The following is a 49058-nucleotide window of genomic DNA, read 5'->3' as shown; positions in this document are numbered from 1 at the left end:
AATGTCGTACACATCGTTCACGGAAGTGTGGACTATATCAGACGGTTAAAGCTTGTATAACAGAATACTTTTGTTCGAAAATTGAAAATACGTCGTATCCCCCGCATTGTGATATCACAGTGCGGGGGATTTTTTGCGAGAAAAAGGGAGGAGAAACTGCCTATCAACTAAAGAAAAAACATGTTATTTCGCTATCTGGTGGGAAAGATTCCACAGCACTGGCCCTGCGTATGAGGGAAGAAGGCTGGCCAATGGATATCTTACTCTTTGTAGACACAGGATTGGAATTTCCTCAGATGTACGAACACATCGACAAGCTGGAGCAATATCTGCAATTCCCAATCACGCGGCTGAAGCCGCCGCATTCTTTTGAGTACCTGTTCTATGAATACGCGCCGCCCCGCAAAAATCCGGCGCTGGAGGGACTGTCGGGGCTAAGCTGGCCGGGGCCCCAGTGCCGGTGGTGTACCGCAAGGCTCAAGACACGCATCATCGACCGCTATCTGCGGGAATTGAAAAAGGAGTTCGAAGTTGTTCAATACATTGGTATAGCTGCGGACGAGCAGGAACGTGTACGTGAATTTCAATATCCGCTGGTGGAGTGGGAGATGGCAGAAGCCGACTGTCTTGCGTACTGCAGGGCGAGGGGCTTCGATTGGGGCGGGCTGTACGACCTGTTCCGGCGCGTATCATGCTGGTGCTGTCCGCTGCAGCCACTCTCAGAACTGCGTACCCTGCGAAAGCACTTCCCGGAGCTATGGGAAAAACTGCGGTATATGGACGCGCATACATGGCGGCAGTTCCGCGCGGACTATTCAGTGGAACAGTTGGAACAACGCTTTGCGTTGGAAGAAGAACGTGCAGTACAGGGCCTGCCCCTCAAGGGGCGGGACTTTTATGCTGCCCTCAAAAACCGGCTGGGGGAAAATGCTGGAGAAACGGGGAGGAGCTTATGAAACAGCCAACGCCATGGTGGATGTGGCTGCTGCCCTTGCCCATCGTTTGGTGGTTTGCTCTGATAACAGTCGGGGTGTGGAGACCGGGGATGGACCTGATGAGGCTGATGGAGGAGTTGAGCACCGCGCTGGAGCAGCCGTGGAATATCCGCTGGTCCGAGTATTCCGGCAGGTGCCTGCTGCTGTTTTCATTCGTTTATGCAGTGGCTGTCGGTATGGTACGGTCCAGCGTAACGGCCACACGCCGGGGCGAGGAACACGGCTCCGCACATTGGGGAGATGTGTTTGGAATTGCCCGAAGATACCGGGACAAACGGGGCGGCAACCTCATCCTCACCCAGCACTTTACCATCGGCTGGGACGGATACAGGCACAAACACAACATCAATGTGCTTGTGGTGGGCGGTTCGGGCGCGGGAAAAACACGGGGGTACTGTGTGCCGAACATACTGGAGGCGGCGGGCCGAAACAAAAATGCGCCGCCCTGTTCGCTGGTGGTCACAGATCCAAAGAGTGAAGTGCTGCGTAAAACAGGAGCATTACTCATTGCGCGGGGCTATGAGGTGCGTGTGCTGGACTTGACCAGCCCGGCCACTTCGTTTTGCTATAATCCCCTGCAATACATCCAAAGCGACAAAGATGCGCTGCGCATGATCGATACGCTCATCCAGGCGACCACGCCGCCAGGCAGCAAAAATAACGATCCATTTTGGGAAAAAAGCGAAACGGCGCTGTTGCAGGCATTGGTGCTGTATCTCATCCATGAGGCGCCGGAACACGAGCAGAACCTGCCTATGGTGATGGAGATGTTACAGGCAGCAGAAGTCAAAGAGGATGACGAGGACTACGAGTCACCTTTGGATATGCTGTTCGCACGCCTCGAGATGCGAGACCCGGAGAGTGTTGCGCTCAAACAATACCGGGTTTACAAAATGGCGGCGGGAGATGTATGCTCTAAGTGACTTCTTAATCATGGTTTTTGTCATGGTTAGTGAAGCAGTCACTTAGAGCATTTTCATTTCAGGAGGTACAGCTATGAGAAACGAAAAAATCACCCCACTGTACGAGCGTTTGAGCCGCGATGATGAGTTACAGGGCGAGAGCAACTCCATAAGCCATCAAAAGCAGATGTTAGAGGACTTTGCCCGCCGGAACGGGCTGCCGAACCCCACTCACTTCACCGATGACGGCGTATCGGGAACCCGTTTTGACCGTCCCGGCTTTCTGGCGATGATGGAGGAAGTCGAGGCCGGACGAGTGGAGGCCATTGTTATCAAAGACATGAGCCGCCTGGGGCGTGACTATCTGAAAGTCGGCCAGGTCATGGAGATTTTGCGGCAGCGCGGCGTCCGGCTGATCGCTATCAATGACGGTGTAGACAGTCTGAAAGGCGATGATGATTTTACCCCGTTCCGCAACATCATGAACGAGTTTTATGCCCGCGACACCAGCCGGAAAATCCGCTCCGTGTTCAAGTCCAAGGGCATGAGCGGCAAGCACCTGACCGGCACTGTCATTTACGGCTACCTGTGGGACGAGAAGCGGGAACACTGGCTTGTTGACGAAGAAGCCGCCGAAGTGGTACGCCGCATCTTTTCCCTGACGATGGAGGGCTACGGCCCCTATCAAATCTCCAAGCTGCTGTCCGAGGCAAAGGTTGAAATCCCCGCTGTCCATCTGGCCCGCTTTCACGAGGGCGTAAACAGGTCAAAGCCGGTCAAAGACCCCTACGGCTGGGGATCGTCCACCATTGTGAACATCCTAAAAAAGCGGGAATACCTGGGCCATACTATCAATTTCAAGACCCGCAAGCACTTCAAGGACAAGAAAAGCCACTATGTTGACGAAAGCGAGTGGACGATTTTCGAGAATACCCATGAGGCCATCATCGACCAGGAAACCTTTGACAATGTGCAGCGCATCCGGGCGAATGTCCGGCGCTACCCGGACGGCTGGGGCGAGGCCCACCCTTTGACCGGCCTGATGTACTGCGCCGACTGCGGCGGCAAGATGTATGTCCATCGCGTCAATAACGGCAAGCGTGACCCACAGTTTACTTGCAGCCAGTACAGCAAGTACCCTATCGGCGCCCTTTGCCCCACACAGCACCGCATCCGGGCCGAGGCCGTCCTGACCCTGATAACCGATATGCTCCGGGCCATCGCGGAGTATTCCAAAAATGACCGGGCCGAGTTTATCCGCACCGTCCAGGAAACGCAGGCCGCCCAGCAAACCGCCGACATATCCAAAAAGCGGAAACGGCTGGCCGCCGCCCAAAAGCGGGCTGGGGAACTGGAAAAGCTGATTTGCAAAATCTATGAGGACAACGCCTTGGGTAAGCTGCCGGACGCCCGGTATGAGGCCCTGGACGCACAGTATGCCAAAGAGCAGGACGCTCTCCATGCGGAAATCACGGAACTGGAAAAGGCCGTTACCGGCTATGAGCAGAGCCGGAAATCTGCGGAGAAGTTTATTGCCCTGATTGATAAGTACGAGAACTTCGACACGCTGACAAACACCATGCTCAACGAGTTTGTAGAGAAAATCCTTGTCCATGAGCGCGCCCGGAAAGGCAGCCAGGATACCACGCAGGAGGTTGAAATCTACTTCAACTTTGTGGGCCGGTATATCCCGCCCGCCTTGCAGCCGGTTCCCCTGACCCCGGAGGAACAGGAAGAACTGCGGAAGAAGGAGGAACGCAAAGACAGGCTTCACCAGAACTACTTGCGCCGCAAGGCCAATGGCAAACAGAAGGAATGGGAAGAACTCTACAACGCCAAGCGCAGGGCCCAGGTGGAGGCAGCAAAGGCCGCGATCCGGGCCGAGGACATGGAAAAGGGCGTTTTTATCCCCGTCAGCCAGTTACCCAGGCAGGAGCCGCGCAAGGCCGCTTTACCGGCCAGCGCCGCAGTTTAACCGTCACAGTGCAAAGGAGGATGAACATGAGCAAATTGACTTACACCCGCTGCGGAGATTACTACATCCCCGACCTGAAACTTTCCGAGCAGCCGGAGGCCCCCATTGGCAAGTATGGCCGTATGCGGCAACGCTACCTGAAGGAACACCGGCCCGGCCTTTACAGCAGCTTGATTTTGAGCGAAAAGCTGTACCCGCACCTGTTGGAGATTGACCGGGAGGCGCGTGAACGGATGGACGCCATGCTGCCCCGTATGATGGAAGCGGCGGGCGTCACCGAAGAACTGAAAGCCCGTGACTCCATGCGCTGGGTGGGGCTGATGAACACGCTGAAAGCACAGGCGGAGGAAGTTATTTTTCAAGAATTGATTTATACCTAACACTATCCGGAAACAGAGGATTTTCCTCTGTTTCTTTTTGCCAGAAAAACATTTGACATCACTCGTTATCGCGCCTATACTGAAAATGGTTAGCCACATCAAACCGAAGGGAGGCGTAGGAAGTGCTTGCCTATGACAAACAAACACTCTCTGGCGCGATTGAGATTTTATCACAGTCAGAATTGCCAGATAAATTTGAGGGAATGAAACTATATGGTTCTCCGGAAGAAGCCAAAGACGAATTGTGTCAGGACTGTAAAATATTCAGGCTGTCGAATGAAACGGGATATGGACGGATTACTGTTTATCAGGTTTTTCCGGGTATTGAGCTTTACTACAACGATATGCACATAGGATATTGCAACCAAAACCAGGCTACCGCAAAAAACATGATAGAGATCAACCATTGTTTAATCGGGCGATTTGAGTGTAGTTTTGGTGAAAATAGCTGTTGCTATATGGCGGAAGGTGACTTGTCTATCAGTTCTATGATGAAGAGAAAGTCAAACTCGTGTTTTCCCCTGAACCACTATCACGGCATTTCCATTATCATCAATTTGGATGAGTTGTTGCCGGAGGTACGGCGGATTATGGAACTGCTAAATATTGATCTGCACTACATACAAAAATATATATGCGAAGGAAACCGCTGCTGCATTATGCGGGCGAACCCGTCTATTGAACATATTTTTTCAGAGCTCTATCATGTCCGGGAAAAAAGAAAACCGGGATACATGAAAATTAAAATGCTGGAACTGCTCCTTTTTTTAAGCGATCTCAATACAGCAGAAGAAGTTTTGCAGACGGATTATTACAATCAAAATCAAGTTGCATTGATTAAGGCCGTAGCGTCATATATCACGGAAGATTTAACGACACACCACACGATTGAGCAGCTTTCTCAAAAATTTAAGATTTCTACAACTGCGTTGAAAAAATGTTTCCGGGGAGTTTACGGAACCTCTGTTTATTCCTACCTTCGCACCTATCGGCTTCAAGTTGCTCAAAAGCTGCTGCTTGAGACAGAGTTACCGGTGACGGAGATTGCAAGCAAAATCGGATATGAAAATCCGAACAAATTTACTTCTGCCTTCAAGGAAATGTATGGCAGTTCTCCAACAGAGTTCAGAAAGAGTGTCCGTTTGGATAGAAACGGTCCGTATGGAGTGGCGAAGAAGTCTGAGCTATATTAAACTATCCTTTGTCAGATAAAAGCAGAAAGAACGCTTGAAGCTGGCCTATTTTTTGAGTAGCTGGTTAGATAGTGCTAACTTTCTGAAAGACAAAGGAGGATTTCCAAATGGGAAATGAAAAATCGACAGGTAACAAATATACTGTCAAAGATGCGGCTATCATTGGTATTTTCTGTGCGGTCATGTTCGTGGTATTTATGGTTTACTCAACCCTGACCGGCGCTTCTCTATTTTACTCCATGATTTTCAATGCCGCTGGCGCAGCACTTATCCTTGCGCCATTTTATGTTTACATGTGCATGAAAGTCGGCAAGCATGGCCCCGCCCTTGTCTACAATATCATGTGGGCGATTGTCGCCGGACTGATGATGGGGCCGTTTATGATCCCGTGGTTTTTGGGCGGCGGTATCATTGCAGAGCTTTCCATGTGCGGAAAGAATGCTTACCATGACATTAAGCGTGTGTCTGTTTCGTGGGTAATCACGGCGTTGGTTCGTGCTGCACATGGTATGTCAGAAATCTGGTTTTTCAGAGATGCGTTCCTCGCTACTGGTGTCAGCGAGCAGCAGGTTCAGATACAGACCCAGTATTACACCGATCCGAAGTATGTCATTTTGAGCCTGGTTGTTACTGCTATTCTCGCCGTCCTCGGCTGTATGATTAGTAACAAACTGATTGTGAAGCACTTCAGAAAGAGTGGCGCGATTAAATAAGCTATGAACATAAAATTTGATTTTCGGACCAAATTGCTTGTCATAGTTCTCACTATGTCGCTTGTGGCGGTGCTCACAAGCGACATTTTGATATACACGCTTTTGGGAGTTTTAAGTGTGTATCTGATTATTCAGGGCTTTGGCAGGCAGACTATAAAATATCTGATTGTCTGCGGTGTTTTTATTGTGCTGCGGCTGATTTCAGGCGGACAGGGCATTACTATTCTTATGCCGGAAATGTTTCTATTCATGGTGTTGCGTATTTTGATGATGGTTATGGCGGCACAGCCTGTGATTGGTATGCCGCCAGGAGAAGTAGTGGCCGTTTTCAAGAAAATACACGCTCCTGATGGAATTGCTTTACCTGTGACCTTTATGCTGCGTTTCTTTCCCACCGTCCGCAGTGAGTTTTCTGATGTTTTTGCTTCTCTTCGGCTGCGAAAATTACTGTCATGGAAACACCCTCTGGATGCAATGGAGTATATTGTTACACCTGTTATTTTCCGTTCATCCAGAATAGCAGAAGAACTTGCCGCTTCTGCCGAAAGCAGAGGAATATCTAATCCGGGGAAACATACCTGCCGCAGAAAGATAGAATTTCAAAAACGGGATTGGATTATGTGTGTGATTGCTGTTTGCGTAACAGTGCTCTATTTTATGCTGGAAAGGACGGTAGCGTAATGGAAAATTTTAAGACAAGACGATCCGTTATCCAGTTTGAAGATGTATCTTTTGAATATCCGGGAGCCGAAACAGAAAGTATCCATCATATCAGTCTTGATGTAAAGGAGGGCGAGTTCCTCGTTCTGACTGGAGGGAGCGGCTGCGGAAAGACAACTTTAACACGATTGATAAACGGGTTGGCCGAACAATTTTATGAAGGAACGCTGAAAGGGCGTGTCACACTGCTGGGACGCAGCATATCGGAATATCCTCTGTATGAAATCGGGAAAAAAGTAGGTTCAATCTTTCAAGATCCAAAGAGCCAGTTTTTTGCCAGTACTACAGAGGATGAAATTGCGTTCGGGTGTGAAAACTATGGCGTTCCGTATGAAGAACTGGATGGACGGGTTTCAAGTGCGATCAAACGTATTAACGGAGATATGCTGCGCGGGAAAGAAATTTATCCGATGTCCAGCGGAGAAAAACAGAAAATAGCGGTGGCCTCCGTCAATGCTGTTGACCCGGAAATTTATGTGTTTGATGAACCTTCGGCCAATTTGGATATGTATTCCGTTGAGGCGCTTAAAAATTTGATGGGTGGACTAAAAGCGGAAGGCCACACAATCATTATTGCTGAACACCGGCTTTATTATCTTACTGACCTTGCAGACCGTTTTCTTTATATGGAAAACGGGAGCATAAAAGAAGAATGGATGGCGGGAGAACTGCTCTCTATTCCAGAAGAAAAAAGACGAGCCATAGGAATACGGGCGGCAGATTTACACCATATTGAAGTAGATATTCCCCCTACAAAAGAAAAAGATATGACGATGGAGGTAAAGGATTTGGCGTTTTCCTATCGCAAACATCCGGTTTTCCACGATATATCTTTTCGGGCGTATGCTGGCGACCTGATTGCGATTGTAGGCCATAACGGAATAGGAAAAACTACTTTGTCGAATATTCTTTGTGGTATGCAAAAGGAAAAAGAGGGTCAGGTCATATATAACGGGACAAAGGTATCTAAAGGCAAAAGGAAAAATTTTGCCTACTTTGTTATGCAAAATACAGATTGCCAGTTGTTTGGGGACAGCGTAGAAGAAGAACTGCTATTAAACGGAAAAGGCAGTACCCAGGAGCAACGCGATGATCTGCTAAAACTATATGGCTTGTTTGAATGGAAAGAACGGCATCCCGCTACTCTTTCCGGCGGGCAGAAACAACGGCTCGCTCTCGCTGTATCGGATTGGATAGATACCCCCGTTTTGATTTTGGATGAGCCTACCAGCGGTCTTGATTTCAAAAATATGATGAGAATATCGGAGCATTTGAAAGCTCTGGCGCAAAAAGGAAAGACAATTTTAATCATTACCCACGATTATGAATTTGCCGCTATGACTTGCAATCGGGTTCTGCATTTCGTTGATGAAGGTCATGTAGAAACATTTCCGTTACAGGAAAATTTGTCCCGCTTATATTCCTGCCTTATGTGTCAATGAATTATGTGTCTGATTGGATAGATACGCTCTGTATGGAGTGGCAGAAACAACTGAATGATTTTATGATAATAGACGGGTTAGAAGATGCTAACCCGTCTATTATTGCGAAAGGAGCCTTGCTTATGGATAAGCAAAAAAATGGAGAACTGTCCAGAATGTTCAGTTACGCAGGGAATTACCATGCTCTGACCATTTTGGGCTGTGTCCTCTCCGGGATTAGTACCATTTTGTCTATGCTGCCTTTTGTTTGTATATGGCTTGTTATCCGTGATTTGATCCAGGCATTCGCTGCGGGGGATATATCTCTTGCAACGGAAAGTACTCGTTATGCGTGGATAGCAGTCGTGTTTGCAGCAGCAAGTATTTTAATTTATTTCATCGCTTTGAACTGTACCCACCTGGCGGCGTTTCGTACAGCGACCAATATGCGGAAAACAGCAATTCACCATATTGTGACACTGCCGTTGGGCTATTTCAGCCAAAATGCCAGTGGACGGCTGCGGAAAATCATTGATGATAATGCAGGACTTACAGAAGGGTTCCTGGCCCATCAGCTCCCGGATTTGACCGGTGCAGCCGTCATGCCGGTTGCGGTTATTGTTTTGATTTTCCTCTTTGACTGGCGGCTGGGAATTTGCTGTCTGATACCTATGGGGATCAGCGTCATCTTTTTGAAACAGATGATGGGTGGAGATAATGCACAGTTTATGGGCAAGTATATGACCGCATTGGAAACAATGAACAAAGAGGCCGTGGAATACATTCGCGGTATCCCTGTTGTAAAGGTGTTTCAGCAGACAATTTACTCCTTCAAAAATTTCCATGCAGCGATAGAAGAATATGAGAAATTTGCTTCCGGGTATGCTTTGAAATGTCGTATTCCTCTTACCGGATTTACAGTAACGCTGAACGGCACATTTGTTTTGCTCATTCCGGTGGTTATGTTTATTCTATCTGGGATCAGCGGACAGGCGGCTTATGAAAATGTTGTACTGGATTTCCTGTTTTATAGTCTGTTTACCCCGGTCTGTGCAACTATGATGAACCGTATCATGTTTGCCAGTGAGCAGCTTATGGCCGCAAAAAGCGCAGTCAGCCGAGTGGACGAAATTTTGCAGGAAAAGCCATTAAAGGAGCCGGAGCATCCTATGATTCCGGCAGACGCTTCGATTGTGTTTTCGGATGTATCTTTTTCCTATCCAGGTGCCCAAGAAAAAGCCTTAGACCATATCAGCTTTGTGGTTCCAGCAGGGAAAACGGTTGCGCTTGTTGGAGCTTCTGGCAGTGGTAAAAGTACGGCGGCAAGCCTCATCCCCCGATTTTATGATGTTCAGTCAGGTTCCGTTACGATTGGCGGCGTGGATGTCCGCAATATTGAAAAACGAGAACTGATGAAAAGAGTTGCTTTTGTGTTTCAGAATACCCGTCTGTTCAAAGATACCTTACTTAATAATATTAAGGCGGCCCGTCCAGACGCCACCAGGGAAGAAGTGATGAAAGCGGCCAATGAAGCACAGTGCAAAGATATTATTGACCGGCTCCCGGATGGACTTGATACGCTCGTTGGAACAGGAGGTACTTATCTTTCAGGCGGCGAAAACCAGAGGATTGCGTTGGCAAGAGCAGTCTTAAAAGATGCTCCTATTATCGTGCTTGACGAAGCCACAGCATTTGCAGACGCCGAGAACGAACATCAGATACAGCTTGCCTTTGAGCGGTTGACCCAAAATAAAACTGTTCTGATGATAGCCCACCGGCTTTCTACGATACAGGATGCAGATCTCATTCTGGTCTTTAAGGATGGACAGATTGCAGAAAGGGGAACACACGAAGAACTATTAAACTTAAATGGAATTTATTCCTCCATGTGGAAGGATTACCAGACATCGATTGCATGGAAGGTCGGAAAGGAGGGCGAACAGCATGATTAAAGCATTGAAGAACAAGTATGCGTTAAGCGATCAGGGTGCAAAAGACCTGCTGAAAGGAATTATTTATTCCGTACTGGCAAATATCAGTCTTATGTTTCCGGTTATTCTTCTGGCCATCGTCCTCAATCAACTTCTTGCGCCTGTTTTGGGAACGAATGCACCGGAAATCAGCGCCATCGTTTATACGGTGATTGGAATAGTGATTTTAGCCGTTGTTTTTATATTCCACTATTGCCAGTACACTGCAACATATCTCGGAACCTATGACGAAAGCGCAAGGCGGCGCATTGGTCTTGCGGAAAAATTGCGTACTCTTCCGCTGACCTTTTTCCATCAGCGCGATCTTGCTGATCTGACAAGCACCATTATGGGGGACTGTGCAAATTTTGAACACGCATTTTCCCATACAGTTCCGCAATTCTTTGGAGCTGTTATCTCAACTGGTATTGTTTGTATTGGTCTGTTGATCTTCAACTGGCAGATGGGGCTGGCGCTTCTCTGGGTAGCTCCGATTTCCTTTGCAATCGTAATCCTGTCCCGGAAATGTCAGGAAAAACTTTGCAAAAAGCATATGAACACCAGATTAGAACTGGCCGAAGGCATTCAGGAATGTTTGGAAACCGTACAGGATATAAAAGCCTGCAATCAGGAGGAAGATTATCTCCGCAAACTGGATGCGAAGATGGATGCTGCGGAAAAGGCACAGATTTCCTCTGAAATGACGACAGCAAGCCTGCTGACAACTGGACAGATGTTCCTGCGGCTCGGTTTGGCAACGGTAATTGTTGTGGGTAACAGTCTTGTGGTAAATGGAGATACATCCCTGTTTACCTATATCCTGTTTTTGATTGCTGCTTCCCGCCTGTATGATCCGCTTTCCGGGGCAATGGCAAATATGGCAGAGCTGTTTTCCGTACAGCTTCAAGTGAACCGCTTGAAAGAAATTGAAAATTACCCGGAAGAAACCGGAGAGAAAGAGATCCGTACAAACGGATACGATATTACTTTCGACCATGTCCGGTTTTCTTACGAAAAAGGCAAACCAGTGCTGCGGGATGTTTCGTTTACCGCAAAGCAGGGACAAGTCACAGCATTAGTCGGCCCATCTGGTGGAGGCAAAAGTACCGTTGCAAAGCTGGCGGCAAAATTCTATCCGCTGGATGGAGGAAGAATACTTTTAGGCGGAACCGATATTGCCCCACTCAATTCAACCATGCTGATGAAAAATTACTCTATCGTTTTTCAAGATGTCGTACTTTTTAACAACACCATCATGGAGAATATTCGTGTTGGCAAGAAAGACGCTACGGACGAGGAAGTAATTGCTGCAGCTAAAGCGGCTCAGTGTGATGAATTTATTTCAAAATTGCCGGACGGCTATCAGACGGTGATCGGAGAAAACGGTTCTACATTATCTGGCGGCGAGTGCCAGCGCCTTTCTATTGCCCGCGCCCTTTTGAAAGATGCTCCGGTTATTCTCCTGGATGAAGCTACGGCCTCTCTTGATGTAGACAATGAAACAGAAATTCAAAATGCAATTTCAAAGCTGGTCAAAGGAAAGACGGTTCTTATTATCGCCCATAGAATGAGAACGGTCGAGGCTGCTGATAACATCATTGTACTGTCGGATGGTGTTGTAGCCGAAAATGGAACCCATGAGGAACTGATGAAGGAAAACGGGCTATACCACAGGCTGGTCGATTTGCAGACGGCTTCTGCAAATTGGAAGTTAAGCGTTTAATTCGTAATAAGGAGGTACTGATGAAACTTCATGCGTCCGGGGAGGACTACCTGGAAACCATCCTTGTTCTCCAAAAGAAACTCGGTATGGTACGCTCCGTAGATGTGGCCCGGCACATGGAGGTGTCAAAGCCCAGCGTGTGCCATGCAGTGGCTACCCTGCGGGACGGCGGCTTTCTCACAATGGACGAGGATCACTTTCTCCATCTGACCGATGTAGGCCGCGAGGTTGCTGAAAAAATCTACGAGCGTCACTGTTTTTTCACTGAGCAGCTTATTGCCGCAGGTGTTGACCCCACGACTGCGGAGGCCGACGCCTGCCGGATTGAACACATTATCAGCGATGAGAGCTTTTCACGGCTGAAAGAGGCAGCCGCACAAGACCAAGAATAAACCGAATAAGCCAAGCTATCCTGCCCCGCCAGACGGGGAAAGAAAAAAACCGTTGCAGGGCAGGCAGCTTCGTGCGCCCATAATGGATTTTCAGGGTACTGCGGCGGTTTTGAGTAACATCAAGGCCGCCGTTCCTTATACAAAGGAGTGACGCCTACACGCTGACACGGCGGCTTTAGGAGGGAGCCGCCATGAAGCACACTGACCGCCGACAAATTCAGACGATATTTGCACTATCGTCAAAAAAATCCCGGCCACCGAACAGGCCCCGTCTGGCAGCCAGTGCGAAAATTGTCATAATGTAACTGAATACCGTGTTTTTTGCGCTCGAATAGCTTTCTGCTGTCCGGGCGCTTTTTCATACCTATGGGGCCGGAACATCGGGCCAACATGGCCCGAACCCTGTCCCCGGTGTCGTTCCCCGCCGCCCCGTTCAGATTTTCCCGCAAAAATCTGAACGGAGGAAAGGCCGATGGAAGTCACCATCAATTATAACGGACAAGCTGTGGCCGTGGAGGTCACACTGGAAGTCTATGAATTTCTTGACCGGGCCGACCACAAAGCCGAGAACCTGTCCCATGAGCAGCGGCGGCATTGGGATGGCCGGGAGTTTGACGAATACATAGTTGCCACCGAGGGCGTGGGTATCTACGGCGAAACGCCGGAGGAATACCTTTGCCGCATGGAAACGCTGGACGAGCTGATGGCCGTCCTGGACACCTGCACCGAGGCCCAGCGCCGCCGGTTCCTGCTCTATGCCCTGGACGGGCTGACCCTTGCAGAGATCGGGACAGTGTGCGGCTGCTCCAAAGTGGCCGTGTATCAGAGTGTGGAGGCAGTCAGAAAAAAATTTATAAATTTCTTTGAAAACAGGCTTAACGAATGACCTGTTTTCGGGCTACCAAGTGAAAGGGATTGTTTCCCTTATCCCAGCGGGAGGCGGACAGCGGACAAGCTGCCCGCCTCTCCCATTTTCAGGAGGTAAGCCTATGAAAACAATCAATCTGCGGTGGATTTATCCCCACTACCGGCATGACGAGTTTGTGGAGGTCAGCGATGAAGTTTGGGAGGTCATGCGGCAGGCCCAGCGCGAGATGAACAACTATGAGCGCCGGAAGGTCTACCACCGCGCCTACTACTCTCTGGACGCATATAGCTGGACGGAGAACTATGCGCTGGAACACGGCAGATCGCCGGAGGAAATCCTTTTGGAGCGCGAGGAACGGGCCGCCCATCTGCGGCTGCTGGCCGCCTTGCCGGAGGCTCTGGCCCATGCTACCCCCACACAGGCCCGCCGCGTCCGGGCCTACTACATCGCCGGTATCAGCCAGCCGAAAATTGCCCGGATGGAGGACGTACACAGCAGCAAGGTCAGCGTTGCCATTCGGCGGGGCCTGCGGAATATGCGCCGCTGCTATGACGGACTTTTCCCGGCAGAGTGAGGGCGGGCCTATGCAGACGATCAACCTCAAACAGTATTACCCGTTCTGCACCGAGGACACCTTTGTGGAGGTGTCGGATGAAATCGTTGAGGCATTCCTACTGGACAAGCGGGCCGAGGCCGCCAGGGAGAGGAAGATGTACCGCTACAAGGCGTTTTACTCCCTTGACTGCGATGATGGGATTGAGAAGGCCGCCATCGGCTGGGCGCAGCCATCGCCGGAGGATTGCCTGATGGAAAAGGAAGCGCAGGCCGAATACGCCGAGCTGCTCCGGCGGCTCTATGAGGCGATTTCCTCTCTGCCCCCAGCGCAGGCCCGCCGCGTCCATGCCCGGTATATGCTGGGGATGAAAGTGAAGGACATTGCCGCGATGGAGGGTATTACCCCATCCCAGGCTGGGAAGTCCATCCATGCGGCGCTCCGGCGGCTGCGCCGGTACTTCATACGCCGGAAATGGACAAGCGGCCTATGAAAACCATCAACCTGAAAAAATACTACTACCCGATTTGTAAAAAGGACACTTTTGTGGAAGTGCCGGACGAGGTTGCAGACGCCATTGTGGAGGAAAGCCGCGCAGAGGACGCCAATGACGCCAAGCAGCATTATCACTGTTATTCTCTGGACGCATCCCCCGGCATGGAACACCATTTCCCGGAGCAGGCCGTTTCCCCGGAGGATATTCTGGTGGAGAAGGAAACGGAACGGGAACAGGAGGCCGCCCGCGCCCTGATGATGGAACGGCTCCGGGAGGCCCTTGCCACCCTGACGCCCCGGCAGGCAAGCTGCCTGCACGCTCGGTTTTGGGAGGGCAAGCAGTTTAAGGAGATTGCCGAGGCCGAAGGCTTTACGACATCAGCGGCCATCGTCACGGTTCGCAACGCCATTATCAAGTTGCAGAAATATTATATCAAGCGCGGCTGGATGGAGCCGCTGAAGGAGGACGCGATATGCACAAAGAAATCACCACCCAAGCGAAACAGAAAAAAGACGAGCGCGAAGAAGTCCTGAAGGAAATCCGTCAGCTTGAGAATCGCCAGAAGATTTTGGAGAACAAGCAGCGCAACGAGGAACGCAAGGCCCGCACCCGCCGCCTGATTGAACGCGGGGCTATTTTGGAGGGCATTTTCCCTCTGGCCCCCGACCTTCCCGGCGTAGAGGTCAAGGCGTTCCTGATTGCCCTGTCCCATCTTCCGGGGGCGGCGGAACTGGCCGCAAAACTGCCGAAATCCGGGGACAAGCCGTAAGTCCCTTGTTTACAAGGGCGCACTTATACACCGTTGCCGGTGTCGTGCGCCCTGCCGGGGGCTGTTGCGTACTTCGTCCGCGATGGGGAGCTACACTCCCCAAACCCCTTGTGCGCCCCGCGCAGCCAAACACCCGCTTCGCGTCTGTTCGGCTCCACGGAGCCTGAAATATCCCCGCCGAAAGGAGGTGCCACCCATAGATTTTTGCCATATCCCCGTCAGTATCATCAAGCGCAGCGAGGGCCGTTCCGCTGTTGCCGCAGCTGCCTACCGAAGCGGAGCCAAACTGACAAATGAATGGGACGGCCTGACCCATGATTACACCCGGAAGGGCGGCGTTGTCCATGCGGAAATCATGCTGCCCGCCCACGCCCCGCCGGAGTTTGCAGACCGCTCCACCCTCTGGAACAGTGTGGAGCAGATCGAGAAAGCCAGGGACAGCCAGCTTGCCCGCGAGATTGAAGCGGCCCTCCCCCGCGAGCTTACCAGAGAACAGCAGCTTGCCCTTGTACGGGCCTATGTGAAGGACAACTTTGTGGACAAGGGGATGTGCGCCGACTTTGCCATCCATGACAAGGGAACCGGCAACCCCCATGTTCATATCATGCTGACCGTCCGGCCCCTGAAAGAAAATGGCGCATGGGGCGCAAAGTGCCGCAAGGCATACGACCTGGACGAGAACGGCCAGCGTATCCCGGATGGGAAAGGCGGCTGGAAAAACCACCGGGAGGACACCACCGACTGGAACGACAAAGGGAATGTGGAGATTTGGCGGGCGGCATGGGCGGCTTATACCAACCGGGCATTGGAGGCCGCCGGTCAGCCTGCCCTGGTAGACCACCGCAGCTACAAGCGCCAGGGCATTGATAAAATCCCCTCTGTCCACCTGGGGCCAGCAGCCAGCCAGATGGAGAAGCGCGGCATCCGCACCGACAAGGGAGAAGTCAACCGGCAGATCGCCGCTGACAATAAGCTGCTGAAAGAAATCAAGGCCCGCATTACCCGCCTTTACAACTGGTCTAAGGCCGAGGCCGAAAAGCCGGAGGGTCAGCAGCCCAGCATGGTTGACTTGTGGGAGGCCCAGCAGCAACTCAAGCGGCCCGACACCCGCACCGGCAAAATCCGGGCTTTGCAGGAGAGCGCCGCCCTGTTCAGCTTTTTGCAGGCAAACGGCATCCAGTCCATGCAGCAGCTCCACGAAAAAATCGCAGATATGAACACCCGCTACTATGACCTGCGGCGAGAGATCGTCAAGGCCGAGCGCCGGATCGCTGTTCTCACTGAGCGCGGGGAGATGTGGGCGCAGTACAACGAGTACAAGGCTGTCCATAAGCAGCTTGCCAGGGTAAAGCCGGAGAAGCGGGAACTGTTCGAGCAGCGCCACAGCCGGGAACTGATCCTCTATGACGCGGCGGCTCGGTATCTGAAAGAACTGAAAGCCAGCGGCGAGGAACTTTCTCCGAAGGAATGGTGGCGCGAGATCGACCTGCTGACCGCCCAGAAGCAGGCGGACAGCATCGACATGAAGGCCATGCGGGAGGAACTGAAAGCCGTGGAACGGCTCCGCAAGGCCGCCGACCAACTGGCCCGACAGGAACGGGACAAGTCCCGCGACCGGGGGCCGGAGCGGTAAAGGGTACGGCGCTTTGCCGACCCCTTGCGGTGCGTCGCGTTTCACGACACACCTTTGCACAGAATTGTCAACATTCACTCATGGAAGGAGATTGCCTTATGAAGCAGATTATTTTACCCGTCACTGTCCACCTGAATATCCGCCTGCCCCTTGCCCTCTTGCAACCGGAACCGGCAGACGCGCCCACCGGCCCGGAGCCGGAGGCCCATGCCTGCCAGGGCTGCGGTAACTGCGACGGGTGCGGGAAGTGCCAGCATGAAGAAAAGCAAGCCTGAACCCATCCCCGTCATGGACTACCGCCAGTATCGCAGAGCGCGGCGGCTGGTACATGAGTGCTGCAACTATGACGGCGGCAACTGTATCGCGCTGGACGATGGGGAGGAATGTGTCTGCGTCCAGTCCATTTCCTACTCCCTGTTGTGCCGGTGGTTCCGGGCGGCGGTGCTGCCGCTGGACAGGGAACTGGAAACGGCCCTGTTCCACCGCCTGGACGCCAAGCGGTGCGCCGTCTGCGGGGCGCTGTTCACGCCCGGCTCCAACCGGGCCAAATACTGCCCGGAATGTGCGCCGAAAGTCCACCGGCGGCAAAAGGCCGAGTGCGAACGCCGGAGAAGGGTACAGCGTGGACAATTAGAGGGCAAAAACCCCTTGTAAATCAAGGCTTTTTTCGAGGGTGTCGGCGGGGGCCTGATAGATTTATCCTCTGGCCCCCCAAACGGCCCTCTAAATGCGTACAGAAGCCCAAAACGAACCCCAAGGAGGAACCCATGTCAGACAATCGAAAATATTACTACCTGAAACTCAAAGAAAACTATTTTGACGATGACTCCATCGTGCTGCTGGAAAGTATGCAGGACGGTGTGCTGTACTCCAACATTCTGCTCAAGCTGTATCTGAAATCGCTGAAACACGGCGGGAGGCTCCAGCTTGACGAGAATATCCCCTACACGGCGCAGATGATCGCCACCATAACCCGCCAGCAGATCGGCACTGTGGAGAGGGCCTTGCAAATCTTCCTGAAGCTGGGCCTTGTGGAAGTGCTGGACAGCGGCACTTTTTACATGAGCAATATCGAACTGCTGATCGGCCAGTCCTCCACCGAGGCCGAGCGAAAGCGAGCAGCGAGGCTTCAAAACAAGGCTCTTTCCGCGCCTCGGACAAACGGCGGACATTTGTCCGACATTCGTCCACCAGAGATAGAGATAGAGTTAGAGAAAGAGATAGAGATAAAGAGAGAGATAGAGAAGGGACGCCCCGCCCGCGCCTATGGCCGTTACCAGAATGTTTTCCTGACGGACGAGGAACTGGCAGACTTGCAGGCCAGCTTTCCCACCGTATGGGGCCAGTACATCGAAAAGCTGTCCGAGTATATGGCTTCTACCGGCAAGCGGTATCAGAGCCATGCCGCCACCATCCGGCGCTGGGCCAGCGAGGACGCGAAGAAAGCGGCCCCGCCCACCCGCAACCGGGATTACAGCGTAAAGGAGGATGAAACCGTATGATGGAGATTACCGCAGAAATCCGGGCGCTGATCGACAAGGCAGCCGCCGGTGTGGAGCTGGCCTGGGACGAGTACATAGACCCGGCAGACGGCCTTATTCACTGTAAGAAGTGCGGCGGCCAGAGGCAGACCGTTGTGCCTTGCTTTGGGAAACCGGGCTACTTCATGCCCCGCTGTATCTGCCAGTGCCAGCGGGAGGCCGAGGAACAGCGCAAGGCCGCCGAGGAACGGCAGCGCCGCATGGAGCGTATCAGGCGCCGGAAGGCCCAGGGCCTGCAAGACCGCTATCTGTACGACTACACCTTTGCCAACGACAACGGCCAAAATCCTCTGATGGACAAGGCCCGCGCCTATGTGGAGAACTGGAAGGAGGCATACCGAAACAACACTGGCCTGCTGCTGTTTGGGGATGTGGGAACCGGCAAGTCCTTTTTCGCCGGTTGTATCGCCAACGCCCTGCTTGACCGGGATGTGCCGGTGCTGATGACAAACTTTCCCACCATCCTGAACCGCCTGACGGGGATGTTCTCCGATGACAGGGCCGACTTTATCGCCAGCTTTGACGAGTACGACCTGCTCATCATTGACGATTTGGGTGTGGAGCGCAGCACCGAGTATGCGATGGAGCAGATGTTTTTCGTCATTGACAGCCGCTACCGCAGCCGCAGGCCCATGATCATCACCACCAACCTGAAGCTGGCCGAACTCAAGAACCCGCCCGACCTGGCCCATGCCCGTATCTATGACCGCATCCTGGAACGGTGCGCCCCGATCCTCTTTGCCGGGAAGAACTTCCGGGAGGAAAACGCCGGGGCCACTAAGCAGGCGGCGAAAGACATTGTAAACCGTAAGAGCGATTGATTGTTTTGCCGGACGGCGCAGCCCCGCCCGGAGAAAGGAGCGCCATGAACAAAGAAACCCGTACCATGCAGACCGCAGGCACCACCCCCGCCAGAGCGCCGGAGGACGCCCCCGCGCTGGTAAAGAAAATCGGCAAGACCACCTACAAGGTGCGCGTCCATTTCAGCAATACCAGCACCGAAACCATGAGCGACAAAATCAAGCGTATGCTCAAAAACGAGATACAGCAGATGTGACCGGCTGATAAAGCCAGCCGCCTTGTGTTAAACTGATGATGGTACACACCAAAACTTTAGCCAAGGAGGACATGAAAATGCTGTACACAGAAAAAGAGAAAAATGAGATTGAGCGCGTCCGCAAAGTGTTTGAGAAACATATCCGGCAGATGACCGCTTATGATTTGGTTTGGTCGGATAAGGTCGGCTATGTGTGGCTGGCAATATCTATCGACCCGGTCTATATTGACACCGGCAACTGGATAGAGTCCGCTGCCGGTCTTTGTAATGAGTGCTTGAATGATATAGCACTGGATGTTTTTGGAATGACCGGAAACGACCATGACTTCGAGGACGCCGATCCGCTGGAACTGGCCGAGATTAAGCGGCGCTGGAAACCCTATATCGACCAACTGCCGGAATATGCGTACCTTTGCGACGAACTGTTAAGCAGGAGAAAATAACCCATCCGCCAAAGTGTCAGGAGCTAAAATCTGCTTCCTGGCACTTTTTTTGTGGCTTTTTTGTGAATTTGATTAAAAAGTCCTTGACAACTCGTTTCGGGCAAGACAGCCAAAAGTATCCTTGTGAGCGTGGGTGTGCGGCTGTCGGCATTCCTGCTGCCGGAGGTCATAAAGATGACCTGCACAGACGATCTGCATCTGGAGGAATTGGGGGAGAAAAAGGTGGCGCTGTTCTGCTGCATCCCGGACAGTGAGAAATCACTGAACTATCTTGTCGGCCTCATGTACGGCCAGCTCATCCAGGCTCTTTACCATGAAGCGGACCGAAAACATAAAGGGCGACTGCCAGTGCCTGTGCATTTGTTGATCGATGAAGCGCCGAACATTTCCCTGCCCACCGACAGTTTTCTGACATCTCTGGCGACCATGCGCAGCCGCGGCATTTTTACATCCTATATCTGTCAGAACATGGCACAGATCAAGGCGCTGTTCAAGGATAGTTGGGAGTCGCTCGTGGGGCTGTGCGATGAGTTTTTGTATATCGGGGGAAATGAAAAAGAAACACATAAGTATGTTTCGGAGATGCTCGGTAAGCAGACGCTGTCCGCAGATTCCCACAGCCGCAGCCGGGGCCGTAACGGCAGTTACAGTACCAGCACGCAGCTGACAGGCCGGGAACTTCTCACGCCGGACGAGGTGCGTCTGCTGGATAACGGAAAGGCGATCCTGTTCGTGCGCGGCGAGCGCCCCATGATGGACAATAAATACGATTTGAAACGCCACCCGAACGTGCGGTACACAGAGGACGGCGGCGCGCCGCCCTACGATTATACAGCCGCGCGCTTGGTTGAAAACGATCTTTCCGGCAGCCCGGAAAATTATGAACTGCTGGATATGCGCGATTTTTTAGCATAAGAACATACGAACAAACAACAGCGCCAGCCGGAGCAGCAATCTGCTGTCCCGGTTGGCAAAGTAAAGCAGGAGGTATACCCTATTGATTATCTTGAAATCTTTTCATAAAAAGGAAAAAAGCTGTCCGGCAAAGTTGGGCAGGGCGGAACAAAGAGCCTTTGCCACATACATGGCACTGGTATTATGTGTATTTTGCTTTAGTACCCCAGCCTTTGCCGCAGACGATCCTCTGGCTATCGTTAACAATCTGTCCGATTTTGTATTTTCCCTCATTCGCGCAGTAGGTATTATTCTGCTGGGCTGGGGCGTGGTACAGGTCGGCTTATCTTTCCAAAGCCACGACCCCAGCCAGAGAAGCCAGGGCTTCTTGACGCTGGCTGGCGGGCTTGTGATCACTTTTGCGCGGGAGATCCTCGCGCTGATCGGCGTTGCGTAAACACAGGTACATGACGGCAGCGGGGGAGGTGAAAACACATAGGCGAAAACTCATGGATCATAGATAACCTTAATTCGGCGCTCAATACATGGAACGAAAAACTGGCAGAAATTTGGCAGCTTCTCACACAGGGCCTTGCCGACTTCAAGGGCGGCGGCATTTGGAATGTCATGCTGAATGTCCACAATGCAATGACAGCCATTGGCCTTGGCCTGCTGGTGCTGTTTTTTGCAGCAGGCGTCGTCAAGACCTGTGGCAGCTTCGTGGAAGCCCGGAGGCCGGAGCATGCGCTGAAGCTGTTCATACGATTTGTGCTGGCAAAAGGCGCTGTGCAGTACGGCCTTGAACTTATGTTGGCGGTCTTCGACATCGTGCAGGGCATTGTATCGCGCGCCATGGGTGCTGCGGGTACAGGTGGATTGGCGCCCACGACATTGCCCCAGGAGATAATGGACAAGATCAACGCAGTGGGGTTCTGGAGCAGTATCCCTCTGTGGGCTGTCACGCTGCTGGGCGGGTTGTTTATTACGGTTTTGTCCTTCGTGATGATCATGACGGTATATGGCCGGCTGTTCAGGCTATATTTCTATGCTGCGCTGGCTCCCGTTCCTTTGGCCACATTCGCGGGAGAACCAACAAGCAATGTGGGACGCAGTTTTGTGAAAAGCTATGCGGGTGTCTGCTTGGAGGGGGCGGTGATCGCTTTGGCCTGTATCATCTTCTCAGCGATGGCTTCCGCACCGCCTGCAGTAGACAACAGTGTATCTGCGGTTACGGCGGTTTGGAGCTATGTGGCGGAACTTATTTTTAACCTGCTCATACTGGTGGGCGCTGTCAAGGCCAGCGACCGTGTTGTGCGGGAGATGATGGGATTGTAGTAACGGTGTGTTTACATCTGTATATCAAATGTTTAACAGGAGGGAAGCCTATCGAAATCAAAATTCCAAAAGAGATCCGCGAGTACCAGGAGTCTATCTTTTTCGGGCTCAATACGCGGCAGTTTGTATGTTCACTTCTGGCCCTCGGCGCTGCCGTGGGCCTGTATTTTTTGCTGCGGGATACGGCGGGTACGGAAATAGCAGGTTGGGCCTGTATGCTGGGTGCGGCCCCGTTCGCGGCCTGCGGCTTTGTGAGCTATCACGGCATGACGGCCGAGCAGCTGCTGTGGGCCGTGATCAAATCGGAGCTGCTCACACCGCACAGGCTCGTGTTCCGGGCGGAAAATCTCTACTACACGGTAATGCGCGCCAAAATCGAAGCAGGAGCACGCAGGCCGAAACGTGAAGCGGAGGTGTGCCGTTGATCAAAACACTGGAACGAAGTATTAAACAGGAAAAAGAAAATTTCCGCATTCCTCATTCTGTGCAGGACGTTATTCCCATCAGGCGTATCTGGCCGGACGGCATCTTCCGGACAGGCAATGCCTACAGCCGTTCCTACCGTCTCACAGACATCAATTACGCCATCGCCAGCAAGGCGGATAAGACGTCAATGTTGTTAGACTATTCAGAACTGCTCAATGCGCTGGATTCCGGGGCATGCGCTAAGATCACCATCAACAACCGGCGTGTGGACCGCAGGCAGTTTGAACAGGAATTGCTGATCCGGCCGCAGGCAGATAAGCTGAATGGTTATCGGCAGGAGTACAATGATATGCTGCGATCCCACGCGGCCAGCAGCAACAATGTGGTGCAGGAGAGGTATCTCACGATCAGCGCCCACAAACGCAGCGTTGATGAGGCGCGAGCGTACTTCCAGCGCATGGGCGGCGAAGTCACAGCACGTCTCGGGCAGTTATCCTCGCAGGCTGAGGAACTGGACGCCTCTGCCCGGCTGCAGATCCTGCGCGATTTTTTCAAGGCAGGCCAGCCCGCTGTTGTGCCATTCAATATGGAGCAGAGAGCAAAGCGCGGCCATGATTTCAAGGACTGGTTCTGCCCGGACAGTCTGGAGTTTTACGCCGACTTTTTCAAGTCGGACGTCCGATGGGGCCGGGTGCTGTATCTACAGAATTACGCCAGCTTCATCAAGGATGATTTTATCATGGAGCTGTGCGGGCTGGACCGCAGCATGATGGTGTCCATCGACATCCTGCCGGTACCCACGGACGAAGCGGTGAGGGAATTGCAGAACAAGCTGTTGGGTGTGGAAACGAATGTGGCCGGCTGGCAGCGGCGGCAGAACAATGCCAACAACTACACGGCGAATGTTCCCTACGATATGCAGCTCCAGCGGAAAGAAACCACAGAGTTTCTGAACGATTTGACCGAGCGCGACCAGCGCATGATGTACGGCCTTGTGACGGTGGTGCATCTGGCGGAAAGCAAAGAACAGCTGGACGCGGATACGGAAAGCCTTCTGGCCGTGGGGCGCAAACACCTGTGCCAGCTCTCCACCCTACGCTGGCAGCAAAGGGACGGCCTCGACACGGTACTGCCCTACGGCGTGCGGCGTATTCATGCCTTGCGTACACTGACAACGGAAAGCGTGGCTGTGCTGATGCCGTTCAAGGCGCAGGAGCTCAACCACACGAACGGCATATACTATGGGCAAAACGCGGTGTCAGGCAACATGATCCGCATCGACCGGGCGCAGCTGCTCAACGGCCATTCATTCCGGCTGGGCGTGTCGGGAAGCGGAAAATCCATGAGCGCAAAAGAGGAATTGGTGGAGATCGCCCTGCGCACAAAAGATGATATCTTGATCCTGGACCCGGAGAGTGAGTTCGGCCGGCTGGTCAAGGCGCTGGGCGGCGAGGTGCTGCCCATTTCCCCGCACAGCAGCATCCACCTCAATGCGCTGGATATCGACAGGGCCTATGGTGAGGGAAAGAACCCGCTGGTGGACAAGGTGAAGCTCATCCTGTCTATTTTTGAGCCGCTGACGGAAAACGGCCTTACGGCAAAGCAGAGGTCTATTCTGGACCGCTGTGCAAGGCTGGTGTACCGGGAATATATACGCGGCGGGTATCGAGGCGCGCCGCCCACGCTGGTGGACCTGCGCCGGATATTGCTGGAGCAGCCCGAGGCAGAAGCACACGATCTCGCATTGGCATCGGAGCTGTACACCACCGGTAGCCTGAACATCTTTGCCCATCAGACCAATGTAGACACCGGCGCACGTATTCTGTGCTACGATATCCGGGAGCTGGACGAGCAGCTGCGGCCCGTGGGCATGGTGGTGACGCTGGACGCCATCTTCAACCGTGTGATCCGCAACTGGCGGCAGGGCAAGCGCACATGGATACTGGCCGATGAGTTCTATATTTTGTTCCGTTACTCTTTCAGTGCGGAGTTTTTCTACCGCCTGTTCAAGCGGATGCGCAAATACAATGCGTTCATCACGGCGATATCGCAGAACGTGGACGAGATCCTGCGCTCGGACACCGCCCGCCTCATGCTGGCCAACAGCGAGCTGTTGGTGATGCTCAACCAGGCGGCCACCGACCGTGAAGAATTGGCAAAGTTGCTGAACATTTCAGAAAACCAGCTGTCGTACATTACAAACGTGCCCGCGGGCCATGGCCTCATCCGCTGCGGCGGGGCGATCATCCCATTCGAGAACAGCTTTCCGAAAAATACGAAGCTGTATCAGCTGATGACGACGAAGCCTAATGAAAAGTTCTTATAAATGGAAAGAGTGATTGTAATTAGCTGTCTATAAACCATTTTTACAGAAAAGACTTGCGATAATAATTGCACGGATATCTCCTTTCAACGACAATAGACACACCACCTTGAAAGGAGAGTGTGTCTATGATTACAAACAATTTCAACAAAGAACTTCGGGGTATTTCAGATGCATTACGTGATCTGGGGTACACTGACAGCACCATCGGGATGCGTCAACGCTATTGGAAAGAGTATTGCGTCTATCACGGAAGTCTCGACATTGATGAATCGTCAATGGATAAGTTTCTGCTGGTAAACTACGGTATTCAGAAAGAGAACATCAATATTTCAAAACGACAGTACGAGGTAAGGGCTGCGCTCCGCAATTTGCTGGAATACCGTCGCTATGGAAAAATTAAGAGTTATCATACACCGTGGTTCAAACAGGAAATTTTATCGAAAGACATTTGCGTAAGAACGGCTGAATTTCGGCCGTTCTTCGCGTTTCTTTCCATTATTCAAAACTTTTCATTAGGGCGCTTATGCAAAGCTTTACATAAGCGCCCATCCGAGATCTCGGATGGGCGCGTTAATTCGAGAAAACCCGTTATTTGAGGAAATGCCGAGAAGCCCTGGCAATGGGGCTTCTCGGCTAATCTTCTCGAATAACAATCGCATGTGCTTACTGCAAAAATTCCGGCAATGAACTTTGGATATTGGGCAGTATCTCTTGTTTTGTTTCTTCTTTTGGGAACCACTTTTCATTCCACTCCTTCATATATTTGTCAACGGTCTGCTGAGTAATCTCCACATATATCTGCGTTGACTGAATCGAAACATGGCCAAGAATATTTTTCACGATGGCAAGCGGGACACCGGCTTCGACCAGATGGGATGCTGTCGTGTGACGCATAACATGCGGAGTGTAGCGACCGGCACAGAATTTGTCAGGGTGTGCATCCTTAGCCATCTTCTCGTATTTGGCGAAAATCTCCTCAATGCAGGATACGGAAATCTGCTCGTTTCTCTGACTAGAGAACACATGGCGGTTAAGGTGAGCGCCAATTTTTCTGTAAGCAATATATTTGTCCAATAGTGCGGTGGCATCGGCTGTTATCTTGACACGCCGCAGCTTGTTACCCTTGCCCAAGAGGGTCAGGATTGCAGTACCATTTTTGTCATACGCAATGTCCCCTATGGTGAGGTCGCAAATTTCCTGTGCTCTTGCGCCACTGGCATACATGACAACCAGAAGGACGAGATCCCGCCACCCAATCTTGCTGGAAGTATCCGGCATAGAAAAGAATATCTCCAGTTCTTGGCGAGTAAAGGCACATCGCTGCTTTCCTTTTACGCGCTTGAAGGATTTCTTGTAGATTTTTTCCAGACTGCTTCTGAAGACATATCCAGCCTCTAAATTTCGATTCTGCGCATATTCGGCAAATGATGACAGGGCACCAAGCCGTATCTTTGCTGTTGTTCTGCTGTTTTTTCGGTCAACTACCAGCCAATCAAAAAAACTGGTGAGCAAATCAAAATCCAGCATTTCGAAGGTGATGTGAGCGGTATCCATCTCTGCGATATCGTCCAGGTAGTGGAATAGAAGTCTGAATGCGCACTTGTAGGATTTAATGGTGTTCGGGCTGGCGGCCATGGAAATCGGGAGATAATCCGTGAAGAACCTCCCAAGCAAAGAAAGGAATTCAAGCTCTGCTTTACTCATCTTCATACGGCACCTCCACTGAGGGAATCAATCCAGCGCTAAAAGTCTCGAATGCTTCTAATGAATCTGGCATCTGTGCGCCGGAAAACCTCATGTACTTGTCCGTATCGAGCAAGCACTCATGGCCCAAATAGGTCGGCAAAAGCAGGTCATTCATCTCAACTGGATGCCCTGCCGCCTCCAGTTGCTGCATCGATTTCAAAACAAAAACGTGCCGGAAACAATGCAGGCATGCTCCTCGCTCGTATGCTTGCTTCTCCCTTTGGTCGATGTCTGCAAGCTTCAATATTTCGGAAAACCAATGCTGTACCTGCCGTTTTGTGAGATGAGAACCCGTTTTTTTGCCGGGAAAGAGGTATGCTTCAGAGGACAGCATGATTCCAAGCGCCAGACAGTAACGCTCTATTATGCGTATCAAAGTATCATGGACAGGAATCCGCCGTTCTTTTGAGTTTTTTGTTTCGCGGAGAAAAATTGTCCGAGCTTTGAAGTCAATGTCTTTTCTTCGCAAGGCCATTGTTTCGCCCAGCCTGGTTCCGCATCCGTACAAGATTCGCAGGACCATCGGAATCATTGCCAATAAATGAGTACAGCACGCTTTATGCGACTTTGGCTCCAGATTGTCAGCGTAATGGATGAGCAGCAGCAATTCCTCATCTGAATAAATGTAGGGAATGTAGTCAGATTTCATTTTTGGAGCGTCCGGCAGGAAAGAATGGCCTCCTACTCCATTGAGATACCTTACAAAGTTCCTAACAGTGAGTACCTTCTCAGACACGGTCTTGCTTTTCCCGCTGAGTGTCCGTATCCATGTAGAAAGAATTTCCTCGGATAGATCTTTTTGGGGGTAATCGTGTTCGACTAAATGGCGGTCAAGCTTGGTCAGTGTGGCGGTGTCATGCGCAAATGTTTGCAGGCTGACGCTGCTCTTTCGCAGTTCCAGAAAAGTAGCCATTTCTTTTGCAAAAGCACTGTTAAACATGGAGCTGCGCCCCCTTTCCAGACAGAATACCCGCGAAGGCTCCTGTTGGTTCCGGCACGGGAAGTGGACAAAGCCTCATGCTTTCTATGTCAATCCTAGCATAGTGCTTGAGCGCGCGCTTTGTGCCGTGCCCCAAAACTCTGCGTACAACTTCCGTTGAAATACCGTCGTTTATCATGTTACTGGCGACAGATGACCTGAGCGCACGGCTACCATGCATTCTTCCCGCCACATTGATTTTTGCATGCTCGAATTGAGTATGCATCATTGTATTAATGACTCTGTTATCGACCGGCGTATAGGGCGGGGCAAGTGTAATGAAAATATTTGAACAGGCCACGGTATTAGGGCGGACACAATTAATATAGCGGTGTAATGCGTTCTTTATTTCGGGAAATAGTTCTCCTTCCCAAGGGTCATCCGTCTTCTGTTGCATGAAGTGCAGGCGATTGTTTTCAAAGTTAATATTGTCAAAGGTCAGCGAAGAAACATCACAAGCACGGATTCCGTAGCGTGACATGAGCAGCGTGATTGCATAATTTCTGATTCCTGCCGAAGAAAACAAATCAAAGGATTCCTCGATGATGCGGATTTCTTCCGGCGAGTATACTGTGGGCTGGGGCATGGGGCGACGGCGGTGTTGAATGAGCCCAGAATAGTTCTGCTTTAGATAATTGCTGTCAGCAAGAAAACGAAAAAACTGTCTTACCCTCTCCCAATAACATATATGTCCCACTGCCAAGACTGCGGCTTGTACTTGCTCGACTGTCGCATCAGTAATTTCTGTGCAGCCCAGATTGGAAAGATTTTTTAAGAAATTGCCGCAAACTAGATAGTTCATGTGGACTGTGGTTTTTCTATTGCCTTTTTCAGTGCAATAAGTGAGATACGCTGTAAGGGATTTCGCAAGTCCATCGGGCAGAGCGAATTTCTTGGACATATCTGGCAATAGTGCGTCTCTTCCATCAAGTCCTTGCATCAGTCGGTTAAGCTTACCCACGATGTTTTTGGCGCGAGAGATACGAGAAGAGCATATGCGCAGGTCATTGACACAATGGGCAACAAACTGCTCTCCAATTTCAGATGAGTACTCTTCAAGACAATTAGTTTCCATAAAATTTGACATCGAACAAAGGATAAAACGCATGTCTCTCATGGTGCTTTCGCTATATCGCTCTGCCGCAAGCAGTCCATATAGCCTTGTGGACAAAGTCCCAAACGAATTTGCATCGGTCTTCATACTAATACCTCCTGTATTTTTTGTGCAACGCACAATTCAAGTATACAGGTGGTGCGATTGTTATTCGAGAAGATTAGCCGAGAAGCCCCATTGCCAGGGCTTCTCGGCATTTCCTCAAATAACGGGTTTTCTCGAATTAACGAAGCCTGATGAAAAGTTTTGAACAACGGAAAAGGTTGAGGCCGCAGAGTTTTAGTTGTTTTTTGGAAAAATTTCCCTTTCCGTAGTAGGCCGATAAAATGAAGGATCCATCTTGATTTTTCGCTGGAATAGGGGTACTATATATAGCGGTCAGGAGGAGGACGGTATATGGAAAACAACAACATCGGCAATGCGGAGCGCGCCGGGAAAGGCGTGAAGTTTGAGCGGATCCGCCGCATCACAGGCTATCTTGTGGGGATGGTGGACCGCTGGAATGACGCGAAGAAGACTGAATTGAACGACCGCGTAAAGCACGCATAACAGAGATATGACCTTGTATATATGTATAGGCAGCGCCCGTGGGGAGAGATCCTCACGGGCGCTGTTTTTCTTTTTGGAGGGATTCTGCTGAAGGATATTAAAACAAAAGAACATCATGCCGGGGCAGAACTGCCCAAAACGCTTCGCCATGCTCCGAAAGAACTGGCCAAGAAAGGCTTGCTGGCAGCCAAAGAGAAGGAAAAAGAGCAGCTGCTGCAGGCGGCGCAGAACGGAATGGGCGGTGCGGATCGGGCTGCTTCGGAAGAAAGTACTGGAGATCAGCTGTTGAGAAAAACAGGAGAGAGGGGCCGGGAGGTCGCCTCCAGTGGCGGGAACATGCTTTGCCGCGCGCCTGGCCGCAAGGCTGCAGCCCGGCGCGCACACCGGCTGGGGGACCAGCAGGAGCATGCTTTCAGCGGCCATGGCGGCCCGCCGGCGCGTCAGCTCAAGGAGAAAAGCCCAGGCAGGCCGCGCACACAACAGGGCGCGGCGCACGGCCCCAGGGTAGGCAAGCCCACAGTAAAGGCCGAACGTCAGCCGGTAAAGACGCCGCGGGAAATCCACACGGCCATCCAGCAAACCGCACGCGCGGCGAAACAGGCGGCACAGCGGGCAAAGCAGGCTGCAAGAGTTGCGCAGAAAACAGCGAGGACGGCAGGCCGGGCGCTGGCCAATACTGCCAAAGCCTGTAGTGCGGCGGCCAAAAATATTGTAGCTGCGCTGGCGGCGGGCGGCGGAATTGCGCTGTGCATCGTTCTGCTCATCTGTTTGATTGCTCTGGTGGCAGGTTCGGCGTTCGGCATTTTCTTTTCGGCCGAGCCGACCGGAAAAGGGATGACGCTGAAGCAAGCAGTGCAGACGCTGAATGAGGAATACTACCGGCAACTCAAAGGGATTGAAGCGACAATCCCGCACGACCGGGTGGAATATATATCCACGGACGATTCGGTGTCCATCCATTGGGAGGATGTGCTGGCGGTGTTTGCCGCAGACATGGCGGCGGATGAACAAGGTCAACAGGTGGTGGCGCTGGATGCCGCCCAAGTAAAGCGGCTGCGGGCTGTTCTGGCGGATATGCACAGAGTAAGTCACAGCACGCGCATGGTGGAGCATGAGGAGAAAATCGCAACCACAGACGAGGACGGCAACGAGGTGGCCGAGTGGGTGACTGTGTCGGAAATAATACTTGAGATCGAAGTAACACACAAAACCACTGCGGAGATGGCGGCGGTATATGGCTTCACTCCGCGCCAGAGCGAGCAGCTTGCCTTGCTGGAAGCCCCACAATACGACGCGCTCTGGAGGGAAGTGCTGGGCGGCTATGTCAGCGGCGGCGGGCAGATCATCACGCCGGACAGCGATTGGGTGGGTACCGGCATATTTGCGTGGCCTTTACCGCAGAGCTTTATGATCACCTCAAACTTTGGGTATCGGCAGGACCCGTTCACTGGGGAATGGAGCTACCACAGCGGAACAGACATCGCAGTCCCGCAGGGCACGCCCATCATTGCGGCGGCAGACGGCACAGTGACCATCGCCAACGGTACCGATCCGTGGGGCGGTAGCTATGGATACCATGTGAAGATCGACCACGGCGGCGGAATGGAGACCCTGTACGCCCACTGCTCCGCCATCACCGTTACAGCGGGCCAGCGGGTGCAACAGGGTGAAGTCATCGGTTATGTGGGCAGTACAGGGAACAGTACAGGAAATCATCTGCATTTTGAGGTGTGGATGAATGGGCAGAGGACAGATGCATTGAACTATTTTAAATAGGGCCTCTAGAGAAATTTTTTGTGCAAAAAAGTACGACGGCTGCTTTACTAAAAAGGCAGCCGTCGTTTTTCTCTATTTCTGTCAACAATGATAGAAATGGTTGTACACGTATTTTTAACAATAATAATTCTTCGTTGGCATAGATGGGAGTAATATTGTTAAATTTTGAAAACTACAGATTCTCCATCAGATGGACTTGATTTTTTGATGCAGAACGACAATGACAATAAATCGACAGTGAGCGAAGCAGAATGTTTTTTGTGTGACCATGTGATGGAAAGCTGATGGGGTGCTTGACTGACCGCTGTGATTTTGCTTTCCCACGTAAAGGCTGGGAAAGTGTTGCGAAACTGTAGTAATGCAAGTTGCTGGCGAACGACATCTTGCTGAAGCATGGCGATAGCACGCTCGAAAGAAAGGTTGGTTCGGTTAATCTCCTTATGTCCGCTGCTGCCGGCCCGCTGTACGGCTTCCATATCGTTTTTTCCTGCAAACAGATCGAGATACCACACTTGAGGCTTGCCGGGCATAAACAACTGGATCGCCCGCGCCAACAGCAGCTTTTTATCCGATTCGCCCAATGCGCTGTAATAGGTACAGTTTACTTGATAATAGATGTTTTTGGCCCCGTGAAGATCTTTGACAAGACCCCCACGCTGCTGAAGAAGGCCGATCATTTCTTGAATCCGAGCCTCGGGCAAAAGACCCTTCAAATCCAATAAGGGGATACCGTCATGACAGCCCAGCATATTCACGACGCGAAGGCCCTTTGATTGAATGTCTTCGATCCAGCGCAACAGGTACGCAAAACTTTGGTGCTCGAAAGCATCAAGAAGCAGCCCGGGCAGGAAAAAATCGTAGGTCATACAGCCGGAGGCACACAATGCTTCATGCGTTTTATCTTCATAACTGGAATGAATTTCCGGCAGAAGGTCAAGACAATATTTTTCAGCAATAGAGCGAACACGCTGCAGTATCTGCCACGTTTCCGGCTCGTTCAAAAAATTATATGCACCAGGTTTTTTGGAAGCGTAGGCAAAGGCGTCCAAGCGGATGAGCTGCGCGCCATAATCAGCCAGCCTGTGCAGCGTGTCCTCGTAGAACTCCCACACTAAGGGGGAATCAATATTGAGGTCCATCTGGCCGAGATAACGCCTGTGGGCTTCGAGATAGTCCACAACAGACGCCCGATGTTCGGCCAGCGCGCCAAAGTCGATTTCACTGGGCTTTTCGCCGCGCTGCAGTGCGGCATTGACCAACGACGCGATACGCTCTGCTGCCAGGTACTGGATATGGAGAGCGCGAACCAGTTCCAGCGCATCAATTTCAGGATACTGGACCTCTTGATAAAACGTGTTCCAATAGGGGACTTCTTTGCCGTCCGGCATACGGACCATCAGGATAGGCAGGCCCGGCTTGCGGAAGAACATGTGCTCGATCAGCTTGGGGTCTGGCTGGATGTATCCGTCCGGGGTCATGGTTCCGTGTCCCGCCCAAAAATGATTCCAATTGATAAAAAAGTCTTTGTACCGGGAGTGTTCGCCGTTTTTTAGAAGATCTTGAAATTGCGGTGACAGCACAGAAGCGTGGTTCAGGATCAAGTCAAATTTCAGAGCGATGCCCAAATCGTGCAGTACATTTAAATCTTCCTGACGAGCATAACAGCTGTTCAGTTCATAGTCGATAACTGAAAAACCGCGGTCCAAATCCGTGTTGAAAATGCTGGGTAAAATATAGAATGCCTGAAAGGCTTGCGCAAATTCCGGCCGCTGCAAAAGCGCAGTGATGTCGCTTAAAGTACCGCCAATACTGTCCGGGTAAGCATTTAACATAGGCCCGGCGGAAATCATCAGTTCATTTTTCATAGTTGCACCCCGCAATGTTATTTCATCATACCGCAGAATTCTTCGTAAGACAGCAACTTGCCGCTTTTTGAGAGGATGAGCTTCGCCTTGTGGGCCTGTGCGGTCAAAAGAGCCTGCTCGATTTCCAGCACCATGGTGGTAAAAGGGCTGTCGGTTTTTCCATCGCGGTTGCGCTGCCTGCGGTGGGCCAGAGTCTCTTGCGGCGTACTGTTCAGCAAAATGGGCAGGTCTACCCCACTTAAGAAGTCGCTGTTGCTGTGTGTCCACTCGATAATCAAAACCGATACATTACTGAAATCGACAAGGTCATACCACAGCTGCGCCTCTTCACGTCCCATGCGCTTCAGCATGATGGCCTGTGCGCCGTTTTGGAACTGCGCGATGATATCAGTGACGCGGGAAAAATCGATTTCGTTGGGCGTGCCCAGATATCCTTTTAATCCGTTTCGCCCCGTGGCCTGATAAATCGAGAGCCACGGGTGCGTTTCGCACAGGCGGGGGTCGGCGTCTTGATCACGCAGCATCAATTCGTGTAGGATGCCGCCGATTTCGGCGGTGTACACGCCGTGGGCGAAAAGGCCTTTGATGCCGCTGTCCCGGAACACACGCATCCGTTCCGCATCGTTGTGTTTGGGGATGCGATAGGGGTAATTATCGCCCGAGAGAATATAACACGGTACATCCAGCTGCCGCAGATACCAGCCCAAAAGAGAAGCCGTTTCCGATTTGCCGACGCCCGATCCGCCGCAAACACCAATGACACAACGGGGGCATTTCTTTTGCTCCAGTATCTTGGCCAGCAAAGCAATGAGTGGCGGAGTCAATGTATTCGCCTTCTGGATGTGCCCTTCGTCGATCACAATTTTATCTCCTGGCATATCGCCATGGGGGATCTCTTGCGGTACATGCTGCGGAACAAGCGACGCTTTCTGTACCAGCAACGTATTCAGACGGCTTGACAATGTGTGTTCCATGTTCATTCTCCTCTTTGATTGTGGTTGGGATTAAAAAATAGCGCAGAATTGGCGTTTGACTTCCAAACAGAGCTATGCAATAATAACGGATAGAACAAGACGGGAGGGAAAAGACGAATGGCAACCTTGAAAGATGTGGCACAGCTGGCGGGTGTAACGGTAACGACGATTTCCCGTATGCTGAACAACCGCGCTAATGTTAGTCCTAAAACACGGGCGAAAATCGAACAGGCAATGCAGGAGTTGGATTACCAGCCCAATGAGATCGCTCAATCCCTGATCAAGCAAAAAAGTAATATCATCGGCCTAATCGTTCCTTCCGCGCGCAACTTTTTTTTCAGCATGGTGATCGACCATGTGGAGCGGTATGCCAGCCTCAATGGCTACAAGCTGCTGCTTTGTATTTCCGATTTGGAACTGCGCAAAGAGAAAGAGTATTTTAATATGCTGAAGGGCAACAAAGTGGCGGGCGTGATCCTGGCCAGCCATACGCAGAACCTTGAAAAGCATATTTCTTTGACGCAGCCGTTGGTCACCATTGACCGAACGGTCTCGGAAGAGATCCCCTCTGTCTGCGCAGACAACTATAACGGCGGGCGTCTGGCCGCCCGGCATCTTTTGGAGAAGGGGTGCAGAAGCCTTGCGTATATCAGCGGCAGCGCCAATATCAAGATGGATGCCAATAAGCGTTATATCGGCTTTGGCGATGTGTGCCGGGAGCAAGGTGTAAAAGGGCCTGTGATGGTGGATGCCAGCGAACAGCAGTTCATCACGATGAAATATCAAAACCTGATCCATGAACTGTTTCAGCAGCACCCGGATGTGGATGGCATATTTGCTTCCAACGACATCATCGCCGCGCAGATCCTGCAGTATTGCGCCGGGGCAGGCATCCGCGTGCCGGAGAAACTGAAAGTGATTGGCTATGACGACATTGATCTGGCCTCTCTTTGCACTCCACAGCTGACGACCATCCGCCAGCCGGTGGAAGCGATCTGCAAGTGCGCGGTGGAACAAGTAGTGCGTGCGGCAAAAGGGGAAACAGTGCCCGATAACGTGACATTTCCTGTGGAACTGGTCGTGCGCGAAACGACCTAACTACTCCTACTTATAAGGCTAATAGATAATTTCAAAAATGTCAATCGATTAACATAAAAATGTGCTTATGAATTTTAGAAGCTATTTATAGAGATTTTGCACAAAGAAAACTTTATGGTTCATAGCGCTTGAAATGCCGGTGTTTTAAATTTTCTTCCAGATTTTATGGTGTTTAAACAAGCTGATTTCAGTTTTTTGGCATGGAAATCGCAATATATGTGAAAAATGCACAAAAATGAGAAGAGAAATTCTATTGCTAAAAAATGTTAATCGATTGACATTTTTGCTTTAATCAATTATGCTTTTGTTAGAGCTTGATGGAGCAGGGGCAGTAAAAGCAGCAAAACAACAGATGCAAAGAAAGGGTTTGAAGCCATGGAGAGAATAAAGCGCGTTCAGAGAAAGAAAAAAACAGGCGGGCAGGCCTGGCGGCTGCTGCTGATTGCGGCTCCTGGTATTCTCTACCTGTTGATCAACAACTATATTCCCATGTTGGGCGTTTTTCTCGCTTTTAAGGACTTCAACTATATGAAAGGCGTCTTCGGCAGCGACTGGTGCGGCTTCAAAAACTTTGAGTTTTTGTTTAAGACAAAGGACGCGTTTATCATGACGCGCAACACACTTGTGTACAATGCGGTCTTTATAGTAATCGGCACCGTCTTCGCCATTTTCGTGGCTATTCTGCTCAGCGAATTGGGCGAGCGCCTGCGCACCAAGTTCTTTCAAGCCTCCCTGCTGCTGCCCAACCTCCTGTCGTGGGTTATTATTGGCATCGTGGGCTATGCCTTTTTGAACGCGGACAATGGCTTTTTGGATAAAACGGTTTTGCCTGCGCTGGGATTAGACCCGGTGGCCTGGTATTCCACGCCGAAATACTGGCCCTTTATTTTGCTGCTGGTGTTCCTGTGGAAGAACACCGGCTACACATCCATCATCTATATGGCGGGTATCGCGGGCATCAACAAGGAAATTTACGAATCAGCCCAGCTGGATGGCGCGGGTAAACTGAAGCAGATATGGTACATCACACTGCCCATGCTGAAGCCGACTGTGATCATCACCACGCTGATGATGGTGGGACGTATTTTCTATTCCGACTTCGGCCTGTTCTACCAGGTGCCCCAAAACTCGGGCGTATTGTTCCCCGTGACACAGACGATTGATACTTACGTATACCGTGCGCTGATGACTTCCAACAATGTGGGTATGGCGGCGGCTGCCGCGCTGTTCCAGTCTGTGGTGGGGTTCCTCCTGGTGCTGGGGGCCAACACATTGGTGCGCAGGCTTGATTCCGACAATGCATTGTTTTGAGAGGGGGAAGGAAATGATAGAACAGAAAAGAGCTGTCCGTGTGTCGACGGCCATTACTTTGGTGCTGGTGATCGTTACGCTGATTCCTATCCTGCTGCTGGTGCTGGCCTCTTTTACCGACGAAAAAGAGATTCTGTCCAGTGGGTATACCTTGTTCCCGGAAAACTGGAGCCTCGATTCCTACATCTATATGATCAAACAGGGCAGCACCATCTTCCGCGCCTACGGTATTTCCATCTTGGTCACGGTCATCGGCACGGTTGCCAGTGTTTTCATCACTGCGATGCTGGCATACCCCATGTCCCGCAAAAGTTTCAAGTACCGCAATGCTCTGGCCTTCTTTGTGTTTTTTACCATGCTATTCAACGGTGGCGTCGTGGCTTCCTATATCATGTGGGCGCGCTTCTTCCATATCAAAGATACGCTCTTGGCCCTGATTCTGCCCAATTATCTGGTGACGGCGTTCAACGTGATTTTGGTGCGCAACTATTATCAGAACAATATTCCGGATTCATTGATCGAGTCGGCCCAGTTGGACGGCGCGGGCGAGGGCACCATTTTCTTTAAGATCATGCTACCTCTGGCGGTTCCTACCGTGGCGACCATCAGCCTGTTTACAGGCCTTACCTATTGGAACGACTGGATTAACGGCCTCTATTTCATTAATGATACCAAACTGTTTGGTATCCAGAACTTTTTGATCCGCATCATGAATAACATTCAGGCGTTGAAAAGCACTGCCGCTACCAGTGGTGTAGCGATTACGGTGGAACTACCCAGTTCCTCGGTACGCATGGCGCTGGCTGTCATTGGCATACTGCCGATTTTGGTGATTTTTCCGTTTGTTCAAAAATATTTGATTCGGGGCGTCGTAGTGGGCGCGGTAAAAGGTTGATCCGTACCCTTTGGGTGCGTGAATACAGTATCACACAACAAGAAAAGAGGAGAAAAGATGAAAATGAAGAAACTGATCGCGTTACTTCTATGCCTTGTCGTGGCTCTGACGGCCTGCGGCGGTACGGGCAGCAGCACTGCCGGCAGCACACCGGCAGCTGACGCTTCTTCCGGCAGCGCGCCGGCTGCCCCTTCCGGCGAAGTGGAGGAAATTGTTTTCGCCACGTGGACGATCAACTCGCCTCCGTCTGAGGAAGGCCTCCAAGCGGTAGAGGATGCCATCAACGAGATAACTGTGGACAAAATTGGCGTAAAAGTAGACTATCAGGTGTATCCAGTTGCTGAATATTTTAACAAGGTGTCAATGGAACTGCAGAGCGGCGGCCAGATCGACGCATTTTGCGCGTTTCAGAATTTTCAGACGATTCTGTCCAGCGATATGTGCTATGATATCACGGATCTGGTGGACGCCAACTGTCCCGATGTGAAAGAGCTGATCCCAGAGGACTGGTGGGACTGCGTTTCTTTGGACGGGCGCATCTATGCGCTGCCCGCATGGCTGCCCAGTGCGTTGTACATCAACTTGACATGGCGCAGTGACATCGCCGAGGAATTGGAAATCAGCCTGGATGACGTCAATTCCGTGGAGGACCTGACTGAAGTATTTGCCAAAGTGAAAGCTTCCTACCCGGAGATGTATCCTTTGATCGGTGGCAATGCTGGATTCGGTGGTTGGACGGGCATGACCTATGCTATTCCAGGCGTGGACAGCATGGGAGATAGCCCTCTGATGCCCGCGGGTGTTTTGATGGGCGACAGCGACACGGTCGTGAACCTGTTTGAGACAGAGGAATATGCCGAACAGATGGCGCTTGTGCGCGATTGGTACCAAAAAGGCTATATTATGCAGGATCTTGTTACCTACACGGGCACCAACATTGATTTGCTGGCCGCCGGCAATGGGTTCGCCAACATCACGGGACAGGGCGGCCATCCGGACTACGTAGCCACCAATGCCTCCAATCAAACAGGTCAGCCCTTGGAAGGTAAGGCTCTTGGGAATGCGGTAATCAATACCAATAACGTAACCAATCAGCCTTTCTGCGTAGCTTCCACGAGCAAGCACCCGGAGGCGGCGCTGAAATTTCTGAACCTGACATATTGTGATGCGGACATTGCCAATCTGATTCAATGGGGCATCAAGGATCGCGACTATGTGGTGAACGAGGACGGTACGGTGCAGCCGCCCGAAGGGTTTGACTCCGCTTCCGTTCCCTATCCCGGCGGCTATATGAACTATGGCAATATGTATAGCGGCCTGGAATATCCGGCGGTGGGTACCTCTCAGGAAAGCGTCGAGTTCGGTGTGGACAACAACTACAATGCCAAACATTCCCATTCCTTCGGCTTCGTGTTCGACCCCAGCAATGTTACGGCACAGTATGCGGCGGTCAACAATGTAATTATGCAGTATTATTGCGGCCTTGACTGCGGCAGCGTGGATCCGGAGACGGCCATTCCTGAATTCAATCAGGCGTTGAAGGATGCGGGCATTGACGAAATTATTGCCGAAAAGCAGGCTCAATATGATGCATGGAAGGCTGCCCAATAAACAGGCACTGCACAAAATGACCAAGGGAAAAACAGCCCCGGCAATGCCGGGGCTGTTTTCCAAGGGACTACTCTTACTCGCTGTAATGGGAGAAATCACATGCAATAAGGATATCAGCACAGGCCTGCTGGATAGAGGGGAGAGCTATGAAGAACAAAGAAGTCATTGAAAAGATTTTGCACTATCACCCGTCCATGGCGGGATACGAGGGCTGTGACGGCTACAAAAGCGGGAACCCCGGCGCAGAGTGCACCGGCGTCGTATGCGCCCTGGTGCCCACGGTAGAGGTGATCCGCAAGGCGGCGGCCCTGGGGGCGAACCTCATCATCACCCACGAGCCGATCTACTACATGACGCCGGATTTTCCCCAGTGGCGAGGCCCCTTTGAAAACCGGGTATACGAGGAAAAACGGGCGATTTTGCAGGAAAAGGGAATTACCGTCTGGCGCGATCACGATCATATCCATGTCCATCAGCCGGACGGTATCTTCACGGGCGTGCTGAAATATCTGGGCTGGGAAGATTATTACCGCCCGGACACCGCCGGAATTCCTATGTTCTACCTGTGCCATTTGCCGGAGACCACCGTAGGTGAGCTGCGCCAATATCTGATGGAAAAACTGCATCTGAATGGCCTGCGGTATATTGGCGACCCCGGCGCGAAGGTGAGCCGTGTAGGCCTGTGCGCCCATTTGTATCCGGGCGGCTTTTGCCCCCAGCAGGGCGGTGACAGTGAGGTCTACGCCGATTACGCCACCTTGCTGATAGGCGAGATGGAAAAAGAAAATGGCATCGAAGTGCTGATCCCCGGTGAGATTATCGAGTGGGACATCCTTTCTTATATCCGCGACGCCGTGGCTATGGGGAAAAACAAAGCCTGCATGAACATCGGCCATTTTAATCTGGAAGAACTGGGCATGCGTTATATGGCCGATTGGCTGCCAGGGCTGTTGGACGGCACGCTGCCCGTGACCTATGTGCCAACCGGCGATATCTTCCAGTACGAATAAAAGGGGAGGCAACGCGGATGGAAGCATGGGAGCAGCAATATAAGGCGATTTTGGAGGAGATGGAAAAGCATCCGGTGCTGCACGATCTCGAAAATGACGAGCTCCAACCGATGATATGGTATAAAAAATGGCTGGTGGGCTGTGCGTGCGGCGGGGATTACCCGTATTGTATGTATGTGAAAAAAGGCCGCTCCGACAAGCTGCTGGTGTTCATGATTGGCGGTGGCTTATCCATCAACGAGGAAACGGCACGCGGCCCCGGCACACTGAAAAGGATTTTGCAGGGAAAGGTTGGCTTTTACACCGACGAGGTGCAGCCCGGAAATGAGCGTTGGTTTTTTCGCCTCCCGGAAAACAAGGGCATCCTCACACTCGAAGAAAACAACTGCTTTGCGGATTGGAACATCGCAATGGTGAACTATGGCACAGGAGATTTTCATATCGGCCAACGCGATTTCTCCTACACCGATGAAAACGGCAACCCGCAGGTGCTGCACCATCGGGGATATGCCAACTTCAAAGCGTGTCTTGCCCATATCACGAGGTGGTTCCCAAACCCGGAGAAGCTTTTGATTGCCGGCGAGAGCGCCGGAGCCTTTGCGGTGCCGGCCATTGCCGGGGACGTCATTGCAGCCTTTCCGAAATGCACGGATGTCACCGTTTGCTCCGACAGCGCACTTATGCTGTCAGACCGTTGGCCGCAGATTGTCCGCGAAACATGGAACGCACCGCAGCACATTGCCGAGGGCGTGCAGACGGATAACATTCTGGTGGATTTTTTTCGGCAGCTGGTCGGACAGATCGGGGAACGGGCGCGCTACCTCTTCCTCTGTGGCGTGGGAGACACGGCACTAACGACCTTCCAGAATTATTTTGACATAGGTATATTGGCCTATACGCCGGAGGGTGCCGCGCATATGGGGAAGGCTTTGACCCGTCAGGTAGAGCAGCTGCAGGCGCTGGGTGTACCCTTTCACTTCTACATCCATGATTTTAAGCAGCCGGATGGCCTTACGCAGCATATGACTCTGGCGGCCAGCACGTTCCTCGAAGGCCAGGTATCAGGAATCTCTCCCATGCAGTGGCTGGACGATGCAGTAAATGGTAAGACTTACAACGTGGGGATGGATCTTTTGCCGCGCTGACAGGCGTCGGCCGGGACGGGTAGATAAAATAAAATAATTTTGTAAAAAGGAGAAATGATGTATGGCTGATATTTCCATGAGCTTTTTCTCACAGGCAATGGGCCGCCATGTGACGGTGAAAGTGATTCTTCCTTTTGATACAGCGGTGCTGTTCGGTTTCAAAGAACCCTACAAAACCCTCTACTTTTTGCCAGGCTACAGTGCCAATGCCCAAAGCATTTTGTCCAGCACGATTCTGGCAGAGCGCGCAGCTGCCAAGGGCTTCGCGGTAATCATTCCCGACGGAGAAAATTCCTTCTACACAAACCAGGAGGATATCCGCGCGCTTTACGAAACGTTCGTCAGCGAGGAACTGGTGGCGGTCACCCGCAAGCTGTTTCCCCTGTCGGACAAGCGGGAGGACACCTACATCGGCGGTATTTCCATGGGCGGGTTTGGCAGTTTGATGCTGGGGAGCCGCCACATGGATACTTTCAGCAAAATTCTGGCCCTGTCCCCGGCCACGAATCCCTACAGGAACAATCTGCTGGAGGGCGGTTTTACAAGAGTACAGCTCGACAGGTACTTCAAAAGTGAGGAATATTACCTGGCCAACTATCACCCTGCCAACAATCTGAAAAAGGCCCGGGAGGAAGAAAAGGCCCTGCCGGATATCTTCCTGTGTTGTGGCGAGCAGGATCCACTCACCTACGAGATGGACTGCGAATTCGTCAAGGAGATGGAGCGGGCTGGTATACCAGTGACCGCACAGTGGGGCGAGGGTGTTCACGACCCCTTATATTGGAATACGCTGTTGCCTGCGGCTATCGATTTCATGCTGAAGGAGTGACTGCCTGTCCTGCGCAGCCGGGGCCTTTGTGCCCTGGCTGCCAGGCATGGGCCGTGAAACAGGAGAGAGACCATGAAAAAACTTGGCTTTGGGCTGATGCGTCTGCCTCTGATGGACGCGGACGACCCTAAAAAGATCGATCGGGAAGCCGTCTGCCGTATGGTGGATTTGTTTATGGAACAGGGATTTGGCTATTTCGATACCGCCTACCCTTATCATGAGGGGCTGAGTGAAACTGTTTTCCAGGAAGCGGTGGCCAAACGCTATCCGCGCAATGCCTATACCATCACGGACAAGCTGCCGCTGTATCTACTGCGAAAAGAAGAAGAAATGGAACAGATCTTCCAGCAGCAACTGAACCGGCTGGGCCTTGATTTTATCGATTATTACTGGCTGCATAATGTGGGAACGGCCAGCTACGCCGTGGCCCAAAGGCTGGGCGCTTTTGAATTCGTGCGTAAAAAGAAAGAGCAAGGGAAGGTAGGACATATCGGATTTTCTTTCCACGACCGGGCCGACCTGCTGGACCGGGTGCTGATGGAGCATCCAGAGATGGAGTTTGTTCAGTTACAACTGAATTATCTGGATTGGGAGGATACCAATGTCCAGGCACGCCTTTGCTATGAGGCGGCGATCCGCCATGGTAAGCAGGTCATGGTGATGGAGCCGGTGAAAGGTGGGACACTGGCATCGCTGCCGCCCCAGGCCAAGGAGTTGTTGGAACAGTATCGCCCTGGCTTGTCTCCGGCAGGATGGGCCCTTTTGTTCGCCGCAAGCCGAAAAGAGGTGGCGATGGTGCTTTCGGGGATGAGCGACCGGCAGCAGATGGAGGAAAATCTGTTGGTGATGGAAAACCAGCCGCCACTGACGGCCAGGGAGGAACAAACACTGCTGCAGGTGGCCGAGATTCTGCGGGAAAAGATTGCTATCCCCTGTACGGCGTGTCGCTATTGTGTGGCTGGATGTCCCAAGCATATTGCGATTCCGGACTATTTTTCTTTGTACAACAGTCTGCGCCGCTTCGGACCGGAGCAATGGGGCAATGTGAGTGCTTATTATAACAACCTCACACAGACCCACGGCGGAGCCTCGGACTGCGTGGGCTGTGGCGCTTGCGAGGCGCACTGTCCCCAGCATCTGCCCATCCGGGAACATCTGCACCAAGTGGCCGTGGCACTGGAGAGGGACGAGAATTGAATTTTTTGAAAAAGAACAGGGAGGGTCCGGCATGAAAAATGGACTAATCACCCGAGCGGATGATTTTGGCTCGGGCCTGGCGGCCAACGAAGCCATTCTTGCGGCGCTGGCCGCAGGCCATTTGATCCGTAATGTGTCCTGCATGGCCGTGGGAACCACCATCGAACAAGGCGCCCCGGAATTGGCACAGCTGTGCGGGAGCGTTGACGTGGGCCTCCATTTTACATTGAATTCTGAATGGGACGCCGTCAAATGGACGCCCTGTGCACCGAAAGAGAAAATAGGCTCTCTGCTGGACGCCCATGGGCAGTTTTATCAGACGAGGCAGGGATTGGCACAGGCGGGCACAGACATGGAGGAGATCCTGCTGGAACTGAATGCTCAGCTGGACAGACTGACGGCCCTGGGGCTGCCTGTCAGCTATGTGGACGCGCATATGGCTCCCGATGCGGCCATTCCGGGCCTTTCCGATGAAATGCGTTCCTGGGCCGCCGGCAAGGGGCTTTTGTATGTGCGGGATTACTATAACTTCCCGCCGGCGGATATGCCGGCCTTTGGCCCCACCGAAGAGGTCTATCAGAAAAACGTGGAGCGCTGGCTGGACAGCTTTGCCGAGGGCGCCCAGTACCTGTATTTTCAGCATCCCGCTAGGCTGAGCGACGAGACCATGGCTTTTTCCAACATGGATTTCAAGCCGGGCATCGTGGCCTGGGAAAGGGAACTGGAATACCGTTCAGCAATCTCGCCTGCTTGGCGCGGCCGGCTGCGAGACAGGGACATTGTTCTGCTGCGCTACCGGGACGCCCGGCCGCCGGAACATGAAATTAGCCGTACAGGCACGAATTTTTAGGAGGGGAATATGGAACACCGTATTTTTTCACTGGACGCCCACACCTGGAGGATCGAGGAATACGATGAGACAACCAGTGTATATATGTATCTGCTGGAGGGCGAACGAGAGGCCGCGCTGATCGATACAGGGGTCGGGATGATCGATCTGAAAAAGATCGTCCAGTCATTGACCGCACTGCCTCTGCTGGTGCTCAACACCCATGGCCACTTCGACCACACGGGCGGGAACACGTCATTCGACCGCGTTTATCTCCACGAGGCTGATAAAGAGGCTTACCGCGTACATTACAAGATGCAGGAGCAATTTCCCCAATACACCTTCCGCACACCGAAGGGCGATATCCTATCCATGCGTGATGGCGACAGTTTCGATCTGGGCGGCCGCACCTTGGAAGTGATCCATACGCCGGGGCACACGATAGGCTCCGTCTGTGTGCTGGATCGGGAACGTCGCTGGCTGTTCACCGGCGACACCTGCTGCAAGGCGGACGTGCTGCTGAACCTGGACTATTGCACCACGGTGGAAGAATATCTGGGAACCATCCGTAAGCTACAGGTTCTGCAGCAGCAATATGACGTCACCTGGCCCGCCCATTACGCGGTGCCGGTGGAACCGTCTGTGCTGGATCAGTTTTTAGAAGCAGGGCAGATGCTTTGCGAAGGCAAGGCAAGGGGAGAACGGATCGACACAGCTTTGGGTCCATGCGAACGCCTCCCCTTTCAAGACATTGGTATTGTGTACCTGCCAGAAAGAGTCAAAGCTAATCGAGTATTGATAGGAGGCATTGCAGATGTCATAAGAAAAATTTAGTAATTACGCTTATGGCTGGTCCGTAGCTATTATAGTGCAGTCATCTGCGAACAGATCAAATAAATTAAGGACAATGGTTTCCATGATATGGTGAAACCCGCTTTAGTGGATAATTTGATAGCTACTGGTCTTTCTGGCATCGATTGCAGAGTCGTTTTTTGGAATCAACCGCAATGTTGTTGCGCGGCAAATTAACAAGAGAAGTGATAATAGACAGATGGAGAAGCTGTTTATTATAGTGATATTTGTCATCATTGGAATCAGTTACTATAACACGCGGACATCTATGAAATAGGATTTGAGCATAATTTATGCTCTACATACGTTAAGGCAGCCAATGCACAGTTTGTGCGTGGCTGCCTTTTTTATTAACATGTTCCATAGCCAACGGTAAATATGGCAGTATATTGGGCACGTGCTCCTCCAATCAAACTGAAATTTTAAATTTTAGTTTGATTGGAGGAAGAGGCGATGGCGTATAACCATCGGAGCGCTGAAAAAACGTGGGTCAAGTGGAAAGAACAGGAAGAAAAACAACTGCGGGAATTGGATGTGGACGAGGACACTATCCAGCGCCTGCATACATACGATTGGCAGCAGTTTAAAGCGGATCGCAACTTTTATGAAAAGCTGTCGGAGAATAGCCAAGTAATCGAATGGACGCCGCAGATGAATGATAGAGAACTGGAAAACGCAGACAACTTGCTCAATAATATTGAAAATAAGGAACTACTGGCTATTTTAGAAAAAGTGGACAAGCTCACATTGGAAATGCTGGCAATGCGAATAGCGGGCTATTCAACGCCGCAAATATGCCGCAGATTTCATGTAACAAGATATTCTTACTACAACCGAATCAAGCGACTCAAAGAAAAATTAAAAAATTTTTTGGGGAGCGACTAAAAACGCCCTTTGTCATTGGCTATAGGGTGAAAGGCTTTTAAAACGTCTTTCACCTGTAGCTTGACAACCGCATACCAGCACGGTAGGTACGTTCCCGCCCATACGAGCGACACCGGGAAAAGCGCCATGACGTACAGACGGCCGTATGTCTTCCCTCCGCGGAGGACAGACATATGTGTCAGCCTGCGCCGAGCGATCCATTTTGCCCGAAAAGAGGATCAAGCAGGCTTTTTTGCGTTTGACTATGGAGCGGGGGATAATGACACGCCTGTTGCCCGGCACACAAGACCGGGTGGCCGACCTCGGGTTGTAATCAGTAAGACCCTTGGGGAGCCAGCGAGCGGTTGTAAGCGATCGACCCGCCTGCCGTGTTCCCATGTGCGCGGGGGGCGAGCTGCAAATACGGCACAGAAAACCAAATCAGGAAGATGAAAACGACACTGTCGTTGACGTCAAATCCGTGCGGCGCAGAGGTAAGGCTCTGCGCCGCATCAGTTTGCCGCCAACGGCGGGGAGGATCAGGAGAATGTCGTATGGAACAAAGAAAATCCTATGAAAAGGCACATGCTTTAATCGAACACATTTTTTGTGACGTATTGCCGGAAAATGGGCTTGTGGTACGGGAGGCACAGATAGCTCTATGCCATGAGATGCTGGACGCATTGATGCTGAACCGTATCGCACTTTGCGACGCAGGCGTGGGGATCGGCAAAACACACGCCTATCTGGTAGCATGCCTGTTGTGGCAAATTTATCGTCCCGCACATCTGCCGTGCACGGTGATTATCTCAACCTCCAGTGTGGCGCTGCAGAATGCGATTGTAAGGGAGTACCTTCCATTTTTGTCGCGTGTGCTGCTGAAAATGGGAGTCATAGACAAGCCGATCCATGCAGCTGTGCGGAAAGGAAAAGAGCGCTTTGTATGCGAAGCGCGGCTGTCGGAGCGGTTGGTGCAGATACGGAACAAGACACAGGCCGGCAACCGGCAAAAAGCGGCGCTCCAAGTGTTGGGAAAGACATACGACTTGGACGAGGCTGTGGACATTTCAGAATTTGACCGCAGTCATGTGTGTGTGCCGCCCTTTTGTCCTCATAACTGTGCCGTGCGGGATTTTTGCCGGTATCAACAGTATCTGCGGAGTGCGAGGGGGGCGGATGTTACAGTACAGGTCTGTAACCATAATTTTTTGCTGGCTGACGCGGAGCATCGCCTGCAGGGAATACGACCGCTGTTAAAAGAACACCATATTCTTGTCGTGGATGAGGCGCATAAGCTGCCGGAAGCGGCTCGGCAGATGTACAGCCGCAGTGTATCGCAGGAAAAACTGCGCACATTTTGCCGATTGCTGCAAAGAGAACATTTGACACGGGAAGCCAGTCGGTTGGCTGAATCACAGGAAGCGCTTTCTGCAACTTTGGAACGGGATGACCGGCTGGAGGAAGAAGCAAGGGTCACATTTGTCCTCACACCGCCTCGCGCCCGCGCACTGGAATTTGCCGTCACATGTCTGCGGCAGCTTGCCGCACATTTGACGCATTGCCTTTCCGAATGGATGGTGAGGCAGCTAAAGGATATGGCGGATACGCTGGAGATGTTCCAGAGCGAGGATCCTTGCTGTGTTCTCTATGTGCAGTATGACAAGACGGGGGCGCCCACGCTATGCGCGGTCAGCCGGGAAGTGCCTGCGCAGCTGGAACGAGCGTTGTGGGCTTTGGGGAAAGCTGCGATCCTCACTTCCGGCACCTTGGCTTCCGGCAATAGTTTTACGCGGATTAAGCAGATGCTGGGGCTGGAAAGAAATATTCGAACCAGTTCCTTTGAAGCATTGTCACCATTCAACTACAAACAAAATTGTCTTCTGTACATTCCCAGAGATATGCCCCCTCCCAGCAACACGAAAAGTGTGGATATACTCGCGCAGCGAATTGAAGAACTGACGGAAGCCACATATGGTCATGCGCTGGTGCTGTTCACATCCTATCGCTTGATGGGCGAAGTACACGCAATGCTGCAGAACCGCCTGCCGTTTCCCCTGCTGGAGGCGTGGCGCAATGGGCAGCAGATTATCCGTCTGTTCAAGAGCCTGCCCAATGCCGTGTTGTTCGCAGCTGGCCCGTGCTGGGAGGGGATAGATTTTCCGGGAGATATGGTGTCGCTGTTGGTGATTGCACGCTTGCCGTTCCCTGTGCCGGACCCCCTCAGTGAGGCAGAGCAGAAGCAATATCCCAGCCTGCATGACTATATCCAGACCGTGGTACTGCCAGATATGCAGCGTAAACTGCGACAGGGATTTGGACGGGCGATCCGAACAGAAACGGATACTTGTGTGGTGGCGATTTTGGACCAGCGCGCAGAAGAAGGGCAGCGATACCGTAATGCTGTGCTGGAGGCGCTGCCTAAGTGCCGGATAACGGACAATATGGAACAGGTGGCCCAATTTATTCAGGAACATAAAGAGCCTGAATATTTTGTGTGAAGTATCGTGGAAATACCTGCGCCTTACATTATTATATATAGGAGAGAGAACCGCATGAATCAGAAATACTTAATGGGTATGGCTGCGGAAGACGTTCAGACCATTGTGTTTGCAGCTACTGCGCCCAATGTGGCCGCGTTTATCCAGCAGAATAAGGCCGCGCCGGAACTGACTGTCTGTACGTTGGATTACAAAATGTTTTTGACGGCGCGCATGGGCCGAATCGATGCCTGCTCGGACCGCGCTTTTTTAGTAAATGAACTGCTGCCTGTCCTTGTGCCAATGCAGACGGGTTTGGTACAGGACGTGCCATTGGCTACTGTGCCGCGCGAGAGTGTACAGAATGATAGCTGCCCAGCCCCGGATTGGAATTATTTGCATTGGTTCGGATACAGCAATGAAAAACATCAAAAGATCATGGATGGCAGCGCATTGCTTGAATATGACCTGGGTGGTGAAAATATCCCGATGGAATTGCGGATCGGCCAATATCAGGAGGGAGGCGGGCTCGCCATTGAGCTGGTGTCATGGGCAGGGCGGGAGCCGGAGGATTGGGAAGCGCTTACTACAAACTTGTGTGTGCCGTGCGAAAGGGATCATGCTTTTGTAAATATAAACAATCCGGATGGGAAGGTGGTTTGTCAGTGGATAGAGAAAAACGATTTAGGCAAAGCGACAGGCAGACAACAGCAAAGCGGATTTTGCACTTACCCTGAGTATCACTTCGACGCCAAACGCTTGAAGGAACTGGATCGGGCGGGGTATGAAAAGTATCTTACTTCACTTCAGCAGCGGGGGAGAAAAAGTAAATCTGCGGGGAGACACGGAAGATGAGCGATGAATTAAAACTATGGGCATACGCCCGCAGCAGCTCTCCCCGTCCGGGGGGATTGATTCGTCAAATGGAACGACTACTTGCTGATGCAGGGCAGAACGGGTGGCAAATTGTTGGAGCATCGCAGGATATGAGCACAGGAAAAATGTTAACACGGATGGGACTGCGCGAAGCACAAAGAGCAATTCGGATGAAGCAAGCAAATGGCATCCTCGTAGAGAGTGTCGGGAAAATAAGCCATGAATACTACACAGCGCTGCGTGTCCTTGAATTTTTGCAGGATCACAGCGCTGTTTTGATTTGCACGCAGACTGACATCAGCTACGAACTACATATCAAAGGATTATCTCAGACTG

50 protein-coding genes and 1 pseudogene are annotated in these 49058 nt (G+C 51.8%); 46 read left to right on the top strand and 5 right to left on the bottom strand.

Going from position 1 to position 49058, the window contains the following annotated elements; all coding sequences use genetic code 11:
• Positions 1-119: 119 nt before the first annotated feature.
• The 29 genes from TQ39_RS15435 (at position 120) to TQ39_RS15300 (ending at position 25321) form a co-directional block, all read left to right on the top strand.
• Positions 120-956, top strand: coding sequence for a phosphoadenosine phosphosulfate reductase domain-containing protein (locus tag TQ39_RS15435; protein WP_050006203.1), 837 nt, complete (start codon positions 120-122; stop codon positions 954-956).
• The gene (locus TQ39_RS15430) at positions 953-1918 is read left to right on the top strand and encodes a type IV secretory system conjugative DNA transfer family protein (RefSeq protein ID WP_242853520.1); all 966 of its coding nucleotides are present in this window, start codon (positions 953-955) and stop codon (positions 1916-1918) included. The genes TQ39_RS15435 and TQ39_RS15430 overlap by 4 nt, the downstream gene beginning before the upstream one ends.
• 73 nt (positions 1919-1991) lie before the next feature.
• On the top strand, positions 1992-3872 hold the full coding sequence (locus tag TQ39_RS15425; protein ID WP_050006201.1) for a DUF4368 domain-containing protein: 1881 nt from the start codon (positions 1992-1994) through the stop codon (positions 3870-3872).
• 26 nt (positions 3873-3898) lie between these two features.
• Positions 3899-4252 carry a TnpV protein gene (locus TQ39_RS15420; RefSeq protein ID WP_050006200.1) on the top strand — a complete coding sequence of 118 codons (354 nt, stop codon included), beginning with the start codon at positions 3899-3901 and terminating at the stop codon, positions 4250-4252.
• A 122-nt stretch (positions 4253-4374) separates the two neighbouring features.
• Entirely contained in the window at positions 4375-5445 is a 1071-nt protein-coding gene (locus tag TQ39_RS15415) for a helix-turn-helix domain-containing protein (protein ID WP_050006199.1), read from the top strand.
• A gap of 107 nt (positions 5446-5552) precedes the next feature.
• Entirely contained in the window at positions 5553-6158 is a 606-nt protein-coding gene (locus tag TQ39_RS15410; RefSeq protein ID WP_050006198.1) for an MptD family putative ECF transporter S component, read from the top strand.
• A gap of 3 nt (positions 6159-6161) precedes the next feature.
• Positions 6162-6839, top strand: a complete 678-nt coding sequence (locus TQ39_RS15405) for an energy-coupling factor transporter transmembrane component T family protein (protein WP_050006197.1) — start codon at positions 6162-6164, stop codon at positions 6837-6839.
• On the top strand, positions 6839-8320 hold the full coding sequence (locus tag TQ39_RS15400) for an ABC transporter ATP-binding protein (protein ID WP_050006196.1): 1482 nt from the start codon (positions 6839-6841) through the stop codon (positions 8318-8320). The genes TQ39_RS15405 and TQ39_RS15400 overlap by 1 nt, the downstream gene beginning before the upstream one ends.
• A gap of 122 nt (positions 8321-8442) precedes the next feature.
• Positions 8443-10251, top strand: coding sequence for an ABC transporter ATP-binding protein (locus TQ39_RS15395; protein ID WP_050006209.1), 1809 nt, complete (start codon positions 8443-8445; stop codon positions 10249-10251).
• Entirely contained in the window at positions 10244-11992 is a 1749-nt protein-coding gene (locus TQ39_RS15390; RefSeq protein WP_050006195.1) for an ABC transporter ATP-binding protein, read from the top strand. The genes TQ39_RS15395 and TQ39_RS15390 overlap by 8 nt, the downstream gene beginning before the upstream one ends.
• Before the next feature lie 20 nt (positions 11993-12012).
• Entirely contained in the window at positions 12013-12384 is a 372-nt protein-coding gene (locus TQ39_RS15385) for a metal-dependent transcriptional regulator (protein ID WP_050006194.1), read from the top strand.
• Between the two features lie 472 nt (positions 12385-12856).
• Entirely contained in the window at positions 12857-13270 is a 414-nt protein-coding gene (locus tag TQ39_RS15380) for an RNA polymerase sigma factor (RefSeq protein ID WP_002596395.1), read from the top strand.
• Positions 13271-13373: 103 nt separating this feature from the next.
• A complete protein-coding gene (locus TQ39_RS15375) occupies positions 13374-13826 on the top strand; it encodes a hypothetical protein (RefSeq protein WP_050006193.1) in 453 nt (150 codons plus the stop codon).
• Positions 13827-13836: 10 nt separating this feature from the next.
• Positions 13837-14298, top strand: a complete 462-nt coding sequence (locus TQ39_RS15370) for an RNA polymerase sigma factor (RefSeq protein ID WP_050006192.1) — start codon at positions 13837-13839, stop codon at positions 14296-14298.
• A complete protein-coding gene (locus TQ39_RS15365) occupies positions 14295-14834 on the top strand; it encodes an RNA polymerase sigma factor (protein WP_050006191.1) in 540 nt (179 codons plus the stop codon). Before TQ39_RS15370 ends, TQ39_RS15365 begins: the two co-directional genes overlap by 4 nt.
• Positions 14774-15070 carry a DUF3847 domain-containing protein gene (locus TQ39_RS15360; protein ID WP_050006190.1) on the top strand — a complete coding sequence of 99 codons (297 nt, stop codon included), beginning with the start codon at positions 14774-14776 and terminating at the stop codon, positions 15068-15070. The genes TQ39_RS15365 and TQ39_RS15360 overlap by 61 nt, the downstream gene beginning before the upstream one ends.
• 187 nt (positions 15071-15257) lie before the next feature.
• On the top strand, positions 15258-16703 hold the full coding sequence (gene mobQ / locus TQ39_RS15355) for a MobQ family relaxase (RefSeq protein ID WP_082052300.1): 1446 nt from the start codon (positions 15258-15260) through the stop codon (positions 16701-16703).
• Between the two features lie 98 nt (positions 16704-16801).
• Positions 16802-16978, top strand: coding sequence for a hypothetical protein (locus TQ39_RS21290; RefSeq protein ID WP_164475040.1), 177 nt, complete (start codon positions 16802-16804; stop codon positions 16976-16978).
• Positions 16959-17357, top strand: coding sequence for a cysteine-rich VLP domain-containing protein (locus tag TQ39_RS15350; RefSeq protein WP_050006189.1), 399 nt, complete (start codon positions 16959-16961; stop codon positions 17355-17357). Before TQ39_RS21290 ends, TQ39_RS15350 begins: the two co-directional genes overlap by 20 nt.
• 113 nt (positions 17358-17470) lie before the next feature.
• Positions 17471-18205 (top strand): phage replisome organizer N-terminal domain-containing protein, encoded by a 735-nt coding sequence (locus tag TQ39_RS15345; protein ID WP_050006188.1) that lies wholly within the window; start codon positions 17471-17473, stop codon positions 18203-18205.
• Positions 18202-19065: an ATP-binding protein gene (locus TQ39_RS15340; RefSeq protein ID WP_050006187.1), complete on the top strand. Its 864-nt coding sequence runs from the start codon at positions 18202-18204 to the stop codon at positions 19063-19065. The genes TQ39_RS15345 and TQ39_RS15340 overlap by 4 nt, the downstream gene beginning before the upstream one ends.
• Positions 19066-19130: 65 nt before the next feature.
• Positions 19131-19301: a transposon-encoded TnpW family protein gene (locus TQ39_RS15335; protein WP_430651171.1), complete on the top strand. Its 171-nt coding sequence runs from the start codon at positions 19131-19133 to the stop codon at positions 19299-19301.
• Between the two features lie 77 nt (positions 19302-19378).
• On the top strand, positions 19379-19744 hold the full coding sequence (locus TQ39_RS15330) for a hypothetical protein (RefSeq protein WP_050006185.1): 366 nt from the start codon (positions 19379-19381) through the stop codon (positions 19742-19744).
• A gap of 123 nt (positions 19745-19867) precedes the next feature.
• A complete protein-coding gene (locus tag TQ39_RS15325) occupies positions 19868-20659 on the top strand; it encodes a type IV secretory system conjugative DNA transfer family protein (RefSeq protein WP_338092838.1) in 792 nt (263 codons plus the stop codon).
• A gap of 169 nt (positions 20660-20828) precedes the next feature.
• Positions 20829-21095, top strand: coding sequence for a glutamyl-tRNA amidotransferase (locus TQ39_RS15320; protein WP_242853519.1), 267 nt, complete (start codon positions 20829-20831; stop codon positions 21093-21095).
• 38 nt (positions 21096-21133) lie between these two features.
• A complete protein-coding gene (locus tag TQ39_RS15315) occupies positions 21134-21973 on the top strand; it encodes a VirB6/TrbL-like conjugal transfer protein, CD1112 family (protein ID WP_050006184.1) in 840 nt (279 codons plus the stop codon).
• 50 nt (positions 21974-22023) lie between these two features.
• On the top strand, positions 22024-22398 hold the full coding sequence (locus TQ39_RS15310) for a PrgI family protein (RefSeq protein WP_050006206.1): 375 nt from the start codon (positions 22024-22026) through the stop codon (positions 22396-22398).
• Positions 22395-24725 carry a VirB4-like conjugal transfer ATPase, CD1110 family gene (locus TQ39_RS15305; RefSeq protein ID WP_420865193.1) on the top strand — a complete coding sequence of 777 codons (2331 nt, stop codon included), beginning with the start codon at positions 22395-22397 and terminating at the stop codon, positions 24723-24725. Before TQ39_RS15310 ends, TQ39_RS15305 begins: the two co-directional genes overlap by 4 nt.
• 125 nt (positions 24726-24850) lie before the next feature.
• The gene (locus TQ39_RS15300; RefSeq protein WP_050006182.1) at positions 24851-25321 is read left to right on the top strand and encodes a hypothetical protein; all 471 of its coding nucleotides are present in this window, start codon (positions 24851-24853) and stop codon (positions 25319-25321) included.
• Between the two features lie 67 nt (positions 25322-25388).
• On the opposite strand, the gene TQ39_RS15295 is transcribed toward TQ39_RS15300, so the two are convergent.
• The 3 genes from TQ39_RS15295 to TQ39_RS15285 are packed head-to-tail and all read right to left on the bottom strand — an operon-like array spanning position 25389 to position 28651.
• Positions 25389-26435 (bottom strand): tyrosine-type recombinase/integrase, encoded by a 1047-nt coding sequence (locus TQ39_RS15295; RefSeq protein WP_050006181.1) that lies wholly within the window; start codon positions 26433-26435, stop codon positions 25389-25391.
• Positions 26422-27411, bottom strand: a complete 990-nt coding sequence (locus tag TQ39_RS15290; protein WP_050006180.1) for a tyrosine-type recombinase/integrase — start codon at positions 27409-27411, stop codon at positions 26422-26424. The genes TQ39_RS15295 and TQ39_RS15290 overlap by 14 nt, the downstream gene beginning before the upstream one ends.
• Positions 27404-28651 (bottom strand): tyrosine-type recombinase/integrase, encoded by a 1248-nt coding sequence (locus tag TQ39_RS15285; RefSeq protein WP_050006179.1) that lies wholly within the window; start codon positions 28649-28651, stop codon positions 27404-27406. Before TQ39_RS15285 ends, TQ39_RS15290 begins: the two co-directional genes overlap by 8 nt.
• Positions 28652-29008: 357 nt before the next feature.
• On the opposite strand from TQ39_RS15285, the pseudogene nrdD reads away from it, so the two are divergent.
• Together nrdD and TQ39_RS21855 are read left to right on the top strand one after the other, a co-directional pair.
• Positions 29009-29113 (top strand): annotated as a pseudogene (nrdD, locus tag TQ39_RS20970) (anaerobic ribonucleoside-triphosphate reductase); the annotation flags it as partial.
• A gap of 21 nt (positions 29114-29134) precedes the next feature.
• Complete coding sequence (locus tag TQ39_RS21855) at positions 29135-30889, top strand: M23 family metallopeptidase (protein WP_276325260.1); 1755 nt, start codon at positions 29135-29137, stop codon at positions 30887-30889.
• Between the two features lie 158 nt (positions 30890-31047).
• Here TQ39_RS21855 and TQ39_RS15275 read toward each other — a convergent pair whose 3' ends face one another.
• Positions 31048-32754: an alpha-amylase family protein gene (locus tag TQ39_RS15275; protein WP_050006178.1), complete on the bottom strand. Its 1707-nt coding sequence runs from the start codon at positions 32752-32754 to the stop codon at positions 31048-31050.
• Between the two features lie 17 nt (positions 32755-32771).
• The gene (locus TQ39_RS15270; protein ID WP_242853518.1) at positions 32772-33728 is read right to left on the bottom strand and encodes an adenylyl-sulfate kinase; all 957 of its coding nucleotides are present in this window, start codon (positions 33726-33728) and stop codon (positions 32772-32774) included.
• 117 nt (positions 33729-33845) lie between these two features.
• Here TQ39_RS15270 and TQ39_RS15265 point away from each other — a divergent pair, with 117 nt between their 5' ends.
• The 15 genes from TQ39_RS15265 to TQ39_RS20960 all read left to right on the top strand — a co-directional run.
• Positions 33846-34826, top strand: a complete 981-nt coding sequence (locus tag TQ39_RS15265) for a LacI family DNA-binding transcriptional regulator (RefSeq protein WP_050006177.1) — start codon at positions 33846-33848, stop codon at positions 34824-34826.
• 375 nt (positions 34827-35201) lie between these two features.
• Positions 35202-36137: an ABC transporter permease gene (locus TQ39_RS15260; RefSeq protein WP_050006176.1), complete on the top strand. Its 936-nt coding sequence runs from the start codon at positions 35202-35204 to the stop codon at positions 36135-36137.
• A 13-nt stretch (positions 36138-36150) separates the two neighbouring features.
• Complete coding sequence (locus TQ39_RS15255) at positions 36151-37032, top strand: carbohydrate ABC transporter permease (protein WP_050006175.1); 882 nt, start codon at positions 36151-36153, stop codon at positions 37030-37032.
• 63 nt (positions 37033-37095) lie between these two features.
• The gene (locus TQ39_RS15250; RefSeq protein WP_167541543.1) at positions 37096-38643 is read left to right on the top strand and encodes an ABC transporter substrate-binding protein; all 1548 of its coding nucleotides are present in this window, start codon (positions 37096-37098) and stop codon (positions 38641-38643) included.
• Positions 38585-38812: a hypothetical protein gene (locus TQ39_RS20965; RefSeq protein WP_156146354.1), complete on the top strand. Its 228-nt coding sequence runs from the start codon at positions 38585-38587 to the stop codon at positions 38810-38812. The genes TQ39_RS15250 and TQ39_RS20965 overlap by 59 nt, the downstream gene beginning before the upstream one ends.
• Complete coding sequence (locus TQ39_RS15245) at positions 38790-39653, top strand: Nif3-like dinuclear metal center hexameric protein (RefSeq protein ID WP_050006173.1); 864 nt, start codon at positions 38790-38792, stop codon at positions 39651-39653. The genes TQ39_RS20965 and TQ39_RS15245 overlap by 23 nt, the downstream gene beginning before the upstream one ends.
• A 17-nt stretch (positions 39654-39670) precedes the next feature.
• On the top strand, positions 39671-40798 hold the full coding sequence (locus tag TQ39_RS15240; RefSeq protein ID WP_050006172.1) for a pectin acetylesterase-family hydrolase: 1128 nt from the start codon (positions 39671-39673) through the stop codon (positions 40796-40798).
• A gap of 61 nt (positions 40799-40859) precedes the next feature.
• On the top strand, positions 40860-41627 hold the full coding sequence (locus tag TQ39_RS15235; RefSeq protein ID WP_050006171.1) for an alpha/beta hydrolase: 768 nt from the start codon (positions 40860-40862) through the stop codon (positions 41625-41627).
• A gap of 72 nt (positions 41628-41699) precedes the next feature.
• Complete coding sequence (locus TQ39_RS15230; protein WP_050006170.1) at positions 41700-42824, top strand: aldo/keto reductase; 1125 nt, start codon at positions 41700-41702, stop codon at positions 42822-42824.
• A gap of 31 nt (positions 42825-42855) precedes the next feature.
• Positions 42856-43674 (top strand): ChbG/HpnK family deacetylase, encoded by an 819-nt coding sequence (locus TQ39_RS15225; protein ID WP_050006169.1) that lies wholly within the window; start codon positions 42856-42858, stop codon positions 43672-43674.
• Positions 43675-43683: 9 nt separating this feature from the next.
• A complete protein-coding gene (locus tag TQ39_RS15220) occupies positions 43684-44487 on the top strand; it encodes an MBL fold metallo-hydrolase (protein ID WP_050006168.1) in 804 nt (267 codons plus the stop codon).
• Positions 44488-44958: 471 nt separating this feature from the next.
• A complete protein-coding gene (locus tag TQ39_RS15215; protein WP_050006167.1) occupies positions 44959-45390 on the top strand; it encodes a sigma-70 RNA polymerase sigma factor region 4 domain-containing protein in 432 nt (143 codons plus the stop codon).
• Between the two features lie 533 nt (positions 45391-45923).
• Positions 45924-47867 carry an ATP-dependent DNA helicase gene (locus TQ39_RS15210; protein WP_050006166.1) on the top strand — a complete coding sequence of 648 codons (1944 nt, stop codon included), beginning with the start codon at positions 45924-45926 and terminating at the stop codon, positions 47865-47867.
• A 54-nt stretch (positions 47868-47921) separates the two neighbouring features.
• Complete coding sequence (locus TQ39_RS20470; protein WP_050006165.1) at positions 47922-48701, top strand: DUF4313 domain-containing protein; 780 nt, start codon at positions 47922-47924, stop codon at positions 48699-48701.
• On the top strand, positions 48698-49058 hold a 361-nt coding region (locus TQ39_RS20960), incomplete at its 3' end, for a recombinase family protein (RefSeq protein WP_156146352.1). The genes TQ39_RS20470 and TQ39_RS20960, both read left to right, overlap by 4 nt.

This window comes from Ruthenibacterium lactatiformans (assembly GCF_000949455.1).
Classification (GTDB): Bacteria; Bacillota; Clostridia; order Oscillospirales; family Ruminococcaceae; genus Ruthenibacterium; species Ruthenibacterium lactatiformans.
The sequence above is the reverse complement of the archived record's forward strand: the minus strand, read 5'-3'. Positions and strand labels throughout refer to the sequence as shown.

Bases quoted from the DNA above. Each gene is read 5' to 3' on its own strand.
- TQ39_RS15430 (WP_242853520.1), top strand. From the start codon at position 953: ATGAAACAGCCAACGCCATGGTGGATGTGGCTGCTGCCCTTGCCCATC.
- TQ39_RS15425 (WP_050006201.1), top strand. From the start codon at position 1,992: ATGAGAAACGAAAAAATCACCCCACTGTACGAGCGTTTGAGCCGCGAT.
- TQ39_RS15420 (WP_050006200.1), top strand. From the start codon at position 3,899: ATGAGCAAATTGACTTACACCCGCTGCGGAGATTACTACATCCCCGAC.
- TQ39_RS15410 (WP_050006198.1), top strand. From the start codon at position 5,553: ATGGGAAATGAAAAATCGACAGGTAACAAATATACTGTCAAAGATGCG.
- TQ39_RS15405 (WP_050006197.1), top strand. From the start codon at position 6,162: ATGAACATAAAATTTGATTTTCGGACCAAATTGCTTGTCATAGTTCTC.
- TQ39_RS15400 (WP_050006196.1), top strand. From the start codon at position 6,839: ATGGAAAATTTTAAGACAAGACGATCCGTTATCCAGTTTGAAGATGTA.
- TQ39_RS15395 (WP_050006209.1), top strand. From the start codon at position 8,443: ATGGATAAGCAAAAAAATGGAGAACTGTCCAGAATGTTCAGTTACGCA.
- TQ39_RS15390 (WP_050006195.1), top strand. From the start codon at position 10,244: ATGATTAAAGCATTGAAGAACAAGTATGCGTTAAGCGATCAGGGTGCA.
- TQ39_RS15385 (WP_050006194.1), top strand. From the start codon at position 12,013: ATGAAACTTCATGCGTCCGGGGAGGACTACCTGGAAACCATCCTTGTT.
- TQ39_RS15380 (WP_002596395.1), top strand. From the start codon at position 12,857: ATGGAAGTCACCATCAATTATAACGGACAAGCTGTGGCCGTGGAGGTC.
- TQ39_RS15375 (WP_050006193.1), top strand. From the start codon at position 13,374: ATGAAAACAATCAATCTGCGGTGGATTTATCCCCACTACCGGCATGAC.
- TQ39_RS15370 (WP_050006192.1), top strand. From the start codon at position 13,837: ATGCAGACGATCAACCTCAAACAGTATTACCCGTTCTGCACCGAGGAC.
- TQ39_RS15365 (WP_050006191.1), top strand. From the start codon at position 14,295: ATGAAAACCATCAACCTGAAAAAATACTACTACCCGATTTGTAAAAAG.
- TQ39_RS15360 (WP_050006190.1), top strand. From the start codon at position 14,774: ATGCACAAAGAAATCACCACCCAAGCGAAACAGAAAAAAGACGAGCGC.
- TQ39_RS21290 (WP_164475040.1), top strand. From the start codon at position 16,802: ATGAAGCAGATTATTTTACCCGTCACTGTCCACCTGAATATCCGCCTG.
- TQ39_RS15350 (WP_050006189.1), top strand. From the start codon at position 16,959: ATGAAGAAAAGCAAGCCTGAACCCATCCCCGTCATGGACTACCGCCAG.
- TQ39_RS15345 (WP_050006188.1), top strand. From the start codon at position 17,471: ATGTCAGACAATCGAAAATATTACTACCTGAAACTCAAAGAAAACTAT.
- TQ39_RS15340 (WP_050006187.1), top strand. From the start codon at position 18,202: ATGATGGAGATTACCGCAGAAATCCGGGCGCTGATCGACAAGGCAGCC.
- TQ39_RS15335 (WP_430651171.1), top strand. From the start codon at position 19,131: ATGCAGACCGCAGGCACCACCCCCGCCAGAGCGCCGGAGGACGCCCCC.
- TQ39_RS15330 (WP_050006185.1), top strand. From the start codon at position 19,379: ATGCTGTACACAGAAAAAGAGAAAAATGAGATTGAGCGCGTCCGCAAA.
- TQ39_RS15320 (WP_242853519.1), top strand. From the start codon at position 20,829: ATGGCACTGGTATTATGTGTATTTTGCTTTAGTACCCCAGCCTTTGCC.
- TQ39_RS15300 (WP_050006182.1), top strand. From the start codon at position 24,851: ATGATTACAAACAATTTCAACAAAGAACTTCGGGGTATTTCAGATGCA.
- TQ39_RS15295 (WP_050006181.1), bottom strand. From the start codon at position 26,435: ATGAAGATGAGTAAAGCAGAGCTTGAATTCCTTTCTTTGCTTGGGAGG.
- TQ39_RS15290 (WP_050006180.1), bottom strand. From the start codon at position 27,411: ATGTTTAACAGTGCTTTTGCAAAAGAAATGGCTACTTTTCTGGAACTG.
- TQ39_RS15285 (WP_050006179.1), bottom strand. From the start codon at position 28,651: ATGAAGACCGATGCAAATTCGTTTGGGACTTTGTCCACAAGGCTATAT.
- TQ39_RS21855 (WP_276325260.1), top strand. From the start codon at position 29,135: ATGTATAGGCAGCGCCCGTGGGGAGAGATCCTCACGGGCGCTGTTTTT.
- TQ39_RS15275 (WP_050006178.1), bottom strand. From the start codon at position 32,754: ATGAAAAATGAACTGATGATTTCCGCCGGGCCTATGTTAAATGCTTAC.
- TQ39_RS15270 (WP_242853518.1), bottom strand. From the start codon at position 33,728: ATGGAACACACATTGTCAAGCCGTCTGAATACGTTGCTGGTACAGAAA.
- TQ39_RS15265 (WP_050006177.1), top strand. From the start codon at position 33,846: ATGGCAACCTTGAAAGATGTGGCACAGCTGGCGGGTGTAACGGTAACG.
- TQ39_RS15260 (WP_050006176.1), top strand. From the start codon at position 35,202: ATGGAGAGAATAAAGCGCGTTCAGAGAAAGAAAAAAACAGGCGGGCAG.
- TQ39_RS15255 (WP_050006175.1), top strand. From the start codon at position 36,151: ATGATAGAACAGAAAAGAGCTGTCCGTGTGTCGACGGCCATTACTTTG.
- TQ39_RS15250 (WP_167541543.1), top strand. From the start codon at position 37,096: ATGAAGAAACTGATCGCGTTACTTCTATGCCTTGTCGTGGCTCTGACG.
- TQ39_RS15245 (WP_050006173.1), top strand. From the start codon at position 38,790: ATGAAGAACAAAGAAGTCATTGAAAAGATTTTGCACTATCACCCGTCC.
- TQ39_RS15240 (WP_050006172.1), top strand. From the start codon at position 39,671: ATGGAAGCATGGGAGCAGCAATATAAGGCGATTTTGGAGGAGATGGAA.
- TQ39_RS15235 (WP_050006171.1), top strand. From the start codon at position 40,860: ATGGCTGATATTTCCATGAGCTTTTTCTCACAGGCAATGGGCCGCCAT.
- TQ39_RS15230 (WP_050006170.1), top strand. From the start codon at position 41,700: ATGAAAAAACTTGGCTTTGGGCTGATGCGTCTGCCTCTGATGGACGCG.
- TQ39_RS15225 (WP_050006169.1), top strand. From the start codon at position 42,856: ATGAAAAATGGACTAATCACCCGAGCGGATGATTTTGGCTCGGGCCTG.
- TQ39_RS15220 (WP_050006168.1), top strand. From the start codon at position 43,684: ATGGAACACCGTATTTTTTCACTGGACGCCCACACCTGGAGGATCGAG.
- TQ39_RS15215 (WP_050006167.1), top strand. From the start codon at position 44,959: ATGGCGTATAACCATCGGAGCGCTGAAAAAACGTGGGTCAAGTGGAAA.
- TQ39_RS15210 (WP_050006166.1), top strand. From the start codon at position 45,924: ATGGAACAAAGAAAATCCTATGAAAAGGCACATGCTTTAATCGAACAC.
- TQ39_RS20470 (WP_050006165.1), top strand. From the start codon at position 47,922: ATGAATCAGAAATACTTAATGGGTATGGCTGCGGAAGACGTTCAGACC.